64 protein-coding genes, 4 pseudogenes and 1 riboswitch (1 of these 69 running past the window's edge) are annotated in these 57,671 nt (G+C 36.2%); of the genes and pseudogenes, 49 read left to right on the forward strand and 19 right to left on the reverse strand.

Features of this window, described 5'->3' with window-relative positions:
- The first annotated feature begins 281 nt into the window (after positions 1-281).
- Positions 282-1,472: a DUF4317 domain-containing protein gene (locus A4245_RS00675; RefSeq protein WP_067724678.1), complete on the forward strand. Its 1,191-nt coding sequence runs from the start codon at positions 282-284 to the stop codon at positions 1,470-1,472.
- A gap of 157 nt (positions 1,473-1,629) precedes the next feature.
- A complete protein-coding gene (locus A4245_RS00680; protein WP_067724680.1) occupies positions 1,630-2,046 on the forward strand; it encodes a universal stress protein in 417 nt (138 codons plus the stop codon).
- A gap of 251 nt (positions 2,047-2,297) precedes the next feature.
- On the opposite strand, the gene A4245_RS00685 is transcribed toward A4245_RS00680, so the two are convergent.
- From A4245_RS00685 to A4245_RS00695, 3 genes are all read right to left on the reverse strand, one after another.
- A complete protein-coding gene (locus tag A4245_RS00685) occupies positions 2,298-2,807 on the reverse strand; it encodes a YfiT family bacillithiol transferase (RefSeq protein WP_067724682.1) in 510 nt (169 codons plus the stop codon).
- 468 nt (positions 2,808-3,275) lie between these two features.
- On the reverse strand, positions 3,276-4,583 hold the full coding sequence (locus tag A4245_RS00690) for an LLM class flavin-dependent oxidoreductase (RefSeq protein WP_067724684.1): 1,308 nt from the start codon (positions 4,581-4,583) through the stop codon (positions 3,276-3,278).
- Positions 4,584-4,656: 73 nt separating this feature from the next.
- Positions 4,657-5,409 carry a 3-oxoacyl-ACP reductase gene (locus A4245_RS00695; RefSeq protein WP_067724685.1) on the reverse strand — a complete coding sequence of 251 codons (753 nt, stop codon included), beginning with the start codon at positions 5,407-5,409 and terminating at the stop codon, positions 4,657-4,659.
- A gap of 147 nt (positions 5,410-5,556) precedes the next feature.
- A riboswitch (TPP riboswitch) is annotated at positions 5,557-5,657 on the reverse strand.
- A 208-nt stretch (positions 5,658-5,865) separates the two neighbouring features.
- Between A4245_RS00695 and A4245_RS19505 the strand changes: the two are divergent.
- Positions 5,866-6,024 (forward strand): annotated as a pseudogene (locus A4245_RS19505) (DUF3231 family protein); the annotation flags it as partial.
- Between the two features lie 172 nt (positions 6,025-6,196).
- Positions 6,197-7,039 (forward strand): annotated as a pseudogene (locus A4245_RS20895) (tyrosine-type recombinase/integrase).
- 590 nt (positions 7,040-7,629) lie between these two features.
- On the opposite strand, the gene nadA reads toward A4245_RS20895, so the two are convergent.
- The 6 genes from nadA to A4245_RS00720 form a co-directional block, all read right to left on the reverse strand.
- The gene (gene nadA / locus A4245_RS00705; RefSeq protein WP_067724687.1) at positions 7,630-8,589 is read right to left on the reverse strand and encodes a quinolinate synthase NadA; all 960 of its coding nucleotides are present in this window, start codon (positions 8,587-8,589) and stop codon (positions 7,630-7,632) included.
- Positions 8,590-8,671: 82 nt separating this feature from the next.
- Positions 8,672-9,049 (reverse strand): hypothetical protein, encoded by a 378-nt coding sequence (locus A4245_RS00710; protein ID WP_067724689.1) that lies wholly within the window; start codon positions 9,047-9,049, stop codon positions 8,672-8,674.
- A 101-nt stretch (positions 9,050-9,150) separates the two neighbouring features.
- Positions 9,151-9,276 (reverse strand): FAD-binding protein, encoded by a 126-nt coding sequence (locus tag A4245_RS20825; RefSeq protein ID WP_324609834.1) that lies wholly within the window; start codon positions 9,274-9,276, stop codon positions 9,151-9,153.
- Positions 9,228-9,386, reverse strand: a complete 159-nt coding sequence (locus A4245_RS19945; protein ID WP_157087616.1) for a hypothetical protein — start codon at positions 9,384-9,386, stop codon at positions 9,228-9,230. Before A4245_RS19945 ends, A4245_RS20825 begins: the two co-directional genes overlap by 49 nt.
- Positions 9,387-9,855: 469 nt before the next feature.
- Entirely contained in the window at positions 9,856-10,974 is a 1,119-nt protein-coding gene (locus A4245_RS00715; RefSeq protein WP_067724691.1) for an NAD(P)/FAD-dependent oxidoreductase, read from the reverse strand.
- 1 nt (position 10,975) lies between these two features.
- Positions 10,976-11,431 carry a DinB family protein gene (locus A4245_RS00720; RefSeq protein ID WP_067724693.1) on the reverse strand — a complete coding sequence of 152 codons (456 nt, stop codon included), beginning with the start codon at positions 11,429-11,431 and terminating at the stop codon, positions 10,976-10,978.
- A gap of 121 nt (positions 11,432-11,552) precedes the next feature.
- Here A4245_RS00720 and A4245_RS00725 point away from each other — a divergent pair, with 121 nt between their 5' ends.
- From A4245_RS00725 to A4245_RS00735, 3 genes are all read left to right on the forward strand, one after another.
- On the forward strand, positions 11,553-12,107 hold the full coding sequence (locus A4245_RS00725) for a hypothetical protein (protein WP_067724694.1): 555 nt from the start codon (positions 11,553-11,555) through the stop codon (positions 12,105-12,107).
- 91 nt (positions 12,108-12,198) lie between these two features.
- Entirely contained in the window at positions 12,199-12,762 is a 564-nt protein-coding gene (locus A4245_RS00730) for a hypothetical protein (RefSeq protein ID WP_157087617.1), read from the forward strand.
- Between the two features lie 73 nt (positions 12,763-12,835).
- Positions 12,836-13,765, forward strand: coding sequence for a manganese-dependent inorganic pyrophosphatase (locus A4245_RS00735; RefSeq protein WP_067724696.1), 930 nt, complete (start codon positions 12,836-12,838; stop codon positions 13,763-13,765).
- A gap of 158 nt (positions 13,766-13,923) precedes the next feature.
- On the opposite strand, the gene A4245_RS00740 is transcribed toward A4245_RS00735, so the two are convergent.
- The gene (locus A4245_RS00740; RefSeq protein WP_067724698.1) at positions 13,924-14,124 is read right to left on the reverse strand and encodes a cold-shock protein; all 201 of its coding nucleotides are present in this window, start codon (positions 14,122-14,124) and stop codon (positions 13,924-13,926) included.
- A 383-nt stretch (positions 14,125-14,507) separates the two neighbouring features.
- On the opposite strand from A4245_RS00740, the gene A4245_RS00745 reads away from it, so the two are divergent.
- The 13 genes from A4245_RS00745 (at position 14,508) to A4245_RS00800 (ending at position 23,732) form a co-directional block, all read left to right on the forward strand.
- Positions 14,508-14,660 carry a small acid-soluble spore protein P gene (locus A4245_RS00745; protein WP_067724700.1) on the forward strand — a complete coding sequence of 51 codons (153 nt, stop codon included), beginning with the start codon at positions 14,508-14,510 and terminating at the stop codon, positions 14,658-14,660.
- A 295-nt stretch (positions 14,661-14,955) separates the two neighbouring features.
- A complete protein-coding gene (locus A4245_RS00750; RefSeq protein ID WP_067724702.1) occupies positions 14,956-15,465 on the forward strand; it encodes a spore coat protein in 510 nt (169 codons plus the stop codon).
- A gap of 166 nt (positions 15,466-15,631) precedes the next feature.
- Positions 15,632-16,186 carry an SLOG family protein gene (locus A4245_RS00755; RefSeq protein ID WP_067724704.1) on the forward strand — a complete coding sequence of 185 codons (555 nt, stop codon included), beginning with the start codon at positions 15,632-15,634 and terminating at the stop codon, positions 16,184-16,186.
- A 5-nt stretch (positions 16,187-16,191) separates the two neighbouring features.
- Positions 16,192-16,356 carry a hypothetical protein gene (locus A4245_RS19950; RefSeq protein ID WP_157087618.1) on the forward strand — a complete coding sequence of 55 codons (165 nt, stop codon included), beginning with the start codon at positions 16,192-16,194 and terminating at the stop codon, positions 16,354-16,356.
- A gap of 194 nt (positions 16,357-16,550) precedes the next feature.
- Positions 16,551-17,468, forward strand: coding sequence for a nuclease-related domain-containing protein (locus A4245_RS00760; RefSeq protein ID WP_157087619.1), 918 nt, complete (start codon positions 16,551-16,553; stop codon positions 17,466-17,468).
- 192 nt (positions 17,469-17,660) lie between these two features.
- A complete protein-coding gene (locus tag A4245_RS00765) occupies positions 17,661-18,323 on the forward strand; it encodes an SIMPL domain-containing protein (protein ID WP_067724708.1) in 663 nt (220 codons plus the stop codon).
- A gap of 440 nt (positions 18,324-18,763) precedes the next feature.
- Entirely contained in the window at positions 18,764-19,009 is a 246-nt protein-coding gene (locus A4245_RS00770; RefSeq protein WP_157087620.1) for a hypothetical protein, read from the forward strand.
- Between the two features lie 231 nt (positions 19,010-19,240).
- Positions 19,241-19,441, forward strand: a complete 201-nt coding sequence (gene cspD / locus A4245_RS00775) for a cold-shock protein CspD (RefSeq protein ID WP_067724712.1) — start codon at positions 19,241-19,243, stop codon at positions 19,439-19,441.
- Positions 19,442-19,913: 472 nt separating this feature from the next.
- Entirely contained in the window at positions 19,914-20,069 is a 156-nt protein-coding gene (locus A4245_RS20285) for a hypothetical protein (protein WP_199860629.1), read from the forward strand.
- A 137-nt stretch (positions 20,070-20,206) separates the two neighbouring features.
- Positions 20,207-20,707: a GNAT family N-acetyltransferase gene (locus A4245_RS00780; protein WP_067724714.1), complete on the forward strand. Its 501-nt coding sequence runs from the start codon at positions 20,207-20,209 to the stop codon at positions 20,705-20,707.
- A 46-nt stretch (positions 20,708-20,753) separates the two neighbouring features.
- Positions 20,754-21,281: a GNAT family N-acetyltransferase gene (locus A4245_RS00785; RefSeq protein WP_067724716.1), complete on the forward strand. Its 528-nt coding sequence runs from the start codon at positions 20,754-20,756 to the stop codon at positions 21,279-21,281.
- A gap of 302 nt (positions 21,282-21,583) precedes the next feature.
- On the forward strand, positions 21,584-22,180 hold the full coding sequence (locus A4245_RS00795) for a hypothetical protein (RefSeq protein WP_067724718.1): 597 nt from the start codon (positions 21,584-21,586) through the stop codon (positions 22,178-22,180).
- Between the two features lie 214 nt (positions 22,181-22,394).
- Entirely contained in the window at positions 22,395-23,732 is a 1,338-nt protein-coding gene (locus tag A4245_RS00800) for an alkaline phosphatase (RefSeq protein WP_067724721.1), read from the forward strand.
- Between the two features lie 87 nt (positions 23,733-23,819).
- On the opposite strand, the gene A4245_RS00805 is transcribed toward A4245_RS00800, so the two are convergent.
- Positions 23,820-24,476, reverse strand: coding sequence for a potassium channel family protein (locus A4245_RS00805; RefSeq protein ID WP_067724723.1), 657 nt, complete (start codon positions 24,474-24,476; stop codon positions 23,820-23,822).
- Positions 24,477-25,169: 693 nt separating this feature from the next.
- Here A4245_RS00805 and A4245_RS00810 point away from each other — a divergent pair.
- Positions 25,170-25,658, forward strand: a complete 489-nt coding sequence (locus A4245_RS00810; RefSeq protein WP_067724725.1) for a GNAT family N-acetyltransferase — start codon at positions 25,170-25,172, stop codon at positions 25,656-25,658.
- Between the two features lie 410 nt (positions 25,659-26,068).
- On the opposite strand, the gene A4245_RS00815 is transcribed toward A4245_RS00810, so the two are convergent.
- Both A4245_RS00815 and A4245_RS20290 read right to left on the reverse strand, forming a co-directional pair.
- Positions 26,069-26,773, reverse strand: a complete 705-nt coding sequence (locus A4245_RS00815; RefSeq protein WP_234402326.1) for a potassium channel family protein — start codon at positions 26,771-26,773, stop codon at positions 26,069-26,071.
- Between the two features lie 64 nt (positions 26,774-26,837).
- Positions 26,838-26,981: a hypothetical protein gene (locus A4245_RS20290; protein ID WP_199860630.1), complete on the reverse strand. Its 144-nt coding sequence runs from the start codon at positions 26,979-26,981 to the stop codon at positions 26,838-26,840.
- A gap of 254 nt (positions 26,982-27,235) precedes the next feature.
- Between A4245_RS20290 and A4245_RS00820 the strand changes: the two genes are divergently transcribed.
- The 6 genes and pseudogenes from A4245_RS00820 to A4245_RS00835 all read left to right on the forward strand — a co-directional run bounded on the left by A4245_RS00820 (position 27,236) and on the right by A4245_RS00835 (position 30,007).
- Positions 27,236-27,430: a hypothetical protein gene (locus A4245_RS00820; RefSeq protein WP_067724729.1), complete on the forward strand. Its 195-nt coding sequence runs from the start codon at positions 27,236-27,238 to the stop codon at positions 27,428-27,430.
- Positions 27,421-27,654, forward strand: a pseudogene (locus tag A4245_RS20900) (class I SAM-dependent methyltransferase); the annotation flags it as partial. The gene A4245_RS00820 and the pseudogene A4245_RS20900, both read left to right, overlap by 10 nt.
- Positions 27,655-27,701: 47 nt before the next feature.
- The gene (locus A4245_RS00825; protein WP_067724731.1) at positions 27,702-27,977 is read left to right on the forward strand and encodes a hypothetical protein; all 276 of its coding nucleotides are present in this window, start codon (positions 27,702-27,704) and stop codon (positions 27,975-27,977) included.
- 187 nt (positions 27,978-28,164) lie between these two features.
- Positions 28,165-28,344: a cysteine-rich CWC family protein gene (locus tag A4245_RS19520; protein WP_084268614.1), complete on the forward strand. Its 180-nt coding sequence runs from the start codon at positions 28,165-28,167 to the stop codon at positions 28,342-28,344.
- A 216-nt stretch (positions 28,345-28,560) separates the two neighbouring features.
- The gene (locus A4245_RS00830) at positions 28,561-29,112 is read left to right on the forward strand and encodes an NADPH-dependent FMN reductase (RefSeq protein WP_067724733.1); all 552 of its coding nucleotides are present in this window, start codon (positions 28,561-28,563) and stop codon (positions 29,110-29,112) included.
- Positions 29,113-29,287: 175 nt separating this feature from the next.
- Entirely contained in the window at positions 29,288-30,007 is a 720-nt protein-coding gene (locus tag A4245_RS00835; RefSeq protein WP_067724735.1) for a hypothetical protein, read from the forward strand.
- Between the two features lie 96 nt (positions 30,008-30,103).
- Here A4245_RS00835 and A4245_RS00840 read toward each other — a convergent pair whose 3' ends face one another.
- Positions 30,104-30,697, reverse strand: coding sequence for a YusW family protein (locus A4245_RS00840; RefSeq protein ID WP_067724737.1), 594 nt, complete (start codon positions 30,695-30,697; stop codon positions 30,104-30,106).
- A gap of 376 nt (positions 30,698-31,073) precedes the next feature.
- Positions 31,074-31,880 (reverse strand): pyridoxine/pyridoxal/pyridoxamine kinase, encoded by an 807-nt coding sequence (pdxK, locus tag A4245_RS00845; protein WP_067724739.1) that lies wholly within the window; start codon positions 31,878-31,880, stop codon positions 31,074-31,076.
- 520 nt (positions 31,881-32,400) lie between these two features.
- On the opposite strand from pdxK, the gene A4245_RS00850 reads away from it, so the two are divergent.
- The 14 genes and pseudogenes from A4245_RS00850 (at position 32,401) to pseI (ending at position 47,260) form a co-directional block, all read left to right on the forward strand.
- On the forward strand, positions 32,401-33,399 hold the full coding sequence (locus A4245_RS00850; protein ID WP_067724741.1) for an SDR family NAD(P)-dependent oxidoreductase: 999 nt from the start codon (positions 32,401-32,403) through the stop codon (positions 33,397-33,399).
- Between the two features lie 28 nt (positions 33,400-33,427).
- Entirely contained in the window at positions 33,428-34,960 is a 1,533-nt protein-coding gene (locus A4245_RS00855) for a hypothetical protein (protein WP_067724743.1), read from the forward strand.
- 99 nt (positions 34,961-35,059) lie between these two features.
- On the forward strand, positions 35,060-36,514 hold the full coding sequence (locus A4245_RS00860; protein ID WP_067724745.1) for a hypothetical protein: 1,455 nt from the start codon (positions 35,060-35,062) through the stop codon (positions 36,512-36,514).
- A 145-nt stretch (positions 36,515-36,659) separates the two neighbouring features.
- Positions 36,660-37,250 carry a class I SAM-dependent methyltransferase gene (locus A4245_RS00865; protein ID WP_067724747.1) on the forward strand — a complete coding sequence of 197 codons (591 nt, stop codon included), beginning with the start codon at positions 36,660-36,662 and terminating at the stop codon, positions 37,248-37,250.
- 150 nt (positions 37,251-37,400) lie between these two features.
- On the forward strand, positions 37,401-38,768 hold the full coding sequence (locus A4245_RS00870) for a hypothetical protein (RefSeq protein ID WP_157087621.1): 1,368 nt from the start codon (positions 37,401-37,403) through the stop codon (positions 38,766-38,768).
- Positions 38,769-38,885: 117 nt separating this feature from the next.
- Positions 38,886-39,476: a class I SAM-dependent methyltransferase gene (locus tag A4245_RS00875; protein ID WP_067724751.1), complete on the forward strand. Its 591-nt coding sequence runs from the start codon at positions 38,886-38,888 to the stop codon at positions 39,474-39,476.
- Positions 39,477-40,119: 643 nt separating this feature from the next.
- Positions 40,120-41,064 carry a dTDP-glucose 4,6-dehydratase gene (locus tag A4245_RS00880; RefSeq protein WP_067724753.1) on the forward strand — a complete coding sequence of 315 codons (945 nt, stop codon included), beginning with the start codon at positions 40,120-40,122 and terminating at the stop codon, positions 41,062-41,064.
- Positions 41,065-41,079: 15 nt separating this feature from the next.
- Positions 41,080-42,288 (forward strand): UDP-4-amino-4,6-dideoxy-N-acetyl-beta-L-altrosamine transaminase, encoded by a 1,209-nt coding sequence (gene pseC / locus A4245_RS00885; RefSeq protein WP_067724755.1) that lies wholly within the window; start codon positions 41,080-41,082, stop codon positions 42,286-42,288.
- 2 nt (positions 42,289-42,290) lie between these two features.
- A pseudogene (locus tag A4245_RS19960) lies at positions 42,291-42,405 on the forward strand (cytidylyltransferase domain-containing protein); the annotation flags it as partial.
- A gap of 111 nt (positions 42,406-42,516) precedes the next feature.
- Positions 42,517-43,626, forward strand: a complete 1,110-nt coding sequence (locus A4245_RS00890; protein WP_067724757.1) for a polysaccharide pyruvyl transferase family protein — start codon at positions 42,517-42,519, stop codon at positions 43,624-43,626.
- A 204-nt stretch (positions 43,627-43,830) separates the two neighbouring features.
- Positions 43,831-44,562 carry a cytidylyltransferase domain-containing protein gene (locus A4245_RS00895; RefSeq protein WP_067724759.1) on the forward strand — a complete coding sequence of 244 codons (732 nt, stop codon included), beginning with the start codon at positions 43,831-43,833 and terminating at the stop codon, positions 44,560-44,562.
- 12 nt (positions 44,563-44,574) lie between these two features.
- Entirely contained in the window at positions 44,575-45,654 is a 1,080-nt protein-coding gene (gene pseG / locus A4245_RS00900; protein ID WP_067724761.1) for a UDP-2,4-diacetamido-2,4,6-trideoxy-beta-L-altropyranose hydrolase, read from the forward strand.
- A complete protein-coding gene (pseH, locus tag A4245_RS00905; protein WP_234402318.1) occupies positions 45,654-46,214 on the forward strand; it encodes a UDP-4-amino-4,6-dideoxy-N-acetyl-beta-L-altrosamine N-acetyltransferase in 561 nt (186 codons plus the stop codon). Before pseG ends, pseH begins: the two co-directional genes overlap by 1 nt.
- Positions 46,211-47,260, forward strand: a complete 1,050-nt coding sequence (gene pseI / locus A4245_RS00910) for a pseudaminic acid synthase (RefSeq protein ID WP_067724763.1) — start codon at positions 46,211-46,213, stop codon at positions 47,258-47,260. The genes pseH and pseI overlap by 4 nt, the downstream gene beginning before the upstream one ends.
- Before the next feature lie 713 nt (positions 47,261-47,973).
- On the opposite strand, the gene A4245_RS00915 is transcribed toward pseI, so the two are convergent.
- The gene (locus A4245_RS00915; protein ID WP_199860631.1) at positions 47,974-48,450 is read right to left on the reverse strand and encodes a hypothetical protein; all 477 of its coding nucleotides are present in this window, start codon (positions 48,448-48,450) and stop codon (positions 47,974-47,976) included.
- Positions 48,451-48,913: 463 nt separating this feature from the next.
- On the opposite strand from A4245_RS00915, the gene A4245_RS00920 reads away from it, so the two are divergent.
- The 5 genes from A4245_RS00920 (at position 48,914) to A4245_RS00940 (ending at position 53,911) form a co-directional block, all read left to right on the forward strand.
- Positions 48,914-49,597, forward strand: a complete 684-nt coding sequence (locus A4245_RS00920) for a BMQ_0737 family morphogenetic spore coat protein (RefSeq protein ID WP_067724767.1) — start codon at positions 48,914-48,916, stop codon at positions 49,595-49,597.
- 67 nt (positions 49,598-49,664) lie between these two features.
- A complete protein-coding gene (locus A4245_RS00925; protein ID WP_067724769.1) occupies positions 49,665-50,234 on the forward strand; it encodes a hypothetical protein in 570 nt (189 codons plus the stop codon).
- The gene (locus tag A4245_RS00930; protein WP_067724770.1) at positions 50,227-50,544 is read left to right on the forward strand and encodes a hypothetical protein; all 318 of its coding nucleotides are present in this window, start codon (positions 50,227-50,229) and stop codon (positions 50,542-50,544) included. The genes A4245_RS00925 and A4245_RS00930 overlap by 8 nt, the downstream gene beginning before the upstream one ends.
- Positions 50,545-50,613: 69 nt before the next feature.
- Positions 50,614-51,891 (forward strand): surface carbohydrate biosynthesis protein, encoded by a 1,278-nt coding sequence (locus tag A4245_RS00935; protein ID WP_067724772.1) that lies wholly within the window; start codon positions 50,614-50,616, stop codon positions 51,889-51,891.
- An 811-nt stretch (positions 51,892-52,702) separates the two neighbouring features.
- The gene (locus tag A4245_RS00940; RefSeq protein WP_067724775.1) at positions 52,703-53,911 is read left to right on the forward strand and encodes a S8 family peptidase; all 1,209 of its coding nucleotides are present in this window, start codon (positions 52,703-52,705) and stop codon (positions 53,909-53,911) included.
- A gap of 52 nt (positions 53,912-53,963) precedes the next feature.
- Here the strand turns inward: A4245_RS00940 and A4245_RS00945 are convergent, their stop codons facing one another.
- Complete coding sequence (locus tag A4245_RS00945; RefSeq protein ID WP_067724777.1) at positions 53,964-55,001, reverse strand: C45 family autoproteolytic acyltransferase/hydrolase; 1,038 nt, start codon at positions 54,999-55,001, stop codon at positions 53,964-53,966.
- A 149-nt stretch (positions 55,002-55,150) separates the two neighbouring features.
- Between A4245_RS00945 and A4245_RS00950 the strand changes: the two genes are divergently transcribed.
- Entirely contained in the window at positions 55,151-55,792 is a 642-nt protein-coding gene (locus A4245_RS00950; protein WP_067724779.1) for an endonuclease III domain-containing protein, read from the forward strand.
- Between the two features lie 14 nt (positions 55,793-55,806).
- On the opposite strand, the gene A4245_RS00955 is transcribed toward A4245_RS00950, so the two are convergent.
- Both A4245_RS00955 and A4245_RS00960 read right to left on the reverse strand, forming a co-directional pair.
- On the reverse strand, positions 55,807-56,064 hold the full coding sequence (locus tag A4245_RS00955; protein ID WP_067724781.1) for a hypothetical protein: 258 nt from the start codon (positions 56,062-56,064) through the stop codon (positions 55,807-55,809).
- A 106-nt stretch (positions 56,065-56,170) separates the two neighbouring features.
- The gene (locus A4245_RS00960; RefSeq protein ID WP_067724783.1) at positions 56,171-56,629 is read right to left on the reverse strand and encodes a YndM family protein; all 459 of its coding nucleotides are present in this window, start codon (positions 56,627-56,629) and stop codon (positions 56,171-56,173) included.
- Positions 56,630-56,739: 110 nt separating this feature from the next.
- Here A4245_RS00960 and A4245_RS00965 point away from each other — a divergent pair, with 110 nt between their 5' ends.
- Positions 56,740-56,958: a YdbC family protein gene (locus A4245_RS00965; protein WP_067724784.1), complete on the forward strand. Its 219-nt coding sequence runs from the start codon at positions 56,740-56,742 to the stop codon at positions 56,956-56,958.
- 485 nt (positions 56,959-57,443) lie between these two features.
- A protein-coding gene (gene cpaB / locus A4245_RS00970) for a Flp pilus assembly protein CpaB (RefSeq protein ID WP_067724786.1) crosses the window boundary here: on the forward strand, positions 57,444-57,671 show its start. Its footprint extends 612 nt past the window's final position; 228 of the gene's 840 nt are visible here — the first part of the coding sequence; its start codon is at positions 57,444-57,446; the stop codon falls past the right edge of the window.

Below are 57,671 nucleotides of genomic sequence, written 5' to 3' on the forward strand. Positions count from 1 at the left end.
TGTGGAAATGAAGTTCATCAGGTTTATGAAGATCAATTGGCTGGAGAGTCTGTGTTAAAATGACGTTCATCAGGTTTATGAAGATCATTTGGCCGGAGAATCTGTGTTGAAATGAAGTTCATCAGGTTTATGAAGATCATTTGGCCGGAGAATCTGTGTTGAAATGAAGTTCATCTGTCAAATGAACTTGGCAGTATTTTTTGCTTTAGAGTAAACGATATTTCTATGATAAAATGAAACTAATGCGATACACATGTGAAACAACGTGGGAGTGGAACCGATTGAACAAAAAAGACATAGCAAATATTCGAAAACAGTTCAAAATTAATAATGACTTATTAAAAATCAATGAAATTTTTAATGTATATATTATGAAGGAATCCAGTGAAATATATCATCAGCAAAGTTTACCATTTGAATTACTGGAGGAAGAACAGAAGGATTTATTTATGAGTAACTTTAAAAAAGTACTCTCCGGACAGTTGGATGAGAAATTGTTTGAATTGAAGTTTCAGCGTGATGTGGAAAATAACAGTCAGCTAATTCTGCATCAGGGTCTGTTAAGTAATGATACAGAAGAATGGAAAGGTCATATGCTTCATCTCGTAGAAAAAATGCTTAAAGATAAGCAATATGAAATGGATATTGTCGTGACCTTCATTCGTGGGGAATATATGAAACCAATGAAACGTCAGAGTGAAGAAGCCGAAGAAAGTGAACGAAATACGGTTTATTCCCACCCCTTTATCCTGTGCAGTATGAATAAAACGCAGGACCCGAAAAAAGAATTGCTGTTTGATTATGTTGAAAAGGAGTTTAAATATAATTTTATCGTCGACCCAATTATCAATTTGAAAGCTCCGATTTCAGGATTTTTGTTTCCTTGTATCACGGATAATGCTGCAGATGTGAACCATGTACTTTATTCGGCAGAGAAAGCATATGAGCTAAACTATCATTTCATAGAGGAAGTATTAAATGCGGAAGAAACGATGACTGCCCAAGAGGATAAAATTGTTTTTGAAGAAATTGTTAAAAAAGTAGCTGGTGATCAAATCAATACTTCCACACTTTCAAATGTATATGATGAGATCCATCGTGTCCTTGAAGAGAATGAAGAGGAAGAAATACCGAAATTAGACTACAAAGATGTGGAAAATGTCTTGAAAAGCAGTGGAATAGAAGACGTTGATACGGATAAGGTAGAAACAGCGTTTAAGAGAGTGATCGATGATGAAAGGTATGAGCTGAAAGCGAGCAGTGTTATACCGAAATATACTTCCAAATCGATAAAAATAAAGACGAAAATAGCTGATATCTCTGTCAGTCCACAAGACTTAAGGTATGTACGTCAAGTTCAATTGAACGGAAAGCTTTGTCTAATGATTGAAGTAGAGGAAAATACGGTGATTGAAGGCTTTGAAATGATTCCGGAAGCATTATTTCAAAAAGCAAAAGAAACGGAAGAATAATTGGTGGAAAAGAGGGACAGGAATCCTGTAAACGGAGCCTGTCTCTTTATTTTGGCAGCATAAACATAAACTTCGGGTTCTTGTAGTTATTATAATGTTTGCTGACTACATATGGTATGATAAATGAAAAAACTTTATACATAGTGGGGGAATGCCGATGTTTAAGCGAATCTTACTTGCTGTAGATGGCTCGATTCATTCGGTGAGGGCAGCTGAATATGCCGTTGGATTGGCTAAGAAGTTTGACAGTGAAATTGCTGCTGTTTATGTTGTCGATGGTGATACTGCTAAGCAGGATGTTTTGCAAGGAACAAGTGAGTTTCAAATTGAAGCAAAGCGGAGAGGAAAAATAAAGCCAATCAGAAAATTACTGGATGGTTCAGGTGTTTCCTTTAAAACGCATATACTTCATGGTGATCCAGGGCCCACAATTGTTGACTTTGCTAACAAAAATCAGTTTGATTGTGTTCTGATTGGAAGCAGGGGCTTAAATAACTTTCAGTCGTTTCTTTTGGGAAGTGTGAGTCATAAAGTGGCAAAGCGGGTGCAGTGTCCGGTGCTGATAGTTAAATGACTTTCTCTTTCAGCAATGTCGGTAAGAAATATAAAACAAATTGGAAAAAAATAGTAGAGGGTTCCATCTTTTGGTGCATGCGAGTTAAATGACAGACAAATGATGTATGATGAATTGGTATACGTCTTTTTTGGAGCTGAGCGTGGCTGTTTCGGGAACTAAGCTATAACATCATTAAAAACTTATAGTTCCCCTAAATAATCCAAAATTCGCTTATCTAGATTTGATAAGCGAATTCCTATAAAGGTATGCTATTTTGATAATGCGATTTTTATATGGGCCAAGTGATGTTCTTCATGCCAGGCTAATTTTGCAACCTTTGTGGCAACTGTTATTTTGCCGTTTTTCTGGTGAGTAAAGATGCGGTCTAATTGCTCTTCAGTTAAACTATTTCCTAGAGAAACAATGCGCTTATTTATGCCTTCCAGCATTTTAATAGAACTTTCTATAGGAAGCTTTGTATCCGGTTGAACAGCCCACTTGTCTTGATCAAAATCTGGTACGGTTGGATTTTCGTCTGTTAAAGCAAGCTTCAAACGTTGATACATGTTCAACTGAGAATCTGCAATGTGATGAACCAGCTGGTGAACTGTCCAACTGCCATCACGATAAGTTTTATTCAATTCCTCATCACTTAGTGAGTCGACAGTTTCTCTTAACCGAATCGTGTACGTTTCGATTTGCTTTAACCATTCCTGAACATGTTCAAGTGTTACTTTTTCAGGTACTTGTAATTCGCCAATTGGGTAAATTACATCCATTTACAATCCCCCTTATCCCTATTGTATTAAAATTTTGATATTAACCTATAATATACTAATCTACCTCGTTCTTGTAAAATTTCTTGCCTTCATACAGAACTTACACACGCCTTCTTAAAAAGGTGCTTTCCATTTTAAAAACGCACCCTTTAGCATTAAGTGGAAATCTTCACAATCTTTTCCTTATACTGATTAATATCTAATCTCTTAAATGTCTGAGGCATTACAAAAAGATGCAGACGCTCTCTTATTAAAGAAAAGCGCTCGATTGCAGAACTAATCATCAATGTATTTCCCATCTTTTTTATTTGTTATTTCTTCACCTTTTTTATTATTATACCTTATTACATAAACATTGTCCGAATCAGTAAGTCCAATTATAATTACTCTTATGAGAACATTCTCAAGTTTTTATACTAATACCAACATCTTACCACTTCAACTAGATAATCATTTTATAATAATTTATTATGTTAATCCTAAATGTTCACGGAAGGTATGACCTTCATATTTCTTTTTGAAAATACCTCTTTTTTGCATTTCAGGAACAATTAGTTCAACAAAGTCTTCTAAACTACCGGGTAATGTAGGAGGCATAAGATTAAATCCGTCAGCCACACCAGCTTCAAACCAGACTTCCATCTGATCCACAATTTTGTCGGGGGTACCGATCAGCGTGTGATGTCCACCGCCTGCATTAAGATATCCTAATAATTCTCTTACTGTAGGTTGTGTATCATTAATAATTTCTAGTATCGTTTCGTAACGTCCAACTGGAACAGTAAATTCTTCTACTGGGGGTAATTGAGGTACTTCTTTATCAATTTCCCAATTAGAACAGTCTTGTTGAATAAAGAAACTCAACCGTTTTAAAGCTGTTTCAGGAGGTAATTGCTCATCTAATGCTGCTTTTTTGGCTAAAGCTTCTTCATGAGTATGACCTACATAGGTTACTAAGCCTGGAAATACTTTAATATGTCTATTGCTGCCTTCGCTTCGTTTAACTTGATCATCTAATTTTTCACGGAACTTTTTTGCTTGCTTTAAGTTCCACGACACTGAATAGACTGCATCGGCATATTTTGCTGCTAATGCAATGCCTTGTTTAGATGCCCCTGCTTGCATTGATACTGGTTTGCCTTGCGGGCTTTGTGGCGTAGTGGACGGGCCATACACTTTAAAATAGGTACCTTCGTGATTAAAAGGCCGTATGTTTGAAGGATTTATCAATTTTCTTTCTTCACGATGATGTAGAAACTCATTACTGTCCCAAGAAAGAAATAACTTATTCATTAAAGCAGCGAATTCATCTGCCTTCTCATAGCGTTTGTCATGAGAAGGTAGTTCTTCCATGCTATGATTTAACGCCTCTAAATCAGTCATTGACGTAACGAGGTTCCAACCAACACGTCCTTTTGTAATATGGTCTAAACTTAATAGTTGTCGTGAAGCTGTGAAAGGATTAGAAAAAGTACTTGAAATTGTTGGAACTAATCCCACATGATTTGTCACTTGAGAAATAGCAGTTAAATTGACTACTGGATCAAACCAAAATGCTGGCATATCACTAGAATCTTTACCTTGAAATGATTGGTTATCAGCAAAGAATACTGCGTCAAAGTAACCTTTTTCTGCTAACTGCGCCAAAGATTGGTAATAAGAAATGTCTCCAATACGTTCAACGCTTGAGTCAGGCATTAACCATGCAGCTTGATGGTGTCCACAACCATACAGCAAAACACCTAAGTGTAGTTGTTTTTCTTTAATTTTTGTCATTTGTTTACACCTCAAAATTAATTGTCTTGTATACTCCTTTTTTTTGAAGGATTATCTATGGTAATTTAAGCTATTAGTTCATTGTCAAACCGCCATCTACTGTGAAATTTTGACCTGTAATACCGTTCGCATTTTCCGAAGATAAATAAGCGACCATATTGGCTACATCTTGAGGTGTGGTCACCTTCTTCAATGGCGTTGATTGAGCAATTAAATCGAATACTTCTGGTGTTGTAACAGCACTGGCGTCAGTCGTTTTTAATAATCCACCTGAAACTACATTCGCTTTTATACCATATAGTCCTAATTCAGAAGCGATATTACGTGTAAAACCTATTAATCCAGCTTTAGCTGTTGTATATTCGTGGTAGGGTACAACAGGATTTTGATATAAATTAGTACCTATACTTATAATACTTCCATTTTGTCGTTCAATAAATTGAGGTATGACGCTTTGAACTACATTAAATGCTGCTTTTAAAGTACCATCTAGTTGTTTTTGATAATCATCCCAAGTGAGTTCTGTAAAGGTTTTCTGTTTGTTTGGATCAAATTTGAAGTCTACTAATGCATTGTTGACTACAACATCTATTTGACCAAAATATTCCGTTGCTTTTTTTATCAATTTATCTACTTCTTTACGATTTGTTACATCAGCCTGAATTGCAATAGCATTCTCTTCACCAATCTCAGAAGCGAGCTTCTCAGCAGCATCTTTGCTTTTAAAGTAATTGATAACCACTTGAAATCCTTGTTGTGCCAATGTCTTTACAATAGTTGCCCCTAAACCTCTACTACTACCTGTTACTAATACTGTTCTAGTCATCATAACAACTCCTATATTTTTAATTTTGATGAAACTTAAATAGTAAAATGATAGATAAAATAAAAAATACGCAACCTTCCCATAGGAAAATTGCGTAAAAACAAATAACTACATATTAAGAATAAGGCACAATCGCTCTTTAAGTATGTATTAGAGTTTACACTTTCCTACGCTAGTTTCAGCTAGTTCAGGTTCAAAGGGTTTGAGGTAATACTCATCTCAGTTAAATAACACCCCTAGTGCATATATTTAAGTTATATTCAATGTTATGGTTTTAAGAGATTTATGTCAAGGAAATATGGCTAGTCAAAGTATTTCTATAACTTTGTTATTCTAAAAATAACATGTTATATCTGCTTTTATAACTAATCTATTGAATCTGCTTCCCCATCGGCTGTTAAGGAATGGTTTCATATTGCCTAACCATTACCTTTTTCTTAATCTGATAGATCTCACGCATCTGCCATGAGAATAGACCTAGTGACGACTTATGAAAAAATAATACTAAAGAATTTAATGATTACAAAAGAGTGGTTCAATTTAATGACCAAAAATAAATGGTTAGAACAACCACCACTTGCTCCAAACAGAAAAGACCTTGCAAAAGATAAATAGAACTATAATGCCCTTTTAGCGAGGGCATTTTTTCCTTAATCCTTGTTCAACTCTCCTGCTAAGTTTGCTTAATAACTTCTACAACAACATTTTAACATTAAATTCCAGTTATTTTGAAAGTTCTTTTATTAACTGGGAAATCCTTAAACTAAAATGTTTAGGAGTGATTGATTTGTTGTTATCAGATGCTGTGAAGTATTACGAAGCAGATAAAAGAATTGAAGGGTTTTCCTCTCAAACACTTAAAGCCTATAAACTACAAGCTAAGTTGTTAATCAATTTTTTTAGCAATATCCCAATCAGCCAAATCTCTACTTATGATTTACAACATTATTTGGCGAATCAAGTAAAGATCTTAAACCTTCAAGTCTATCTCACCGAATACGATTTATTAAATCTTTATTTCGTTGGTCTCACGAAGAAGGTATTCTAAAAAGCAATCCTGCTAGGAAGATAAAAGAACCAAAAGTTGGAAAACGTATCCCAAAATTTTTAACGGAAAAAGAAATTGAACATTTACGTGATGCTTGCTTGCTATTCTTCTATGGAGAAAGCCTTATTTGAATTTATGTTTTCAACTGGTTGTCGTATTGGGGAAATTGTGACTCTTGATCGTAACAGTATTAACTGGGGAAGTAACTCTGCAATCGTTCGGGGCAAGGGTGATAAAGAGAGGGAGGTTTATTTTAATGTTCGTTGTGAAATTTGGTTAGAAAATTATCTTAAAGAAAGAAACGACAGGGACCCAGCTATTTTCGTTACAGAACATTCTCCTCATAGAATGAGTATTGCACAAATGAGATACGTAATAAAGAGAATCTCAAATCGTGTTGGGATAAACAAAACAATTCATCCTCATCAACTGAGGCATAGTTATGCAACCCATCTTTTAAATAATGGTGCACCAATTGACGTAATTCAGAGCCTACTAGGACACGAAAAAAGTGAAACAACGAGAATATATGCTCAGTTAAGTGGGAAGATCAGACAAGAGTTTTACAACAAATATTTTTAGGGAAAATAGAGTAACGATAATTTCTCGTTACTCTATTTTAATAAAGCACCCTTTAGTTAAAGTACATTTCTTCACAAATTCACATATATTATTACGTTTATGCTTATTCTATAAATTCAGTTTACAGTGAACCACTTAATAGTAAATCTTTTCAAGGACATCCCTATACAATTTGCCCATTTCATGAGAAAGGACGCAAATCCTTACTCTGGATAAGCACCCGATTGATGAATAACATCATTAAAATACAGGTGGAGTTTCCCACGCCTGACCTACACTCCCTATCCTGCTAAATCTTGTTGAAAAATTAACACATATATTTGTCATATTTTCTTGATAAATTATTATATCATACTATTGTTCTGTCATAATGGGTGCAATTTCAACTTAGTTTGTTAACCAAAATATATATAAACGGATCGGATCAGTTTACAAACACTAAAAAAATCAAGCACATTTCCTTTTGGAGATTGCTTGTTTTTCTGGTTTTATGTGGTGGATTGTCTTGAAGGTTGCAGGAAGTTTATTATCTTTGGGCTTTAGCAACGGCGATAAATGAAAAACTTGCACTTCAGCTAAGTCAATATGTCTTAACCAATAGAAACCATACGATCAATGGAAAGTTTTGCTTTGTCAGCGATATCGGCAGGAACTGTAATTACATGCTTATTTTCTTTCAGTGTAGCTAATACTTTTTCAAGTGTGATCATTTTCATAAATGGACAAATGGCCTCTGGATTAGCTGCTAAGAATTGCTTTTCAGGGTTTTGTTTTTGCATCTGATGAATAATCCCCACTTCTGTTGCAATGATGAATTCATCAGCTTGGGAATTTTTTGAGTGTTTCAGCATATTGCCAGTTGATAGAATATGAGTTTTATCCTCTGGCAATACCCCCTCAGACTTTAAGAACATGCTAGAAGTAGAACACCCACATTCCGGATGTACAAGCAAATCTGCTTTTGGATGCTGTGCCAGAACACCTTCTACCTGATGTGGAGCAATGCCAGCGTGAACGTGACATTCACCCATCCATATATGTATATTTTCCCGACCTGTTTCACGCTTCACGAAAGAACCGAGAAACATATCCGGCAAAAACAAGATTTCTTTATCTTCAGGGATGGACCGAACGATATCCACTGCATTGGAAGATGTACAACAATAATCGCTTTCTGCTTTAACTTCTGCAGTTGTATTAACATAAGCAACCACAACGGCACCTGGATGCTCTGCTTTCCATTCACGGAGCTGATCAGCAGTGATGGAATCTGCTAAAGAGCAGCCTGCTTCAAGGTCTGGAAGAAGAACGGTTTTTTCTGGGTTTAAAATAGCTGCCGTTTCAGCCATAAAATGAACACCACAGAATACGATGACATCTGCAGTGGTGTCAATCGTTGCACGTGCAAGATGAAGGGAATCACCCAGAACGTCTGCAATATCTTGAATTTCTGGAAGCTGATAATTATGCGCAAGCAAAATCGCATTGCGTTTTTCTTTCCATTCTTGAATTTCCTCAATGATACGGTTTTGCATTTCAGTAACTGCCATTTTAAAGTTCCCCCAACTAATTTTAATTTCGAGAAAGTAGTAAGTAACATGTGGTGACGAAATGTTTTCAACAAGAAATAAATCAAGTAATGTGCGCGGTTTCAACGTGTTGATGGTGGATTGCCACCCCTTCTTTTCCCCTCTGAACAATCATTTTTCTGCGCCAATTTTCATCATCCTCAAACGGAAAGTCACTTCTAAAATGACCGCCGCGGCTTTCTGTGCGTCTTAACGCTGCTTCCGTAATAAGGGAAGCAACAACGTACATAAAATAATTAGAAATAGATTGAATCCTATAATTGTCAAGCTTTCTTACATCATGTAAATGCAACTGCAAAAGCCAGTTTTTCTGTGCTTCCAGTAACTCTTTCGAACGAACAATGCCGACCCTTTTCATCATCATATCCTTTAAGACTTTGGTACCTGGAAGAATTATTTCTTTTTCCTCAATAGATTGCATAGATTCCGACATCTTCGGAATTTGATATTTGATGCAACGTGAATTAATCCATTGTGCAAGCTTTTTCCCCTGATAAGGCTTTTTAATAAGGAATTACTTGCTTATCGATTCGCACCGTGAAAACCTGTACATGCCACTTCACCTATCGCGAATAAGCCATTTAATGACGTTTGGCCAATTAAATCCGTTTTAATACCCCCATTAAAAAATGAGCCGAATTTGTATATTCCATATGTAGCTTTGTGATTAATTTCACATTTTTATCATCACTTAATAAATTTGCCAGCTGTAAAGTAGCAACTCCACTGCCAATAATCAGAACATCATTCACTTCCATAATTTAACCTCCAGATTTACACCTGTCTTGACATATATATTTACATAAAGTGAAAATAAATACAAGCTTTTCTTAAACAAAAAATATGATGATTGCGAAAATAATTATAACAGGGTTAGAGCGCCAGCAATATGCGGGATTTACAACGTTAAGGAAATTACATATTTAGAAAGCCAAATTTCTCAGCATTAAATTGAGAAATTTGGCTTTTCATTCCTGCAGTAAAAGGGTGCCCATTTGTTGAAAGTTAATCGGAATGCACTCTTTCGCTAATCTGCCCCGTTACTTTAAGTGCAATATTTCACAAGGTTTTTCAAAAGAGATAAACGATATCCTTATCGTTACTAATAATAAAAGCCGTCTAAAAGTTGCCTTCTTATCGGTCAATAGTAATGTCATTTGAGTTATGTTTGTTGAAAATGCACCACAAAACGATCCCATTAAAAATAGGATGAAATCAACATCCATCCTATTTAACAGCACCAGCTACATCATAATCATTTAAATCAATTTCAATCTTTTCATGAAGCGCCAGTTTAGCCAGTTGTATCCCAATGTACGGACCCATTGTCAATCCTGATGAACCAAGGCCATTTGCGAGCAGCAGTCCATTGAACCCAGGAAGCGGCCCAATGACTGGTAAGAATCCCGGTGTAAATGGGCGAAATCCAACCCTTGTTTCCAGCACCGTACCATTGCTTAAACCTGGTGCAATGCCGATTGCTTTGTTTAATATTTCCTGTAGACCACCTGCAGTAACCCGGCAATCAAACCCGACATCATTTTCATGTGTTGCTCCAATCACTAATCGATTGTCATCAAACGCAAGCATATATTGATCAGCTGGTGGCATGACAACCGGCCAATTGGACGTATCGGTTTCAGGCATTTTCAAATGCATGATTTGGGCCCGCTGGGGGGTTACATCAAAGCCTAGTCCCAAAGGTTCAATAAGCTCATTCATCCATGCGCCGGCAGCAGCAATGACGCAGTCTGCATACAGCTTTTCATCTCCAAGTAAAACACCGGTGATGCTGTTTCCTTCATATAATAAACTGGCACTGCCTTCGATTACGTTAGCTCCGTATTTTTGGGCGCCGTTCAATAAGGCATTGCGTAATTTCCGCCCATCCACTCTGGCAGCGCCACTGACGAAAACAGAACTGTATGCATCTGATAAAAGAGGGAACAGGGATTGTGTTTGGTCACGATCCCTTAACAGAATTTCCCCGATTTCAGGTGCTTCTTCACGACGTTTTAATGCACGGTCCTTCATTGCTATCAACTTATTCTCGTCGGTATGTATGCTGATGGCTCCGACGCGGGCGTAACCAGTATTTGTTTCTCCGTCCGCAGCCAAATCCTCGATCAATTCGTGATAGATTTTTGCACCGTTTTTGGCCAGTCTGTACCATGCCTTATTTCTTCGCTGTGACAGCCAGGGGCATACAATTCCTGCAGCTGCATCTGTTGCCTGCCCCTGCTCTTTACGGTCAATGACAACGACATTGGCGCCTTTTTTTGCAAGGTGATACGCGGTACTCGCTCCTAGAATGCCAGCACCTATAATAATATATTTTTTAGTCATCTTATTGACTTTTCACCACTTGATGCATTGCTTTCATCTTCCCAAGATGTTCTGCTTCATGATATGCTAGCATGATTAAAAGATCACTGTAAGTTTCAATGCTGCCGAATGGGACTTTAAATGAAACATTTGTTTTCCAGAACAAGTCATTGAATTCATTTATGCGGTTTTGCTGGTCTTCCAAATCTTTTAGCAGCACTTCAAGTTTCGGCGGCTCTGTCGTCCAATCTGCAGGCTTTGTCCCTGATCCGAAAAGGTCGGCATAATTTTGAGGAATGTTGGTTGATTTTTTTGGATACATAAATAGAAATTTCTCGTTTGTTACAAGCACATGTCCGATATGCCAGCGAATGGTATTATTGAAATACGTCGATTGCATATCAAGTGTTTCTTCATCCAGTTCCTTTATAAACGTAAGCAATGAAATTCTAGTTAGATTAAATTGTTTTCTTGTCATATAAATCCCTCCAATTATTACCGATTATAATCGAATATACGGTACATGAACAGCAATTCGGAATAAATAAAGGAAATTTCTGCACGTATCGAGAATATTAAAGAGAAGGGGATGAATAATAGTGCGTGAGAAAAGTATGTTAGGCAGGATACTGCTATATTTAGGTTTTGCAACTATTGTTATAGGATTTATCCAGGCTATAATGACTGCACAGATAATGGATTATGATCCTTATGGTAATGAGACACCGATTTTTGAATGGAGATATTTTTTAATGACTTTCCTCCAGTCTTTAATCAGTGGAGTAACAATAATTGCTTTAGCTGAAATTATCAGGCTTTTAAACTCATTGAACAGTAATTTTCAGAACATCCAGCAGGCAACCTCGAATCCACAACCACAACCTATTCCAGAAAGTTCAGATGATCGGCCTGCAGACAAATGGTCAATAGATGAAGCAGACCAGGAGAAAATATACAAGCTATATACTGATAAAGCAATTTTGGAAATGATACCCTCCTATAAAGAAGGATACTGTATTGTTACACTGCAGGAATTCAATGGGCCCTTAAGTTCATTTAAAAAGGTAGTGGATATTAATGGAAATGAAGCTAGAGAAGTACGTGATCCGATTTTAATAAGTCAAATATTGTCATTTGCTAAGGGAAATCAGTAAGATAGAAGGAAGAAGAAAAACGGGCTGTACATAAGTATGTATATTCAATTTGTTATATTGTTAATATCATAAAAACAAGGGGTTGTCTTTTTTGGCAGAAGGAAAGCAAAAGTCAAAAATGGGGTGGTTTGGCTGGACATTGACCAGCGTTATTGCCATTACTGTTATTGTATCAAGCTTATTCTTTTTTAATGTCTTTCAACTGGATTTTGGTACGATATTCAATGATGATGGTCGTGAAAATCTAACAGATGAAAAGGATCTTACGGAAGAGGGAAGAGAAGAGGTCGAAAGGGTCCGGGCAACGGTAGGGCAGGAAAACACCGAAGTAGGAGAATTCGTTGCCATCACGCATGAATTTTATAATAAAACGACTGGTTATGGCGGGATAAATAATTTGGATTGGGATGAACAAAGAGACAAGGCGCAATATGTGATCGATACAATTGAAGATTTGAAACCAAATGTTTCGGCGGAATTTTTAAAGGCAGACCTTGAATCCATCCTTTCATTAGCCCAACGTACACTGAAGGAAGAAGATGCATCCAGTGTACGCTATTTGCACAGGTATTTTCATGACTTGGACATTGCAATGAATGAATATTCTTCTTATGATTTATGGAATGTGACAGAGACATTAGAAAATGTCGAATAGGCAAAAGGCTATTCAATAACGAAAAAAGTATGGTAATCTATAATTTGGAATAATATATTGAAGGAGAATGAATATGGCTAAAACATTAATATTTGGACATAAAAATCCTGATACTGACACAATTTGTTCTGCATTGGCATACGCTGATCTGAAAAAGAAAACCGGAGCAGATGCAGAGCCTGCAAGATTGGGCTCTGTAAACAAAGAAACACAATATGCGCTTGATTATTTTGGTGTGGATGCTCCGCAATTAGTTGAAAAGCTTGAAGATGGTGCAGAGGTAATCCTTGTCGATCACAATGAATTTCAGCAAAGTGCAGAAAACATTGCAAATGCTAAAATTATTGAAGTTATTGACCATCATCGTGTATCCAATTTCGAAACAAGAGAGCCATTATATTTCCGCGCGGAGCCTGTTGGCTGTACGGCAACGATTCTAAACAAAATGTATAAAGAGAAAGGGATACCGGTCTCAAAAGAAATCGCAGGACTCCTTTTGTCAGCAATCCTTTCTGATTCATTATTATTGAAATCACCGACTTGTACGGATGAAGACGTGGAGGCGGCACATGAACTTGCAGAAATAGCTGGAGTCAATCTTGAAACTTATGGATTAAAAATGCTGCAGGCAGGTGCCGACCTTAGTGATAAATCAGTTACTGACTTAATAACGATGGATGCGAAGGAATTCTCTATGGGGAATGCGAAAGTAGAAATTGCACAGGTGAATGCCGTTGATACAAGTGAAATTTATAAGCTGCAGGATGAATTAGTAAGTGAAATTTCTGAGAGAGTGAATTCAAATGGACTGGATTTGTTTTTATTCGTAGCGACTGATATTCTGAATAACGATTCAGAAGTTTTGGCTGTTGGGGATGGAAAGGCAAAAGTGGAATCAGCATTTGAAGTAACTTTGGACAGCGATAACAGGGCACTTCTTAAAGGAGTCGTTTCCCGCAAGAAACAAATCGTGACTGCATTAACGGATCAATTTTTGAAATAAGCGAAAAAAGGGAGTGCTTGCCTGCTTGGCAGGTGCTTCCTTTTTAAGCTATAAACTTATCTAAATGAATCAGTGTAATTAAGGCAGTCACCGAAAGCTTAAAAATAAACAAATAAAAAAGACTTCTCGGTTAAGAGAAGTCTTTTCCTATGCTAAACTTACGCTTTGTTAACGTTAGTAGCTTGTGGTCCGCGGTTACCTTCTTCGATATCGAAAGTTACAGTTTGACCTTCTTCTAAAGTTTTGAAACCTTCGCCTTGAATTGCTGAGAAGTGTACGAATACATCGTCTCCACCTTCAACTTCGATGAAACCGAAACCTTTGTCTGCGTTAAACCATTTTACTGAACCTGTGTTCATAGAAAAAACCTCCATGTGCATTTGGCACTTTTATTACTATTTTTGTTCAAGATTACAAATCAAGACGAAATCACTATAGAGTTATTACTTTCTATCCTGTATTTCTAACGAACATAAATAATTAATTATAGTATAACATGATTAACCAAAAAATATCCACCTTTTTTTAAAAAAGTTTTAAGAATATCTGCAGCATGGCTTAGAACGTTGTCATAACAGTCTTTTGAGGAATAAAAAACTTACCTTCCTGAAGGTTTTTACAGGGATAAGGATATGAAATTGCACGCTTTACGGAATTATCTGTTAGCTTTTATAGCAGCTATTCACGAATAATTGATCCACCTTAATGAAAACACTAAGCATGTGGAAGGGAGGGAGCCAGTATGTCAGGAAAACCTAAAGGACCAAAACAGCAGGAAAAAGTGAATTTACCCAAAAGCCCTGTACAGCCCTATGGAGAAGCTTTAAGTGGATCAAAAAAAGTCAAAAACGCCAACCATTCAAGACAGAATCATAATCCCCATCACGGTATGTAATCATGCTGTTCATTTAAGGAGCATAATCAGGGATAAGATTATTGCTCTTTATTCTTTTTTGGCAATCGATGGAACAGTATCGTATTCTCCTTTTGATAGGACACACAATAAGAAGGTGAGTATGGTCGGCATATTTTACTTGTTGTTGACGTGTAGCAGCAATGAACAAAGGCTTATTGGGTCATTATTAGGATGTTTAATCAGATATTTTTCATGAAATAGGTACGTGTCTCATGCATCCCCACGGCAATTGACATAGGTTATTAGTGAACCTAAAACAGAAAGGGGATAATTTATGAGACATCGTCATGGACGTCATTGTCGCTGTCATTCCTGTAAAACAGTCGTTCATCCGACCAAACACAATTGTGTCAATCAATATTCTGAAAGTGTTGTAAACCATGTGCACCCTTCCCATACTACAGTAATGAACCATCACACCATTAAAAATAATCATGTATTTCCTCATTCAACATCTGTTCAGAATGTTGCTAACAGTGTAGATACGTATGGTGGATCATTCGAAGTACCTGCTCCAGGTCAAGTAGCAGGAGCGATGGCACCAGGAAACGGACCCGGCCAAGTGGCGGGAGCAATGGCACCTGGATACGGACCTGGTCAAGTAGCAGGAGCGATGGCACCTGGATACGGACCTGGGCAAGTGGCAGGAGTAAATGCACCAGGATACGGACCAGGTCAAGTAGCGGGAGCAAATGCACCAGGATATGGATCAGGTCAAGTAGCGGGAGCAACTGCGCCTGGTTATGGACCAAATCATTGGAAAAAACCGCATAAATGGTGTTAACTAAAGGAAAGGGCTGGCAAAGTTAATTGCCGGCTTTTCTTTTGTTGCATTAATTTTCTAAGTGGAAAGAGAATCGTTTTTGCATAGAAATTGAAAAGTATGATGTAAACAATCTATAGAGAGGCTTATCGATAAGCCAACTTTTATATAGTGAGGTGTTTGTTATATGAAAATAATTACAGTTTCCGGTTATAAACCAATGGAATTAGGAATTTTTAAAGAAAATGATCCTCGTATTACTTTTATAAAAGCAGCTATTGAAAAAAGATTGGTTGGCTTTATTGAAGAAGGGCTGGAATGGGTTCTCATCTCCGGGCAGATGGGTGTTGAACTATGGACCGCAGATATTGTTTTGGATCTGCAGGAAACCTATGATATTAAGCTCGGTGTATTTCCACCATTCGAAGAGCAGGATAAACGCTGGCCGGAGAACTTGAAGGAGAAGTATCAGGAAGTCATGATGGTTGCAGATTTTTATAAACCTCTTTATCAGGGGGAATATAAAGGTCCTTATCAATTTAAAGCCAAGAACTTGTGGTTTGTGGACAAGAGTGATGGCTGTCTCTTGCTTATGGATGATGAATTCCCTGGCAGTAATCGATTCCTGTATGATGTTGCAAAGGACTCCGACAAGGATTACCCCGTATTTGTCATTACGCCGGCAGATCTTGATGACGCTGTGGAAGAAATGAGGATGTCAGATCCGGATTATTGGGGGTGAAATATATGGAGGATTGTAGGGGTGAAACGAAGGGTCTTAGAAGAGGCTACGGGCATGTTGTAATTGTGAACAATGGTTTTTTAAATGTGAACAATGGCATATTTGGATTCAGATATGGCTTTTTCAAGGAAACAACGGCTTTTTCAAGGAAACAACGGCATTTTCAATAAGCAGCACATATTATAAAGAATCTTTCCAAGTAAAATCGCGCCGATGCGCAGCAGGAAATTAGGAACTTCCATCGAATATAATACTATCCCCCAAAATTTAATATGAAAGGTGTGCTGTTTAATTGATTGTTAAACCACTGGAAATCCCCAAAAACCTTCTCCAGGCCGAGGCATTGAACAAGAGGTTGCCTCCTATGCATCCCAAGAAAGAACAGGTAAAAAGCTCGGCGCAAAAGGTCCGCGCAGGATACAATGGTGAATTATCTTTAGGTTTTCCCCTTAGTTTTCTCCCCTACGATCAATACCTCATTTTCCAGCATTTACGAATCCCCGATGACTATGGATTTTTTCAAATAGACGTCCTTATTCTATCTAATGAATTCATAATAATAACAGAAGTGAAAAACATCGATGGCGAAGTAAGATTCGATGATATGGTACAGGCTATTCGACTTAAAAATGATAAAGAAGAATCATTCAATAACCCAATAGAACAGGTTAATTTGCAGCATATAAGGTTGTTAGAGTGGCTTCGGCAATTCAATCTCCCTACCATTCCTATTGAAAAAATTGTTGTATACAGTTCAAAGGGTACGATTTTAAAAAACTTGACCAATAAGAAAATCGTATCAGAAATCGTAATACGTAAGGAAAATATGTTATCGAAAATCAATGAATTGAGCAAAAGACATGATACCCCATGTTTGACTGAGGAACAATTAATGGAACTGTGTTATCAGTTGCTTTCATTCCATACACCAGAAAATGAAGATGTTTTGATCAACTATAAAATCCTGCCTGAAGAGTTAATGAAAGGTGTAATCTGTCCATCTTGTGAATCGCTTCCGATGTTGAGAAAAGGTGGTAAATGGGTATGCAGTTTTTGTAATGCTTGTTCAAAGACTGCGCATATTTCTGCATTGGGAGACTATGAATTATTGATTAGTAATTATATTACGAATAGTAAAGCCAGAGATTTTTTAAAATTAGAATCAAAATATATTACAAAACAACTATTGCAAAAGGAAAATTTGGAGCGTATTGGAATTAAGGGAGGGCGTAGATATAAATTGGACAATATTTATAGTAAGAATCATGCTGAAACTTCGTAAATACCATTGTTTACTTGATATTAGCCAAAGATTCTTGAAATATGCCATAGTTCAATGCGGAATTGCCATAGTTCACAAATTAAATGCCAATGTTCACCTAGTCATAACAATTAACTACTGACAACTTCTGCACAATAATCATTTCCAAGCAAATTGCATACTATCTATAGAAGTAAGAAAGGTGGGATTGGTATGTATTATCCTTATGTACCCCATTATCGGCAGCCTGAGCCAAATGTGAAGAGACGGACGTTGCGTGTGACTGGTGAAGGGAGTGTGTCGGTACAGCCGGATATTGCCCGGGTACAGTTGGAAGTAATTACGGAAAGTGAATCACTCCGTCAGGCCCAGCAGGAGAATGCACAAACAATGAGTCAGGTTATTAATGCGCTTTTGAATTTAGGACTCGAAAGGGAAGATATCCAAACAACAGCTTTTAACATAACTCCCACATATGATTATGTGGATGGCCAGCAAGTGTTCAGGGGTTATGAGGTCAGAAATCAAATAACGGTTGAGGTCTCAGCGATTGACCAGGTTGGGAATATCATCGATGTTGCTGTTCAAAATGGGGTGAATCGTGTTTCGAACATCCGGTTTACGGTTCAAAATAGACAGCTGTATTATCAGCAAGCACTTGTATCCGCACTGGAAAATGCAAGAGCTAAGGCCCAGACTATTAATGAGACCATGCAATTGAATTTGGATCCCACTCCAGTCAGAATAGTAGAGCGCGTTATAGATACGCCTATTACTTATAGTACGCTGACTGTTGCAGCGGAAAGCTTCACCACACCTATAGAGCCAGGGGAGAGTGTGATTATCGCAAAAGTGGAAGTTCATTTCCGGTATTAATAAAATCAGGGGCGCTTGCTTTAAAGGTTTCATTTTTGAGGTGCATGCACAAAAAAATTACAGCGCTAATGACATTAAAAATGACTGATAAAATGGCAAACAAAAGTCGTCTAATTAGGCGGCTTTTGTTATTAGTAATGATAAGGTTATTGTTAAGTAGATTGAAAATTATTAATATATGGTAAGAGGTTCCTGTTAGGTGGAGGTGATGATGAAGAGATTCAACAAGCCATATCCAATCAAGAAACGTATATTATTTTGAATGATAATGAGAATGTAGCTACATTTACACTTTTATCTAAACAAAGTGAATAATAAAGCACTAATATTTTTAGTTATTTTATCATTTGTGGGTTTCTTATATTTTTTGGGTTAACCAGATATAGATGATAATAATAGTTAATGAAAAAGTTGATATAATAATTCTAGGTGTGGATGATATGGAAAATAAAGAGTTATTAAAAATGTTTTCATCTTTATTAGACGAGAAGCTGAAGCTACAACCATTAAATGAACGTTTGGAGAGGCTTGAAGGTGGGCAACAGGTAATTATAGAAAAATTAGATAATGTATCAAAACAAGTTGCTAGTAACACTGAAAAGCAAACTAGTGTTGAACATATGGAGGTTAAAGTGGCTGAACATGATACAGACATAAAGTTGTTAAAAAAGTTCATAACAAACTAGTTAAAAGGTTTAAGATAATGTGTTCAACCTTTATTTGTTTACTTATAAAGGAATTTGTGAATAAATATACTTAAATTATAGGGTGCAATAATTGAACAAGAAGGCCTTCTGTCTAATGTAAAGGGATAGGTTTTTTTTTTAGTGATTCGGGGTATATTATGAATGAATTACTTGCATTAAAAGATTAACCAAAGAAAAAAACTTGTATTATGCACAATGGAGGAATGTTATATGAACACAGGTACAGTAAAATGGTTTAACGCAGATAAGGGTTTCGGTTTCATCGAAGTTGAAGGTGGAGACGATGTATTCGTACACTTCTCAGCAATTCAAGGCGACGGTTTCAAAAGCTTAGATGAAGGTCAACAAGTTTCTTTCGATATCGAAGAAGGTAACCGTGGACCACAAGCAACTAACGTTGTTAAATTATAACAAAATATAGAAAAAAGCTCTTCATAGAAGGGCTTTTTATTTTTTAAAACGAACAATGGAGATCTTGTTCTATTATTGGTTCGATGTTTATAAAAAATAAATTAAACTTGTTGCATTCCGCTGGTTAGTCCGTTGAAATGCTTCTCGAATAGGTCTTTTCTTTGGGATAATGTTCATCCATACTTCTAGTGAAATCCAATCTACTTATACAAACGGGGTGCGATTGTTTAATAACAGCAGTTAAATATCAATATGCATCTCGAACCGGAACCCTTTACGCTCGGATGCCGAGTTTTTGCTGTTTGGAAATTATAAATGTCAACGCTACGTCTGCAATTTAATTATGAATAAACTGCTATTGGCATAGTGGATAGATAAAAAACAAATAATTGCTGCCTATTCTGGCAGTGAAGACAATGAACCCGTATAATGGGGCTAGTTATGCATTTACATGAACAGAGGGGGTACACACATGGAATTTATTATGGGATTACTTGTTTACATTATACCGTTCATTGTTTTATATTTTGTGATTGCCGCGGGAGTCAAAAGAGGACTCGATCAATCAGAGGTTGGCAGAATTATCATGGAAAAGCAGTATGAGAAAAATAAACCGAATAATAAATAGTACTGGAAAAGTATTGCATTCAGAGCAATGCTTTTTTATTTTTCCGCTAAATTAACTGAATCGAATCCCTTAGAACAGTGAGTAGTGATATAATGTAAAAAATATTAGAATTCATAAATAATTAAAGGAGAGTTATGATGGATTTTATAATACGTAAAATGAAAAAGAAGGATATTCCCCAGGTCCAGCATGTTGCAAAGACAAGCTGGCATTCAACATACGAAGGTATTATTCCTCTTGCGATTCAGGATAATTTTCTGAATTCCGCCTACAGTGATGTAAATATGAAGAGGCGTTTAAAGCAATCGAATATTTTTGTTTCTGAAGTTTCCGGAAAGATTGTCGGTTTTGCTAATTTTTCTCCTGTCTCTCGGGATGCTGCAGTTGAGCTTGGTGCCATTTATTTGTGTCCGGATTATCAAGGATACGGAATTGGTACAGCGTTTTTGAAAGAAGGTATTGAAAATTTGGGTGCCCGTGAAATCCGTTTAAACGTAGAGAAAAATAATGATATCGGCAAAACTTTCTATCATGCAAAGGGCTTTGAAATTGAATCGGAATTCGATGACAATTTTGATGGCCATGTTCTGAAGACAGTAAGGATGGTACTAAAGGTCAGGGAAGGGATGGAAATCTAGTCGGTAAATGAGGTGATTCTGCGTTATGGAGAAGGAGAGCTAACCTATGTATATAAGAAAAGCTACTATGAATGATGCATACGATATAGCAAAAGTACATGTAGACAGCTGGAGGACTACATATAAGGGAATACTGCCTGATGATTTTCTTGAGCAATTGTCTTATGAGAAGCGGAACAAATTATGGGAGAAAAACTTGGATGAACAGAATGTGTATGTTGCTGAAGATGCGGAAGGTAAAATTGTTGGGTTTTCAACCGGTGGTATAAAGAAAACTTCGAATTACGACAAATATGCTGGGGAACTTTATGCTATTTATATTCTAGAAGAATTTCAGGGTAAAGGTGTTGGGAAATTATTGATGCAGCCGATTGTTCAAGATATGGTAGCGTCGGACATCAACTCTATGATCGTTCTTGTGTTGGAGGATAATCCTTCTAAGAATTTTTATGAAAATCTGGGTGGAAGAAAAATTGAAACGCTGGAAGTAACGATTGCCGGCGTAGTAGTTAATGAACTAGTATACGGATGGAAGGATCTTAACCAAAGTTTTCTGGATAGGGGAAATGAATAAAAATGGAAAAGAAGCCTGGGTTAGTGTTAGCGATATCTCTATTTGCGGTTGTTGTAATGCCGCTATTTTTTCTGGTTTTGTCTTTTACCTCAGGACATTTAAATTTTTTCTATTATGGGATGATACCTGTTTTTGTTTTTTGTCTGATAGGAGTAGTTAAGTCTGTGAATGTATTGAAGAAGCGTTAGAGTTAAAAAATATAGTGAAGGATTTACTTTTCACTGAATGCAGATGATTACTCTATGATTATAACTCCATGAATATATCCTCATACAAAAATAAGCCCATTGGAGATGATTCTAATGAAATACATATGCTTATTTCTATTATTTGCTTTTACTTTCATGACAGCTTGTTCAAACGATATAACTGAAAACAAAAGAGATGCAGTCATTAAAGAGGCGGAACTGACCGAATTTGAAAAAGGTATGATGAGTGTAGTGAGTGAACAATCGTTTGCATACGATTTGGAAATTAAGGAACAGGATATACAGCGGATAATTGCAACAGTAGATTACTATGAAGAAGGCAAGTTAATAGAAGAACGAGTACATTTTTCGGCAGAACTAACGGAAGAAAATATAAAAGACGATATTCGTATCGTACTCATCAGACAGAATTTGGAAGAAAAAGAAAACTGGATTAGTACGTTGATGTTAAATAATGGCCAAATCAATTCAAACGCAGAAAAAGATATTGACATGGAAGCGGAAATACTTGAATCGGCATGGGGTTCGACAACTTTACCAATTACTATCAACAGAGAAGAGAAAAAGATTGTTGCTACAATAGTAAACTCAACTAGTAATGATATCAGTTTTAGGACATCAATTGAAACCGAGGAGCAATTGAAGGCTGCAACAGAATATGAGCAAGATATATCCTTTCTATCGAATTAGAATAAATGGAAGAAAATGCTATACTCCAACCTTTAAAACTATTTTTTTAAAATGGTTGATCCCTTTATTTGGCACCAATTCCACTAATTACCACGAAATAAGTAGTAGTCATTTAGCATGAAAAAATTTCACTGCTTATTTACGGAGCATTTATTTCCTCTTAATATCTATCATTTAAGCTAATGATAGATTCAAAATTGAGAGGAGAAATTAAATGTTTAAGAAAGTTGGAGTTGTTGCACTTAGTGCAGGTCTTGTTCTTTCAGGATTAAGTATTGGTACAGCGGATGCAGCCAAACCAGATTGGGCCGGTCAGGGAAAGGGTAACCAAAAGGTAGAAAACGTAATTTATATGATTCCCGATGGATTCAGTTCTGATTATGCTGCAAATTATCGTGTTTACAAAGGTGAAAACGCGATATGGGATGATCACCTAAAAGGAATGTTCACCACGTATTCAGCTGATTCGGATGTAACTGATTCTGCAGCAGCAGGTACTGCGATGGCTACTGGAGAAAAAACAAACAATGGTGTTATCGGTCTTGATACAGAAGGAAATGAACTGCAAACAATTCTTGAAGCTTCACAGGAAGAAGGAAAAGCATCTGGATTGGTTGCTACTTCAACAATTTCCCATGCTACACCTGCAGCATTTGCTTCCCATGTTGAAAGCCGCAACAATGAAACAGAGATTTCGAGGCAGCTAGTTGACAGTGATGTCGATGTAATGCTTGGTGGTGGGAAAAATAACTTCTTACCAATTTCTGAAGGAGGAAATCAAGAAGAACTTAACTTGATTGAACAAGCGGAAGAGAATGGTTATGAGTTTGTTGAAACCCGTGATGAATTATTGGATGCTACCGATATCGATGTGGAAGAAGGAGAAAGATTACTAGGCTTGTTTGCAGATGATGCACTTGCTCCTGAATTACACCGTTCGGAAACGGAGGAACCAAGTCTGGCTGAAATGACAGGTACTGCAATTGATGTACTGGAAGAAGATAAAGATGGATTTTTCTTAGTTGTAGAAGGAAGCCAAATTGATTGGGCTGGACATGACAATGATGCTGCATGGGCAATGAGTGATGTTGCAGCATTTGAAGCAGCTGTTGAAGCGGCAATTGAGTTCGCGGAAGAAGACGGGAACACATTAGTAGTTGTTGCTGGTGACCATGATACTGGTGGAATGACAACTGGATCGAATGGTCAAATGGACTTGAATGCAGCTGTACTTCAAAACGTTACAGCAACTGGAGAGTATATGGCAGCACAGCTAAATGAGGATAGAACAAATGTCAATGAAGTGGTGAACACATACACAGGATTTGAATTAACGGAAGAAGAAACTCAATTGATTCAGCAGGCGTCTGATGCCAAGCTTGCGATCAACACGGTTGTCAGTGACCGTGCAACTATTGGCTGGACAAGCACGAACCATACAGGTGCAGACATTCCAGTCTATGTATATGGCCCGCAATCTGACAAATTTGTTGGATTCTATGATAATACGGATCTTCCGAAAATTATTGCAGAAGCAATGAAATTAAAATAATACGCTTTATACTAAAAAGAAGCTTGCCACATAATATGGCTTGCTTCTTTTTAATTAACAATTAAAATGAAGAATTTTTATAATTCACTAGAATCCTTTTTTCTCGAAACGTTTAAGATCGTTTATCTGCCCCATAACAACCAGAATGTCTCCTTTTAAAATGACATCATCAGGCATTGGGGAAATATTGACATTTCCCTTACGTTTGATTGCAAGGATTGTGCAGCCGAATTTTGCGCGTACATCGAGCTGAACTAATGATTTCCCGCTATTTTTTTCAGTTGCAACCAATTCCACAATGCTATATTCATTTGAAATTTCGATGTAATCCAGAAGGTTTCCTGAATCAAGCTGGTTAGCTATTCGGACACCCATTTCTTTTTCCGGCTGAATGATGCGGTCTGCTCCGACCTTTTCAAGAATCTTTCGATGGTGAGGATCGCGAGCTTTTACCCATACCTCTTTAAGACCCATATCCTTTAATATCAGCGTACATAAGATACTCGATTCAATGTTGTCTCCAATCGCAACAATTGCGTAATCAAAATTTTTAACTCCATAATTTTTAAGGGCATTCTCATCAGATGCATTTGCAAGTACAGCATAGTAGGAATAGTTTGAAACCTCATTAACCCTTTCCTCTTTTATATCAATGGCCAATACTTCATGACCCAGATCATATAATTGTTTACAAACGCTTCTTCCAAACCTGCCGAGCCCAATAACGACGACTTGTTTTTTCAATGATAACTCCTCTTTTCTATATCTTTAACTTCTGACTCCATAAAAAAAGACCAATACAAGTGAAGGTCTCAGGCTGAATAAGGACCTTTCTCTCGAAATAATTGAACACTTACGAGGTTAGCTGTGAGATAAGGGAATGAAAGTTTCCCTTTTTACAATAAGATTCAGCCCAAGAAAGGAAAAGCTGAGCCAGTTTATCAAAAAATGTTTTCGTGTTCAAATTGATTAAGTGACTAAAGGTTTGAATATTTCCGTATAATTATTGTTAATTTACTCTCAATACAGTTATTTGTCAAATCCCGTTCAAGATAATAAGTAAAAGATTTTATGAATTCATTTTAAAGACATCTTTTGTTTAAAAACCTTCGATTAAAGGAAATATAAGAGAAACGAGCAGAACACTGCAATGGAGGAAAAAAGATGGGAAGATTATTAAGAAGAATCATTAGATATGGTCCAATTATTTATCCGATTGTCAGAAAGTTATTGAACAAACGGAAACAAAAAAGATATACGCAACGATAAGATTATATGAAGCTTGTTTAATGAGAAATTAGACAGCTTCATTTTTGTTTTCACAAACGAATAGCAGGATAATGTGATTTCTTCTATAATAGATTTTAAAGAATATTTCCATAGGAATGATAAAGAGAATAGAGCAGCCTATAGAGCAATAAGAAACGGGGAATAGCTATGCCTTTAAAGGTCGTATCCATGAATCAGCATTATGCTGTGGAAGCGTTGTGCTGGAAGTATGAAAAGCCGTATGATTTCTATAATAATATCCTTACCTCAGATGCTATTGTGGAATTGTTAAGCAACAAATACTATGCGGTACTTGATGATTATAATGTGTTAATCGGTTTTTTCTGTACTGGGAGATCTGCCCAGGTGCCAGCTGGAGATGCCATGGCAGTATATGATGAAGATTGTGTGGATATCGGTATTGGGATGAAGCCGGAATTGACGGGTAAGGGAAAGGGGTATGAATTTTTCTCCATTATCCTTTCTTTTGTTTGTGAAAAGCATAGAGACAAAGATATTCGCTTAACCGTTGCAACATTTAACGAAAGGGCAATTCATCTTTACGAGAAATTTGGCTTTGTACAGAAAGCAGTTTTTCATAGCGATGAAACCGAGTTTATTACGATGATAAAAGCAGTAAGCGGAAAAATGCAGTAAACCATCTAATAAAACGGTATCCTTCTGCAGTATATTAAGGGAGATCTGTTTTGAGTTCATAGTTAAAAAAGGTGCCTGATTGACGCTTTAGTTGGAAAGTTAGATGACATACAGAATAGGAAATAAATCAAAGCAGTGATGATAGCTTTCCATAATAAATGGTAAGGCTATTTTAGTTTTCTTGAATTCTGAACTATCTATTTATAAAGTGGTTATTTGCTATGTTAATTTATTAATAATCACCCTGATAAGCTATATTCCTTCCAATTCGTAACAAAATTACTTTGCACGTTTCCAAACAAGTTTTTGCTCCGGATGTAAGCCATTGTATATGTTTAAAATATCTCCTTCAATTGAACCTACAGATGGCTGCTGGCCTAGCCAAGTAGGATTCATAATTGATTTCCAGCCTATTGCGCTCTTTTATTCAAGTCCTGCAGCAACATCACCAGTCTGTTCTTTTCGTCAGAATCCAATTGATCGTAGCGATCTAACTCCGATTTCAGAAAGGTTAAAGTTGGATTATTCTCCGTATCATTTTTGATAAAGTAGGTTGTTATGGAACTCGTCAACATTCCAATAACCCCTATACCCACCAGCATAAGGAAAACTGCTACCAACCTGCCGACTGCAGAATCAGGCGAAATATCGCCATAGCCTACGGTCGTCGTAGTGACAATGGACCACCAGAGCCCATCTGCATACGTGTTAATAGTAGGTTCGAAATGAGTAACCAAGATAGTTGAAAAAATCAGCATCACTGAAGATGTTACTAAAACTTTGTTGAGTCCGTTGGTATGTAAAATATTCCGAATTACGTTCGTATATTTGCTGCTAATGGAAAATAAACGGAGAAAACGAAACAGGCGGACGATTCTTGCCGTTTGAAAAATACTGTCCAGAGGAATAATTGCAATAAAATCAAAGGGGTTTCTCTTTATATAGTCCCATTTATTTCCCGATATAACAAAGCGAATGATAACATCTATAAATAATAACAACCAAACCAGTTTATCAAGGACCAGTATCGTCGCATCGGTGGAGTACATCATGAAGAAGGAGGATAGTGCCATCGTCACTAATGCTATTTCATAGATTATTGCAATATATCTCATCACAATACTCACTCTCGCTATCTAGAAATTTTTATAATACCTATCTACCTTTTTTCATTAATAATTATTTAAACAATTTTCTCATTGCCTTTCCTGTCGCTTTCCCGGTTATTCTTCGTCCCAAACGCTTGCCTATCCTACCTTTTCTTACTGCGTCAACATCATTCCAAATGCGTAATATTTTATAGATGCTAGATTTCAGGCTCATCTGTATCCCTCCCTTCTCTTTACTTCATTATAGTATAAAAGGTGTGCAATTGTATGTATTGGCGTATTAAAAGTTGCGAAAAAGGTAACAGAGTTGGAAGAGTTTTTCGGACATTACTCAGAAAATAAGCGTCTGGAAAATCTTATTCTATAAGTTCTTATATCAATAGACGGAGATGGAGAACAGGTATACAATTTTTAAGAAAGCTTCCTTTTTGATCCAAAAAAATAATACAAAAAGGGTGGACGTAACAGATGGAATGGGTTCGACATTTTTATGAAAAACAGGCTGAGCTGATGGGCGGCTTCACTAATGAAATCGGAAATTATCAGCAGGAGATATTGAAGAAGGTACAAACTATGGCAGGTACCTTTGATACGATACTGGAGCTGGGAGCAGCGAGTTTGCAGTTAATGCAGCTGTTTTCGGATATGATGTTACAGCAGTAGAATTAGTTCCTTCACTAACTGAAAATATAAGAAAGTTAAAGGAAAGTCATACACTGGAAGGGGAGCTTTCGATAATATCCGGTGATTTTTACAATATTGAGCTTGATTGTAACTTTGATGTTATTTGTTATTTGGACGGTTTTGGAGTGGGAACCGATTACGACCAGAAGAAACTTTTGCAGCGAATATATAATTGGCTTACACCGGATGGATGTGCGCGCTAATAGACATCTATACACCCTGGTACTGGGAAAAAAATGCTGGAAGAGAAATGCGAGCTGGTTCAGCCCATCGAAAATATGATTTTAATTACAAAGGTAATCGCATGCTGGATACATGGTGGCAGAAGAACAATCCTGACAAGCGATTCACACAATCATTGCGCTGCTACTCACCAATGGATTTGATGCTCCTCCTTGAGGGGACAGGATTAAAACTTGCAGATATCAAACCAGGGGGAGCCTTAAATTATGATACATTGGAATACAAAGACAGCGTCCCATTAGGCGAATCGATGTCTTATATGGTAAAACTTGTTAGATATTAACGATAGAGAAAGATATTACACTCCAAGAACACCAGCATGCAAACTGATTTTGATGGTCTTTTTTAGCAGATGGGAAAGCATAAAACTGTCCTATCTGCACTCGTGCAACTAAGGCTGTCACCGAAAGGATCGGCTACAAACCAGTTTTCTAATTTCATTTCTCATTATTTTTTTTGGGGGTTTTAAATTGTCTGGTAACTATTGTCCCCTCTGTGGAGAGGAAAACAAGTGTACAGTAAAACAGGGATATTGCTGGTGTGAGAAAGAAAGTGCCTTCCCAGAGGGAATCATTAAGTTAATTCCTGTACAGTGTATAGGTAAGCAATGTATATGTCATAAGTGCTTAGTTAATTATAAGGGAGAATAATCATATAAATTTCTGGGAAGAATTGCTAGTTCATAAATGTAATCCGTTAAGGCTGTTAAAGAAATCATCAATAGCTCCCACGATATCTTTTAAAAACCTTACTGAAAAGGATTGCGAGATGTAAAGCAAGTCACATTACTTGAACTGCTATTCTAAGTTTGTTAATAATATAGTATTGCCAAAAGAAACATGGAATTGAAATGGAGGAATTTACATATGAAAGTAGTAGCAATGGTAGGCAGCAATCGTCAGGAATCTTATAATATGAAGCTTACGAAATTTATGCAAAAAAGATATGCTGGAAAAATCGATATTGAAATTTTGCCAATCGATCAACTTCCGTTTTATAATCAGGATGAAGAATTGGATGCACCTGCAATCGTTAAAGAACTAAGAGAGAAAATTAAGGGAAGTGATGGTATTCTATTCGCCACTCCTGAATACAATGCATCGATTTCCGGAATATTGAAAAATGCAATTGACTGGTTCTCACGAGTAGAAACTGTAATGGTGGGTAAACCGGCAATGGTTGTAGGAGCTTCCATGGGCGCATTAGGTACAGTAAAAGCTCAAATGCATCTTCGCCAAATCTTAAATGCCCCAGGGGTAGGAACACTTACACTACCTGGAAATGAAGTATTTATAGGTTCTGTTCATGAGAAATTTGATGATGAAGACAATTTAAACGATGAATCTACTGTACAATTTATTGATTCGGTTGTCACAAATTTTGTAAACTGGGCAGAAAATGCTAAAGTCACCAGCTAATTAGAATGAACCGTAAAAAAACAGCCATCGAGACACTTTGTCTTAATGGCTGTTTTTGTTATGTCATGACTATACTTGTGGCCTTTTCCAGGTGATAATCATTTTTTAAAATATACTGGGAATACTAGGATATGAATAACTGTTAAAAACTCAATAACAGGAAGGATGATGAAGAATGGGAAAAGGTTTATTTGTAATACTGGCAGCCACGCTGACGATCTTTATTTCAGGACAACATTCAGTTTTCGCCCAATTCCATGGGGTCGATGTATGGAATTCGGAAGAAGCTCATTCGGAAAATCGTATGGAAAGGCATTTTGATAGTAAAGCATTGTTAAAGCTTCATGCAATGGAGCTGGGAATTGATACAGAGGGTAAGGATGCTGATTCCCTGGCAGCAGAAGTTCATGAAGCAATGATAAAACAGGGAGCAATGGATCTTGGTATTGATATGGAAGGTAAAGATCTTCAGGAACTGGAGAAAGAGGTCCATTTTGCAAGAATGATTCATAAGGCTGAACAATTGGGGATTGAAACCAATGGAAGAGAAGAAAAAGCTATATCAAATGAGCTCCAGGAAAAAATGATCATGCAAAAAGCAGATGAATTAGGTATTTCTTCTAAAGGAAAGGATTTAAAGGAATTAAGAAAGGAAATCAAGGAAACGCATATTAATTCGAAAGCAGAAGAATTTAACATTTCTACTGACGGAAAGAGCCCACATGATATAATGAGAGAAATACGTGAGTTTAAAGTTACGAAATCAGCTGAAGAATTAGGTATCGAGACAGCCAACAAAGATACAGAAGAAATTCTTGAAGAAATAATTACAAATCACTACGATGAGGCGAAGGGAAAAAAGATATATCCTTTTGAAGAAAAGGACCATTATTAAGGAACCTTAGTTAGGTGGGCTGGATAATAAAAAACAGACCTTCAAAAATAAGAAGGTCTGTCTTTATATTAAAATCAGCTAGCTGACTGATTACTGCTACTTGTTATATTCCCTTTCAGTGCCACCCATAAATTCGATTTCAAGCTCCACTTTGTCTGCATCTTGCGGAATATTAAATGCATCAACTACTGCGTTCATTACTTCTTCTTCGGAGCTGTCTTTATCGAAGGCAAATGATGAAAAGATGCTGTCGAGTTCCTCCATAGCATCATTACCTGATAATTGAATTCCTTGTAATTTATCTACGTAGGATGCTTCGGTATTTTCTCCATCCATTTCGTAGTCAACATCAACCGCATCCTCAGTGCCCTCAAAATCAGCTTCTAGGTCAAAACTGACGAAGGGGTAATCAGCTTCGAGGGTGCCATTGTCGCCATTTGTGGTAACCGTCCTGTCTGCACCTGTTCTTGAACCGTCACCCATATTGGTGTCTCGATGTTCATCTTCCTGATCAACCGTACTTTTTTCAGAATCATCAATCGGGTCATTCTCAGCTTCCGTTGTACTGTATTTCTCTGGAGAATCTGTAGCCTCTTGATTAACATTACCATTTTCACTGTCATTTCCACAGGCAGCAAGCACGAAGATCAGTAGAATGGCTGCTGTTAATTTAATTAATTTCCTATTCAATATGTTCCCCCCTCAAGATGCTTTTATATTTGTATAATTGCCAAGAACAATGAGAAGTAAACTTAATAAAAGATTTCCCAAACTTTCTACCTAGAACAATCCCTTGAAAATAGCAGAAGGTTTGTATGGGCGATTTACAAATCAAAACGGAAAATGGTGAAATGAGTACCGGGCTTGGTAATTTAGGATCTTTTTTCTATATAAGTTTACGGGAATATACGAAATGTTTCTATAGTACAGCACAAAGCATAAAATACTAATATTTTGCCTGGTTGTTTCAGTTAAAGTGGTCATGGAGCTGTTTTGAATGATGCTTATGTGTATAAAAAAGCCCGAGAAACTAGTTAAACCGGTTTCTCGGACTTTTTAATTTTATTTAGTTTGTCACTTTATTATATGCTCCGTGCATTACCGGTCCGACATATTCATTAAGCTTCCATCCGTTGGCGATAGCTGCCGTTACGAACGCTTTAGCTGCGAAGACAGATTCTTTTACAGTTTTACCATGTGCAAGGTTAGCTGTAATTGCAGCTGCAAATGTACAGCCCGCTCCATGGGTATACGTTGTATCCACTTTATCACTTTCCAAAATCTCGAAGTCTTGTCCATCATAGAATAAATCGATTGCCTTTTCGTGGTCTAAGGCTTTTCCACCTTTTATAACTACGTTTTTGGCGCCGAGTTCATGAATTTTCACAGCTGCTTCTTTCATGTCCTCGATGGTTTTCAAAGGGCCGTTTTGCGCTAATTGGCCAGCCTCAAACAGGTTAGGTGTTGTAACTAATGATTTAGGAAGAAGATATTCTCTCATTGCATCCGTGTTTTCGGGCTGCAGTACTTCATCCTCCCCTTTACAAACCATTACTGGGTCAAGTACATATTTGTCAATATGATACGCATCGATTTTCTGTGCTCCCAGTTTAATAATCTCAACAGAACCAAGCATTCCTGACTTCATCGCGTCTACCCCAACAGATAAAATCGTATCAAGCTGTTTTTCAACCACATCAACATCAATTGGGGTTACATTGTGACTCCATCCTTGTGGGTTCATTGTCACTATTGAAGTCAATGCTGTCATACCGTATACGTCATATTCCTGGAAAGTTTTAAGATCAGCTGCTATACCCGCACCACCGCTGGAATCTGAGCCGGCAAGTGTTAATGTTTTTTTCATTGTCATAGCTTATCCCTCCTTGTAAGTTCTTAAGAAGATACATTTCAATAGTAAAAGGATAATCTTTTAGCATTGAGATGTAAAGTTTTTAAACCTAGATTGGGATGAACTTAACCTAATTATCCCAGCTGAAGAGCAAGGGTGTGAGCGTGTTGAACCCCGGGAAGCATTACTCCATTTACTCCATACGTTGGAGGGGCGCACGAAATACTGTCATGGTTTCAGGAATCTCTCCATTTTTCGGCCATCTCTGCTTCTTCCGTTTTGCTGCTAGTTCTTCCCCTATAATCGTAAACGCATAGCATAGAAAAGTACCTTCACTTCATAACTTGAATAGAATTTCCCAACGAAGCTATGTTAACCAGCTTCGTTTCATGGCTGCGATGTATCTGTCTATTTATAAGAAAATAACCATTCATAGGTCAGCGTCTTTAACTGATCGATCATATCTGAATATATATATACTCACTATGAGTATTATTCAAGCAGCAGCATAGGCTTCCAAGTTATGAAGGAGAGGTTTAAGGTGTATTTTAATGAGAAAAAAATACTGGTTATCGGAGGTACCGGAACGATAGGTAAAAGTATAGTGCAATCGATCATGAAAGAAAATCCAAAATTCATAAAAATATTTAGCAGGGATGAATTCAAGCAACACCAATTACAACATGAGTTAGGTAATAGTGAAAGATTACGTTTCGTAATCGGAGATATTCGTGATTATGATAGTTTGTATGCTGCTATGCATGACATTGATTATGTATTGCATTTAGCTGCGATGAAGCATGTTGATTTGTGTGAATACAATCCATATGAAGCTATAAAGACGAATATTCATGGCACTAATAATGTAATTAAAGCTGCAATTTCACAAAACGTAAAAAAAGCAGTATTTACTAGTTCGGATAAAGCTATTTCTCCTACTAATACGTATGGGGCGACAAAACTTATTGCAGAACGACTAATTTCCTCCACTGAATATAATAAAACCGAGAGACAAACGGTTTTCGCAAGTGTCCGGTTTGGTAATGTAATGGGATCTAGAGGTTCGGTAATTCCTCTGTTTAAAGACAGAATTCTTAAAGACAAGAAAATCACGGTTACCGATAAAAACATGACACGTTTTATGATGTCATTGAATCAGGCAACACAGTTGACAATAAAGGCTTTGAAGGAAGCAAAGGGGGGAGAGGTTTTTGTATTGAAAATGCCTGTTATTAAACTAGGGGATTTAGCTGATATTTTAATAGAACAAACATGTAAAAAATATAAGCTGAATAGTAACGAAATAAAAGTTGAAGTAATTGGATTACGACCAGGGGAGAAGATGTTTGAAGAATTGATGACCTATGATGAATCTAGATTAGCCTGGGAATTAAAGGATATGTATATTATTCCAGGAACTAAGGAGGTAAGTTACACCAATTCGACAAAGTGCAATCATGGAACATACAGTTCGATGAATCAAGCACCACTAAACGTCAATGAGCTCCGTAACTTGCTAAGGGAAGAGAAGCTAATTTGAAAAAAAGTCAAGGAGGTTAGAAGGTCAAATGAACACTTTTGTGAAAAATTACTGGTCTTTATACCTTGATTTTCTCAAGGATTTTGAGAAGCTGAATTATAAAGGTTTTTCATTACCATATTTATGTCATTTACCTAGCTTTATTATAAATAGAGAACCATTTTGGGGGGAACTACATGATGCTAAGTTTGCTAGAAAGTTAAAAAATCAGGTTAATGACCAAAGCGAATTTCAAGAGGCATATAATAAGTTTGTCAAATCACATGAGAAAGCGTTAGTAAAAAATAAGGGTGGAAAGGTAGTAATACATGTTGATAAACTGCTCCGTTTTCCGCCAGATACACTTGACCCTTCAAATACAATCCAATTAATGACAATTGGTAAAGGTAAAAGGGTTAAGCCGCCAATCGTTAGTAAGAGCCATGTGAACAATACGAAATCAGCAACTAGCAGAAAGAAGAAAAAAAAAGTTGTATCCCTAACTAATACCGTTGTTATAAAACGAGAAAAGGTAAAAAAGAATAACGTTGTAATAACCAATAAAATGGTTAATAAGTTACCTGTTTATTACTTTAATAATTACGCAACAGATACAAAAAAAGCTGTATTACAGGTACAAAATCAGGCAAGAACCATGTTTAAAACTTATAAAAATCACCACCTCTATAAAGATAGAAAATTTCAAGAGTGGTTTCAAGATAATCTAGCAGTAGTTATCAATCAGATTGAAATGACGATTAACTTTCTGAATGATGTTTCTGCCTCTTGCATAGTGGTATCAACCACCCATAGTTATAAAAGCCGCATATTAGCTGTAGTGGCAGCAAAAAAAGGAATACCCACTATTTGTATGCAGCATGGAATTATGTCAAGTGAGCTTGGTTATATACCGAAAATTGCCACGATTGATGCTGTATATGGGAGTTTTGAAAGAGATTGGTATAGAAAAATAGGAGCTTCAGATAAATCCCTTGCAATTATTGGGCACCCTAGATTCGATCAAGTATATGCACGCCCTAGCGTTACTCGGGATAAGTTCAATCGTAAATTACGATTAGACCCTAACAAAAAAACATTGATGATTGTTGTTAGAGGAGACAGTGAAATTCACAAATGGCGAACAATAATTAAAACAATTTCCAAAAAAATTGATCTTAATATAATAATTAAGAATTATCCAAGTAAAGCACCTCATGCTTTAACAAAAGAATTCTCATTTGTACATTCAACCCAAGGTTATAATATTTATGAAATATTTCCTAACGTTGATGCTGTAGTTGCTTATTCATCTACAGTTGGTCTAGAAGCAATGCTTGCAAATAAATCCGTATTTATCATGGAGGAAACCTTCGTCGGTTATACAGGCTATTATACAGGCCTTGGTAAATTAGTTCAGTCCAATCCACGAAAATTAGGCGAAGAAATAATAAAATATTTTACAGATGCTAAGTCAAGAAGCTACGCAGAAAATAAAAGGAAAAAGTTCCTTCGCTATGCATACCCGAGTTCCACCAAGTCTGGAGAGCGATTGCAAAACCTGATTAAAAGGCTGACAAGTTAATACGGATGTACACTTACCGAATTTCTAGAGTTATCAGAAAAACCATGAGTTAACTAACTTGGTGATTTAAACAGTCTATAAATACAAAGGAGTAATGGAATGAATACTACTTCACGTAATTATTGGTCTTTGTATGTAGAGTTTTTAGAAGCATTTAAAGTATTGAAATATAAAGGGTTCTCTATTCCTTACTTATGTCATTTTCGTAGCCTGAATCACGAAAATGATTATGTTTGGGACCACTTATCATCAGAGGAATTTATTAAATTTTTATCGCATGAAGTAAAAGAAAAAAAAACATTGCAACAAATTTTCATTACGTATAAACAATCGCACATAAACCAAAAAAAAAGCAAATTATTCAAGAAGGCAAGCCATACAAATGGAAAAGTAGTGTTATATGATGCTGCTAATTTATTACGTTTTCCGAAAGATATAATTGCTAAACATTTTTCGCCTAAAAACACTATTCTTCTTCAAGATTTTAAGCCTAAGAAAACAACAAAAGTAATTAGAGGAATTCCTGTAGAAGGGATACCCTCTCATTATTTAGATGAATATAGAGCTAATGTAAGTTCAAACATCGAAATATTAAAAAGTAAAGCGGATGAAATTATATCCACTTATACTAATCACCCGATGTTTAATGATGACACATTTAAACAGTATTTTTATAAGCAAATAGAGGGAATAGTCAATCGTATCGAGGAAGCCAATAGGTATTTTAGATTGAATCCAGTTTCTTGTATTGTTTTTTCTTCAACACATTATTACCAGAGTAGAACAATTGCAATGGTCGCTGCTGAGGTCGGAATTCCGACGATATGTATGCAACATGGCATCATTGGAGAGGAAAGAGGTTACATGCCTAAGATAGCGGATATAGATGCCGTTTATTCAAATTTTGAAGCCGACTGGTTCAAGCAATTAGGTGTACCAGATCAAGCTGTAGAAGTGATTGGACATCCTAGGTTTGATATGCTTTATAAGAAACCTTCTATCTCTAGAAGTGAGCTGGAAAAACAATTAGGATTAAAACCCAATAAGAAAATGATATTAATGATTGTCAGGAATGAAAAACAAATTGATAAATGGGAAGCACTTATTAAATATCTTGGTAATAAAGGGGATTACAACATTGTCGTTAAAGACTATCCACGTTTGAGTCCTCATCAACTGACCACTAAATTCCCTGACGCGTACTCATCTAAACATTTCCAATTATATGAATTAATTCATCATTGCGATTTAGTTGTTTCATATATTTCTACTGTAGGATTGGAGGCTATGATTGCTAAAAAGCCAGTTTTTATTTTGGCTGCTCCTTTTCCAACGTATACCGGTTATTTCGACCATTTAGGTGAATTAGCAAACCCGGACCCTTTAATAATCTCTAAAATGATAAAGAATTATTTTAAGAAAGATAAATTTAGGGAGCTAGTTGAAGAAAAACGAGAAGCGTTTTTATCTCAAGCTTATCCATCTTCTAAACTTTCTGGAGAAAGGCTGGTTGACTTAATAAATCGGTTGACCATAAGTTATAGGAACGGTTAACAAAATCATTAACCACTGTTTCAGTTTCAAATAAAGTGAGAAAAGCGCGATTATTTTAGGTTGCTATCCCCTATCATATGCCAATACACTTTTTCTTTTCTCACATATTATATTGTATCTTGTATAAAAAGAGGAGGTAATTTATATGACAGAAAAATCCCTTAACGAAATTCATGATCACTGGGTAAAAAATAGTACTCCAAAGCGCTATGCGAAGAAATTGGAGAGAAGCGAGTTTTTATTGAAATATGTAGAAAAATATGTACAGAAAAAGGGAAAAGTTCTTGAGGTTGGCTGTAACGTTGGTCGTAATCTGAATCATCTTTATGAGCATGGTTATAAAGGAATGACGGGCATTGAAATTAGTCAGGAAGCGGCTGAGTGCCTTCAAAGAACGTATCCAAAACTTGCGGAGGATGCGGTAATTATCAATTCTCCAGTAGAGGATGTAATTAAAAGTTTTCTACCTAATTCTTTTAACTTAGTCTTTTCGATGGCAGTTTTGGAACACATTCATCCGGATAGTGAGTGGGTTTTTGAAGAAATAGCAAGAATTACAGGGGATTACCTGATAACTGTTGAGGCAGAAGAGGCTTCGTCTTGGCACATTTTCGCAAGAAATTATAAGACGATTTTTGAAAAATATGGTTTTAAACAGGTAACGGAAAGTAACTGCAAAGATGCTGGTTTGGAACAGTATACGCTTCGAGTGTTTAAACAAGTATCCCCTTCATAAAGGGGGATACTTTTTAAACAAACGTAATAGCTGGGATTTGAGTTGAAATCGCTATCGAAGGTTCTATTCTATATATAGGAGGGCACTATGAATACGTACGAAAAAAATTATTGGTCCTTATACCTTGATTTTCTTCACGATTTTCAGAAGTTGAATTACAGAGGATTTACCATATCATATATATGTCATTTTCCCAGTTTAATTAGAAATAATACAGTACTTTGGAATGATTTATATGATGAAAAATTCACGAAACGACTAAAAAATCAGGTGAAAGAGCAAAAGGAAATTCAAGAGGCGTTTAATAATTATATTCAGTCACATAAGAAAAAACCATTAGTCAAAATTAAACATGGAAAAGTAGTAGTAAATTACGATACAATACTCCGGTTTCCAGTAAAAACGTTCGATGATTATTTCGACCGGTCTAAAACAATGATTGTAATGGCAGGAAGCAAAAAAAATAAAAAAAAATCCAGCAGTGCGAATACGTATAATAAAATGCTATATAATATTCCGACTAAAATATTAAGTAACTATGAAATAAATACAAAAAAAGCTGTAATTCAGTTGCAAAATCAGGCAAGGGCTATGTTCAAATCCTATAAAGGTCACCATTTATATAAGGATGAAAAATTTCAAATTTTGTTCCTGAAGAAAATAACTGAAATTGTAAATTGTATTGAACAGTCTATTCTTTTTTTGGATGATGTTTCTGTCTCCTGCATCGTTTTCTCTAATACTCATAGCTATATAAGTCGCATTTTAGCTTTAGCTGCTGCTGAAAAGGGCATACCTACCATTTGTATGCAGCATGGAATCATTGGAAATGAATTTGGTTATATACCGAAAATTGCCGCGATTAATGCTGTATATGGAAATTTTGAGGTGAGATGGTATAAAAAAATGGGAGTTCCTAAAAATTCTCTTGCCATTATTGGACATCCAAGATTTGATCAAGCATTCATGAGTCCAAAAATAACACGGTCTAAGTTTTACAAACAATTAGGACTTGATAAAAGTAAAAAGACAGTAATGCTAGTTGTTAGAGGAAATCGGGATATTGCTAAATGGCGAATTTTAATCCGCATGATTTCCAAAAAGCTTAAAATAAATATATTAATTAAAGACTTTCCAAGTAAAAATCCCCATGCATTAACAAAAGAGTTTCCTTCTGTTCATTCTACACAGTCATATGATCTTTATGACATTCTTCCTAACGTCGATCTCGTAATTTCTTATCCATCAACAGTAGCTTTGGAAGCGATGCTCTTAAACAAACCATTATTCATTCTGGATAAGAAGTTACCGAGTTATACAGGGTATTATAATAGTCTGGATGAAGTAGTACAGAAAGATCCAGAAAAATTAGGAAAATTGGCAGTAAGATATTTTAATGATCCCAATTGGGGAATTTATGTCCAAGAGAAAAAGAGAAATTTCCTTCGAAATGCTTATCCCGATTTTAGCATGTCAGGAAAACGATTGAAAAGGTTAATTAATAGCCTTACCGGTTAGTCACTTTCAAAGGGTTGGATGGAGTTTACGCGTCGCTTCTCAACTCTTTCAGGCGAAGTGAATACCAAGATTTTCTAAATGAAATATTTTAATCTCATTAATAGGAGGAAAAAAGATATGAGTAATAATAGTAAAAAAACGCTTAAAGAAATCCATGATTACTGGATAAACCGAAGTTTACCAGGCCTTTATATTGATAAAGCTGGCCGAAGTGAGTTTTTAATCAATTATGTAAAGAAGTATATCGAGCAAAACGGAAAAATACTTGAAATTGGATGTAATGCAGGAAGAAATTTAAATTATCTTTATAAAAATAATTTTTATAACCTGACTGGAATTGAGATAAGTGAAGAAGCAATTCGTGCACTTAATAAAACCTACCCATTATTAGCCCAAAACGCCAAAATCATTCATTCACCTGTTGAAAATATTATAAAAGAATTGCCTTCAAGAGGATTTGATCTTGTTTTTACTATGGCAGTGCTGGAACATATTCATCCAGATAGTGATTGGATTTTTGAAGACATCGCAAGGATTACCGGGTCTTATCTAATTACTATCGAAGCTGAAACAGCAAAACACTGGCGGATTTTCCCAAGGAATTATAAAAAAATTTTTAAGAAATTCGGTTTAAAACAGGTAGAAGAACATCACTGTGATACAAAATCAGGATTGCGAGGTTACACTCTTAGAGTCTTTAAAAAGTGATCCAACATAAAGAGCAGTTAATTAGATATAAATTCGAATAACCTTTCACAGTACTCGATTCAGATTTCAATTTCTAAAAACACCTAAGGCTTCCATTCGATGTTTGCCTCCTGATATCATAAATCTATAATCGCCAGAACTTTTTTAGAAATGACCTTTTATTTAACTACCCTCATATATTTCTGGTTGATAACCCTTGAAGCCATCTTTTTAAAATACGAATCGTTTTTAAAATTTACTTTCTATGAATTTATCTGTATTCAGCCTAAAATGCTGTTTTATTTTTTGACTCAAGTTCCTATTCCCTCTCGGTCTTAAATAGAAACCACCTGTGGCAAGGAACGCACAGGTAGTTTCTATTTAAGCTTGTCTGAGGTAAACAAGGCGCTTGGCTTTTATCTCTGGGAATAAGATTTTCTTGCTGTTTTCTCATAGCTGGAAGAAATTTTTCTAAGTTTTTTAAGTCATAACTAAGATAGATGAAATGAAATAAGTGTTCTAGTATTCGCATTTACATATCATTTGAAAGAAGAGGTTATTTATGACGTGCTTCGATATTTTGGTTTCAATTACTGTCCACATGAATATAATCCAGTAAGAGGAAATAAGATGTCTTGAGAGGCATTATGAAAGGGTGAGGCTTTTGAACATACTTGTCACAGGCGGGGCAGGTTTTATCGGAAGATGGGTAGTCGACCGACTTTTAAAAGATGGCCACCATGTTTGGGTGTTGGATGATCTTTCGAACGGAAGAATAGAAAACCTGGAGGGTCTGAGAAACCAAAAAAGTTTTATGGGTTTTATCGAAGGAGATATAAAAGATATCCGTATCCTCAATCATTTGTTTATCAATAAATTTGATATTTGTTATCACTTAGCTGCAAGCATCAATGTACAGGACAGCATCGATCATCCTCGAACAACTTTTGATAATGATGTCATTGGCACCTTCAATATTTTGGAGCAATGTAAAAGAAATAATGTGAAGGTTGTATTTATGAGTACATGCATGGTATATGAACGTGCATTGGGCGAGGAAGGGATTAGTGAAACGAATGCAATTAAACCAGCTTCTCCATACGCTGGCTCGAAATTGGCTGCAGAAAATATGGTGTTGTCTTACTATTTTGCCTATAACCTTCCAGTAACGATTATTCGTCCATTCAATACGTATGGGCCTTATCAAAAAACAGGGGGAGAAGGTGGTGTCGTCGCCATTTTTTTAAAAAACAAGTTAGCTGGTAAGCCTTTACTGGTATATGGCGATGGGACGCAAACCCGTGACTTGCTTTATGTAGAAGACTGTGCACGCTTTGTAGTCGAATCTGGTTATTCTAACAAAGTGGATGGAGAAGTTGTTAATGCAGGGCTTGGTAAGGATATCAGCATAAATGCTTTAGCAAAGTTAATGGTTGAGGATGAAAATCATATTAAACATGTTACACATATTCATCCGCAGAGCGAAATACCCAAGTTGCTTTGTGATTACAGTAAAGCTAAAACACTATTGGATTGGGAACCTAAATATAGTTTAGAAGAAGGAATTAAAAAAACAGAAAAATGGATTAAATCAACGGATCTGATATAAGGAAAGGAGCGAAAGATGAAAAAAAAAGAAGCACTTGCTCTTTATGGTGGCAAACCGATAAGAGATTCCTATTTACCATACGGAAAGCAGTGGATTGATGATGATGATATTAAAGCTGTCACCGATGTGTTGAAAAGTGACTTTATTACAACTGGGCCAACCATCTCTCAATTCGAAAAAGCAATTGCGGAATTTGTAGGTGCGAAATATGCTGTAGCATATTCTAGTGGAACTGCTGCTTTATACGCTGCCTGTTTTGCAGCCGGAATTAAGGAAAATGATGAAGTGATAACCACTTCCATGACCTTCGCAGCAAGCTCTAATTGTATTTTGTATGTTGGTGCTCGTCCAGTATTTGCAGATATAGACCCCAAAACATATAATATATCCCCTGAATCCATAAAACCCCTTATCACTGAGAAAACAAAAGCGATCATAACCGTTGACTTTACAGGTCAACCAGCTGAATATGATGAAATTAGTTCTCTCGCCAAAAAACATGGCCTCATTGTCATTGATGATGCTGCACATGCATTAGGTGCTTCCTATAAAGAAAGGCTTATCGGTTCCATCGGTGATATGACAATGTTCAGCTTTCATCCTGTCAAACACATCACTACTGGTGAAGGTGGAATGATCACGACAAATAATGAAGATTATTATGAAAAGTTATTGCTGTTTAGAAGTCATGGAATAACTCGTGATTCTCTGAAACTTAAGGACCATCAGGGGCCCTGGTACTATGAAATGCAAGAACTTGGATTTAATTACCGGATGACAGATATCCAGGCTGCACTTGGGTTAAGTCAAGTGAAAAAGTTAAACACATTTCTTAATAAAAGAAGAGAATATGCAAAAAAATATACCGAAGCCTTTATAGATGTTGATGCTATCCTAACGCCATATCAGCAATCTGACTCTAATTCTAGCTGGCATTTATATATCATACGATTTAAGCTTGAGAAATTAAATGCAGATCGTACCGAAATATTTAAAGCGTTGCAAAAGGAAAACATTGGGGTGAATGTGCATTACATTCCGGTACACTTACATCCTTTTTATCAACAATTAGGGTATGAAAAAGGATTATGTCCAAATGCGGAAAAATTATATCAAGAAATCATTACCCTCCCATTGTTTCCGACAATGTCTGAGCAAGACCTTAATGATGTGATAACTGGGGTAAAAAAGGTGATTTCCTATTATTCTACTGACCTGAGGTGAAAATGAAGGTAGTAGCAATTATACAGCCGAGAGGCTTCAACTCGATTACCAGGGAAAGTTCTTAAAAAAGTACTTGGTAGGCCACTGTTAGCGTATCAGTTAAAACATATTAAAAAAACAGTTAATTAGGATATAATATCAGAAATAGTGTTATATACCCACTTTCTTTGATAACGCTTTAAAAGGTTTTACCCGGTTATCAATTGTTGGAATTTGGAGGTCAAAAAAGTGAAATATTTAATTTTGTCTACGTATCCTTCAACAGGATCGAGAAACTCTGGAGATGACTTACTCGGGAAAAGTTTAATAAAACTTTTAAAAAATATTAAGGGTAAAGATATCCAAGTAGATACCGCATATATCGCAGATACAAATTCTGCTGATAAAGTAGTACTCGATTACAATGCCATATTAGCCCCAGCTTTAAGGCCAACTGTAATAGGCAATTCTGTTGCACCGAAGTTCCGCAATGATTATGTAAAACTGGCCGTTCGTCATAATATGCCGTTTTATGCCATAGGAGCTGGTTGGAGTCAATATCCAGGCACTGTTTCTCAGTCAAAAAGCCTTAAGTTAGATCCAATTGAAAAAGGAACCTTTAAAAAACTTTTTAACCAAAAGAGTGTTGCAAATAGAATATCGTGTAGAGATATTTATACGGAAAACGTTTTAAAAGGTAACGGTATTTCATGTTATGGTACTACTGGAGACCTGGGGTTGTTTGATACTGATTTTTTAGGATTACCTTTTAAACATCCTAATAAAATTAAAAATATTGCCGTTTCGATGCCGCATAATATACATCACCGTTCAAAGGCATACGAAATAGCTATGAAACTAAAAAAAAGATACTCTTGCAATGTTAAATTAGTATTTCACGGGTATTTCGGTAAGTTAGGTTCTTTATTACCAAAAGACTGGTTAGATGGCCAGATTCAAATTATTGATTTAGCTGGAGGAGCAGAAAAACTAAATTATTATGATAAAATTGATTTACATGTTGGATTTAGACTTCATGCACATATTTGGTTTTTAAGAACTCGTAAACCTAGCTTACTTATTGCTGAAGACGGTAGAGGGACTGGACATCTTGCCACAGTTAATGGGCTAGGCTATTCAGCTGTTCCTAATTTTGTTAGTAGTTTGGCAGAATTTCTACCTGAACAAATTAATGGATGGAGGAAATATTTAAGTGAAATTCCTCCTTCTGACGATGTTTATAAGATGTTAGATAACGAAATTAATTCTGGATTTGACCGAACAAAGAATTCATTAAAAATTATTGATCATTTATGGAAAGTAAAAATGAAACCATTTTTAAATACCATTGCTGAATAACTTAGCGCCTATTTTATAAGTACTTCAAAAGGCAATTGAAAAGTAGAACATTAATAAATTATTATAAGTTCAAGCTAAAACAATAATGTCTGCATACTGAAAAAATGTAATAAGGAAACCCTATAACCTTGCCAGAATTTGATAACCTAATAGCTGGAGTGAAAAAGGTGATTTCCTATTATTCTGCTGACCTGAGGTGATAAAATGAAGGTAGTAGCAATTATACAGGCGCGAATGGGGTCCACTCGATTACCTGGGAAAATTCTAAAAAAAGTTTTGGGAAAACCTTTACTGGAGTTTCAATTGGAGCGTGTTAGTAAATCAAATTATATTGATGAGATCCTAGTTGCTACAACTGACCAGTATCAGGACAATGCAATTGTTTCCTTGTGCCAGATGATGAAAATAACGTATTACAGGGGACCAGAGGCAGATGTGTTAAAGAGATATTATAAAGCAGCTAGTCATATAAAAGCAGATATAGTAGTCCGGTTAACTTCTGATTGTCCGCTGATCGATCCGGTACAGATAGACAAAGTCATACAAAGCTATTTTCTTCATCAACACCCACTACAATATGTCTCCAATACATTAAAGCGTACATTGCCAAGAGGTATGGATACAGAGGTATTTTCCTTTCAGGCTTTGAAAGAAGCCTATAAAAAAGCAGAATCAAAAGCCGATCGAGAACATGTGACAAGATACATGATAAATAATCCCCAAGATTTCAACTTAATAAATGTTTCCAACAGCAAAAACTATAGCCATCACCGTTGGACAGTTGATACGCATGAGGACTTTACTCTCATAAAGAAAATTATTGAAACATTATACCCGCATAAACCAGAGTTCACGATGGAAGATACTTTAGAAATACTTGATAAATTTCCAGAATGGCAGTTGATCAATACACATATCCAACAAAAAGAAGATTGAAAGTGTGATTTCATGAATATTTATATAAGGACAGATGCATCGACAGACATTGGGACTGGACACGTCATGAGATGTCTGGTCCTGGCAGAAGACCTCCGTAAGAAAAACGCAAATGTTATATTTATTTGCCGGAAGTTATCCGGCAATTTAATCGAATATATAGAAAGTAAATCATTTACGGTCCTGACATTACCTGCTCCTATGAGTCCTAACTTGGACAAGGACGATATAAATTGGCTGAAAATAAATTGGAAAACAGATGCACTACATACAATCGATTCGATAAATAAGCAACCTGTTGATATAGACTGGTTGATCATTGATCATTATGCAATCGATAAAAAGTGGGAGCGTACAGTTAAGCCATTGGTGAAAAAAATAATGGTGATTGATGACCTGGCGAATCGTCCACATGATTGTGATTTACTGTTAGATCAAAATCTGTATAGAAACTTAGAAGAACGATATGAAAAATGGATTCCAAGTTATACGACAGCTTTATTGGGACCAACATACCTTTTATTAAGACAGGAATTTAGGGATACACAATATATAGAGGAAAAGAACGGCATTATAAAACACTTACTGATATCGTTTGGTGGAAGTGATCCTACAAATGAAACGATGAAAGCGATCAAGGCAATTAAGTTAATTAACCAACCAGAAATTGCAGTTGATATTGTAATTGGTTTTTCTAATCGGAATTATTCAGCTATCAAGGAATATTGTAAAGAAATTCCAAATATAAAGGTGCATTATCAAATTGACTATTTAGCAGAACTTATGGCAAAAGCTGATTTGGCGATTGGAGCAGGTGGTAGCACGACATGGGAAAGATGTTATGCAGGGTTACCAGCTCTTACGATTGAAACAGCAACAAATCAATCGGAAATCTTGTCTTATTTATCAGAGATAGGTGCAATATGTCATTTAGGTCTCAGCAAAGAGGTGACGGGTCAGGATATAGCAAACAATCTAATAAAACTTATCAACCACCCCAATAAGCTGAAGGATATGGTGGATGCTTCAAAATTAATTATGCGTGACTTTAAGGAAAGCCTCGTTGTTGAGCGATTACTTGGGGGTGAATAATGATGATTAATCAGGAAGATTTTCAATTGAAGCCTATAAGTGATCAAGATTTAAAAACCGTACTTCAATGGCGCAATTCTAAAAGAATTAAAACATTTATGTATACAGATCATCAAATTACATGGGATGAACATTGTAAATGGTTCGAAAACGTGAAGAAAGATTCACAGAAGAGAGTACTGCTGCTGTATTATAAAAATCAACCATTAGGGTTAGTTAATTTTACAAATATCGATAAAGAAAATGCACGATGTTATTGGGGATTTTATATAGGAGAAAAAACAGCGCCTAAAGGATCTGGAACCATGATGGGTATTTTAGCTCTGGATAAAATTTTTAATGAAGAAGGAATAAAGAAGGTATGCGCGGAAGTGATTCATACAAATAGTGGGAGTTTCCATTATCACAAGAAATTAGGTTTTGTTACAGAAGGTAGATTTGTCGATCATCTGTGGAAGGATAATCAATATTTGGATGTTATTCCGATGGCTTTATTTAAAGAAAAATGGAAAAAAATGAGAGGTAGACTTTTAAGAGATCTGGAGGGAGGGGTATCATGAAAGCAATCCAATTAGAGGGAAAGGAAGTTGGTAGTGACAAACCACCGTTTATTATAGCAGAAATGTCAGGGAACCATAATCAATCGTTACAACGAGCTTTGAAAATAGTAGAAAGGGCAGCAGAGGCAGGAGCAGATGCATTAAAAATTCAAACCTACACAGCAGATACGATGACATTAAATGATCCAAGTGATGATTTCATGATAAGTGATCCAAAAAGTATCTGGAAAAACAAATCACTATACGAGCTGTATCAGGAAGCATATACACCTTGGGAGTGGCATCAGCCTATTTTTGAACGCTGTAAACAGTTGGGTATGGTAGGTTTCAGCTCGCCGTTTGATGAAACAGCTGTCGATTTCCTGGAATCGCTAGATGTCCCCTGCTATAAAATTGCTTCCTTTGAATGTACTGATTTGCCTTTAATACGGAAGGTAGCTAAAACACATAAGCCAATGATCATCTCAACTGGAATGTGTTCAGCTGCCGAAATAGAAGAAACAGTAAATACTGCGAGGGAAGCAGGTTGCAAGGATTTAATATTACTCAAATGCACAAGCACGTATCCGGCATCTCCAGAAAACACCAATATAAGTACAATTCCCCATATGAGGGATTTATTCCAATGTCAGGTTGGGTTATCTGATCACACAATGGGTAATGGAGTGGCTGTTGCAAGTGTTGCATTGGGAGCATCAATTATTGAAAAGCACTTTACCCTTTCCCGAAAAGAGGGGGGAGTAGATGCCACATTTTCCCTTGAACCCGATGAATTGCAAGCATTGGTTACAGAAACAAAAAGAGCCTGGCAATCACTTGGAACTGTACATTATGGTCCATCAGAGGCTGAAAAATCCTCAGAAAAGTATCGGCGTTCTTTATATGTAACTCAGGATATGAAAGCTGGTGATATATTAACAAAGGAGAACCTCAGAGTGATTCGGCCCGGACATGGGCTCCCACCGAAGTACTATGATATATTATTAGGGAAAAAGGTTGTTCGCGATGTGGAAAAAGGCTCCCCTGTCAGCTGGGATATACTTTAGATCCAATACCGTCCATAGAACCCCTTTGGCTTATCGTTGATAGTTTGCAATGGCTTTAGCTTGGCAGTTAAGAAAAATTATTTTAACTAAATAAGTGCAACTAATGCCGTCACCGAAAGGCATGGTGGCAACTAAGTTTTCTAATGTTCTACTATTATATTAAAAGTTATTTTCTTTCTAATATAGTATTCAGCAGTTTTTGATAAAACGAATCAAAAACTGCTTTTTGAACAACATCTTTCAATATGCAAGACCGCGCCAATAATCCTATTCGGAGGAAAAAAACATTGGTCTTTTTGTTTATCTTATTTTCATGCAGCAGCCACTTCTACCACTTACCTCTATTGGTCTTCTTTTAATAGATGATGAATTGATAACAATTGGATTTTTAGAAGGATTTACAAGTTTATGGTTCTTTATTTTTTTTGGTCGCAAATTTATCAGCTCCTTTGTTTTTTATACTGCATTATAGTATACATGATGCTAAAAAGGTCGGGCTATAGTGATGGTTTTATATAAAAAAGGCATTCTTCACAGCCGGGTGCATCATATTTTGTTATCTGAGCTTTTTCCAATCAAACAGATTACAAAGTAAAAAAGGCGATTATCTATTATAATAACTGAAGGAATAGGTACTGTAGTGGGGTGGGAGTGATAGAAAGCTAGTAGCTGCTCTTTGGACATTTACTGTAAAATTTCGGGAATTTTTTATCTCATTTTTTTTTGGTCGATACTTGCTCAATATGTCTGGAAGATTTAAGCATGTTCTGTAATTGTCTGAATTCGGATTGCTTTGGGGAAAGTTGTATATTCGTATCCTGCGTTTGGTTAGTTAATTTAATGTGTTCTTTTAATTGTAGGATTTCTTCTTGTAACCGATTGATCTCACTTTTCTCCTCTTCCTGTTTTAAAGTCACATGATTTATAGTTTCAACCAGTTCTTTTAATTGTAAGATTTCTTCTTGCAACCGATTGATCTCACTTTTCTCTTCTTCCTGCTTTAAAATCAGATGATTTATGTTTTCAAACAGTTCAGTAACATTCTTCTGCTCAAACTTCTCCATAACTTCATTAATTTCTTTCCTTAAATGAACTACTAAATTGTTCAGGGCATTAACTTTAGCTGAAAGTTCTTTATCCTGAGGTTCATGCTCCCCTTTTTTATTGTAAGTCGCTTTCATTATTCTCACTTCTCCTTTAAGTTTAAAATTTTTAACATTTAATGATAAACCATTTTTCGCCTTAAGGTAATCATCTATCGAATCCTTAATTTTTAAGGATTCGATCGAGTGCTTGTAGGATTCAAGATGTTGATTGAATTAGATGACGTTAAGAATGTTATCTAATTTGTATTACTCCACCATTAATCACCCTTTTACAGTACAGTAATATATTATTGATAAAGCATAAATACGTGACAAATGTGCAAATTGTAGCCACTTTTTTTCTGTTATTCTAATTCCATGCATCGTTTACTTGTTTGAAGCTAAAAAGTACACGTTTGGATGTTTTGTTTACACGGAAACTGCTTTTACTTATGATATTTTCCTTACTTAATATCAAGAAATTCCGCTAAATCATTATACGACTTGGTGCATTCTTACATATGCTACGAATGAAAGAAAATAAACTTATTCGGAGGTGTTTTCAGATATGCAACCAGAAAAAGTAAAAATGGATAAAGAACTCCTGTGTATCAACACAGAGAAGGTATATGACTGGATTCTTAACGAGGCGACGTTTGATTTAAGCTTGGCTGATTTGGAATTGCCGATTAACCCTGCTACTGGTGCTCAATTAGAGTGTGACGACATTGATGTTGATACGGTGACTTGTACGGTTGAACCTGCTGCTGTGGATCCAATTGTCATTTTGGATCGAGTGGATCAGCATTTCGTTATCGATGGCGAACCGGTGACTCTTCAGTTGGTAAACATTCGTAAAAACTTTGAAGTAACTATTTCTGTAAACTTAATACCAGAACTTGGAGGTACAACGTTGGAAGTCGGTACTGCAGAATTCACGCGTTGTGAACAAGTGATTCTTTGTGCACCAGATGGTACAGATGTGAATGTAACTTACACAGATTTAGATTGCTTTGTATGTACAGCTATCTGCGATCCTACAACAACAGCAACACCTGATGAACTAGATGTGACAGTTACTGTTCGTCTGTGCCAAAGTATTCAATCAGTTTTCGAGGTAACATTGGAGATTGTCGCTGACTTCTGTCAACCAAGGGATCTACTTCCAATCGCTCCATGCCCAGCACCTACAATTCCGCCTCAATGCCCGGTGGTTTTCCCTAACACTGCTGCCAGTGGTGATAAGTATTAAGCTTCAAGCATAGATATAAAGAGAGGAGTTACTTCTCTCTTTATTTTTTTTTAGGGGTGATAATTTAATGAAAACCGCAGATAATGTATGGGAAAAAATTGTTGAGTTGCAAGAAATGAACACTTCATATCTAAAAAAAATTAAATCATTGGTAACGGAAAAGAAAGCATTGAGCGATTTTCAGGTTATCTGTTATTTTACATATTCGCTAAATATATTTCATGAACAGGGAAACGAAAATTACTGCCTAGGTTCTTTTCATATTCAGAATTTAGGTGGAAGACCGCTTACTAATCCATATATTTGCATAAAAATATCCCCAGGTTCTCCTTTCGACTTTTCTGGAAAATATCTATACAAGGATTCCAAGCAGAAAATGAGAATGACGGACGCTTGGGAACGAATAAACGATCCAATGGATAAACAGGAGTATTGGCTGAAACCTGTTGAGAAAAACGTGCTTAACCCTTCTGAAACGCTCTCTTTCTCAAATTTTCAAATGAGATGGCTTCCGGAATCTTCCTATGCAGGGAGTATTATGGGATTCACTTATGGTGATGAGGAAAAAGATGGAATTAGCTCCCTTAACCAAATCAATATTAGTGGAACGATAATCAAGGAGGGTGGAAATGAGTAATAACCAAAACAATCCAGACCGGCAAAAATTAATTAAACAATTAATCGAACGCTTTGAGAAAGAACAATTGGAAGAACTACAGGATGACAAAGGGAAAAATGACAATAGCTTCGTTTTTTTGGAAAAAAACACACTTCAAATGTTTATTACTTTCATGCTAATGCTTTTGGATAAACAGCATAATCCAGATGTCAGAGAGGCTGGAGCTGAATCATCTTTTTTTAAAGAATTATTATCTTATCTTGAATCAATAACCGAAGAAAACCAAAAGACTTTTGAGGAACTCATTCATATATTAAAAGAAAACTAAATTCTGCATATTAAAGAAATCACTTTCGAGATATGCTGTTTTGCATTTTAATGTTACGAGGTGAATGAGATGGGTAACTTTAAAGGGTGGTTATATCTTCCGGTAGAAATAAAGGTTAGAGAATTAGATGCTAAGTTACTTTTAGCATATTATGCTGCAATAGAAGGCTATTATGTCATTATAGGTGAGCATAGGATGGTTGAGTTAGCATCAACCGTGTATCCTAATGGTATCTTCTTTTCAAAAGGCTACCCAAAAGGATTTAGAAAAAGAATTATTACGAACGCAAAAAGCAATGGTCATATGGTAGTTGAACTGGACGAAGAAGGGTTAATATTGAGTAATACAACTCAATACTTAAATGACAGAATGAAATTAGAGATGCTTCATTCGATCACACAAGAATATTGTTGGGGAGAGTTTCAAAAAGAAACCATTACGAATGCTGCTCCGACATTTGCAAGCAACTGTCATATTGTAGGTCATCCAAGATTTGACCTTTTAAAGTCAAAGTTCAGGCCTTTATATAAAAAAGATGTAGAAGATATAAGAAATAAGTATCATGAGTTTGTTTTAATCAATACGAGATTTTCACTCTATAACTCCATAACAGAAAAGAAAAATCAAAATACGGATGCACTCACCTTGTATATTAAGTGCTTATATCATCATTTCTTGAAGTTGGTCAAAGTTATGTGTGAGAGATTTCCTAATACGAATTTTATTGTAAGGCCACATCCAGGAGAGAGTATAAACTCTTACCGCGCAATATTTTCCCAATACCCTAATGTACATGTTATTCATGAAGGAAATATTATTAAGTGGCTGATGGCTGCGGAAGTGATTGTACAAAATGGCTGCACTTCAAGCATCGAAGCTTTTCTGGCTGGAAAGCCTATAATTTCATATATACCAATTACCTCTGAAGCATACGATGTAGTATTTCTTAATGAATTAGGGATTAAAGCTAAGAATACAAAAGAGGTTACTAACATATTAGAGACAATGATCAATAAAAGTATTGCTGATAATATTCATAAAGAACAAAGAAAAGAGAGCGAAAAATATTTAAGTAAATATTATAAATGGTCGAATGAGGAATTTTCATACGTTGAGATATTACGTTTATTAAGTACCATTAAACCGACGCCGTTTTCTGAAAGATTATCTCCACCACAAAAAACTCTTTATTTAAAGGAAAACAAGAAAGTGAAACATTTTTTTTCATCACTCACAAAATCGGAAATACAGCTTTTTTTTAGTAAATTAAACGAAGTAGAGAACTGCAATAGTCATTTTAATATTAACAAGTTAGGAAAAAATCTATACGAAATCCAAAAAAAGTAAATTTCGGTTTGAGGGAATGAACGCTACATTAAGCTATGCTACTTAGAATGAGATGAGATTTACCGGTAATAATTACAAGCATCTAATCCTAACCTCTTCTTCTGTTTTTAACACAGTGCAAATCCCAACTAACGGTTTCATTCCTTTACGACTAGTGAGTTCAATATTCACTATATACTATGTAGTAATTAATGGATTGGTAAGGTCAACCTCCCATTATATAAGTACATTTAATGTAGTAACGGGGGGATACTCCGCCCATACCTTTATTTAATTTGAAGCATATACTAATTGAGTCCATGGGAAGAGAGGTGAATTAATTGAGTAGTAATAAAAAATATAAAGCAGTTCAGAAGACTCAAACAAAAGGTTGTGGATGTGGATCAAGTCAAGCACCGAAGTCATTTCGCCTCAAGGTTACATCGAATACAAGTTGGGGAATAAATCGAAAATCAACTAAATCCAATCCTTTACGGTAAGCACTTCACAAAAATTAATTGAATAAATAACAAACCAATGGTAGTTGCCATTGGTTTGTTATTTAAGGGGATTTTTATAGAACAGATTGCAATATTGAAAGACTGTTAAGGTTCATCAAATATCACATCAGATTTCAGTTAAGGTAAACGATATTTCATGTGGGTGAGCATTGTCGAAGGGCTGTGAAACTTGTTTCTTAATCTTAGAAAACCGAATCATAGGTTGATCGATTACAAGAGCTTTCTACCTTGATTTTCCCAACCTTTTTTAGGATGATATTCCTTCTTTTAAGGGAACTAGTAGGGTGAACCTTAAAAAAAGGAGGAGCATCATGAATAAAACGTTCTTGGGAGCAATAACAGCAGCGTTAGTAATATCTTTTTCTCCGTTTGCCAGTGAAGCATCAAGCGGAAAAGGCTTAAATGAGCCAAGTAAAAATCCTTCTGTTGAAAAAGCAGCGGAAAAAGGATCCTATGCTAAAGGGGAGGTCATTGTAAAGTTTAAAGATAAACTCTCTAAAAACAGTCAGCAATCCATTGTAAGTGGTGTAGGTGCAAAAAGTGTAGAAGATGAAGATATTGTAGAATCTCCATTTACAGTACTGGAAGTGGGAAATGTTGAGGCTGTTGTACATGCATTGAACAAGAATCCCAATGTGGAATACGCGGAACCAAATTACGAAATGAGAATGGCCTCGACACCTAATGATCCTTATTTCAGCCCGTATTATCAATATGGTTTATTTACTACAGACACATACCTGGCCTGGGATTTGACAAGAGGTGACAGTGAACAGGAAATTGCAATACTTGATACAGGTGTAGACTATAATCATGAAGATTTAAATGATAAAACTGTTATTGGCTATAATTTCGTAAACAATGATTATCATCCGATTGATCGTAATGGCCATGGAACACATGTAGCTGGAATCGCAGCAGCCGAGACGAATAACGGAATGGGAATTGCAGGTACGGCTCCTGAAACTAGCATTCTAGCTGTTCAAGTTTTGGATTACAGTGGGAGCGGAACATTGGATGATGTCGCCGATGGAATTATTTTCGCTGCTGACAATGGTGCTGAAGTTATTAATCTATCACTGGGATGTGACTGTAATTCTCAAACAATGGAAGATGCCGTTGACTATGCATGGGACAAAGGTTCAGTGCTGGTTGCAGCGTCAGGTAATGACGGTGTTTCAACAACATTTGAACCGGCTTCCTATGAAAATGTAATTGCGGTAGGAGCCGTAGATCGTAATAACAATATTGCCGGTTTCTCAAATTATGGAACATGGGTAGATGTCATGGCACCTGGGGTAGATATCGCATCAACATATATACATTATGGATATGTATATATGTCAGGTACATCAATGGCTTCACCAAATGTAGCTGGTCTTGCTGGACTTCTCGCCGGACAGGGAAGAGATAACGAAGAAATAAGAAACGCAATTGAAGACACTGCCAACTACATGAGTGGAATCGGCTCTTATGTGGAACACGGATTAATCAATTCCTATGACGCAGTAAATTATTAAAAAGGTGCCGTCACTTCCCCATTCGACAAATTTCGGGGAGTGACAGGCACCTTTATATATTTATGAAGGGGTTGGTGGAATCGAGACTTCCTTTGATCTTTGTTGCATGGAGTTTATCTCCGTTCAGCCATTTGCTGAAATCAAAGATGAGTGGTTGTCTGTCCCCGCCAAGAGCTATCCACGCCTTCATTTCCTTCGGTAAATATGCAGCAGTATGAAGCGTTCCGGCCCAAGCACCGTATTTTTTGGAAAAGATCCCCTGATCGGTATCATTAAGCATACGGTAAGCAGTGTAAGGGTCTGCAATATTTTTTTGCTGTCCTTCCATCAGTTCCTGCCTTCTTAGTGAATCATCCATTCGATAGCGGTTTTCCCCAATTAATTCCTCGAAATGGTTGGTGCATACATTAGCATTCCGAATGCTCACTTCCCTAGGTGATACTTCTGCAATTACAGATGCACCTGTCTGATCCAGTAGAACATAACTGAAAGAGTGGCGGTGTGGGATTTCCTTCATGAGCGATACTGCTTCCTCTACATTGGCACAAGTCTCCAGAACGATTCGTCCAATCATGTTGCAGACAAATCCATCATCCGATTTTTTCCGGTTCACAAAGTTATATCCCATTGCCAGCCCTTTCTCATTCAAACCATCTGTACGGCCGGTGATCTGCATGGAGGGACCAATTACTGCATATCCATCATCAGTCGGCTCATAAAGGATATACCTTCCTTCATAAGACTCGGGAGCATTGTCATAATTACGTATCATATAATCAGAATCGGTGAAAATGGAACAACCGCTCCGCCCATATTCATAATAATACCCTCCAAATTCACGAATGGCATGCTCCATGTCCATGGACAAAGCATCAGCAAGACCATGAAGTTCTTCCCATATAGAAGGGGCAAAACGTGCGAATGCCTGCTGCACTTCACTTTCTTCAAAAAGATAATGTCTCCATCGCGATTTCCATTGTTTTTTTCGATTTGGCAGTATGGGGGAATTTTTCAATCGCTCCCCCTGCATGTATCCGAAATCATAATGATTACCACGAAATTGAATAATATCACTAAATACTTTCGTCATCGTATTTCTCCTTTATTACCAATGGCTAAGGAAAGTTTACTTTATATGGAGAGTTATGGGAATGATTTTGCTTCAATAAGGGTATACGATAAAATACGATTCATATGTGAAAGCTCTTCTTTTTACGCATCAGGAAGGAGGAATACATAATGCAACATAGATTTCAATCAATTTACGACAGATTATTGGATCATTATGGACCGCAAAGCTGGTGGCCTGCAGACACACCTTTTGAGATGATGATCGGATCGATACTCGTTCAAAATACAAATTGGAGAAATGTCAACAAGGCGCTTTTACAATTAAGACCTCATTTAGAGCCTGTATTGATTGATAAGATGCCGATTGACAAACTGGCACAGATTATCCGTTCAAGCGGCTTTTTCAATATAAAAGCTAAACGGATAAAGGCGTTTATAGACTGGTTTAAAGATTATGATTATGACATAGGGCAATTAAAAAAGAAAGATAAAAACCAATTGCGCTATGAGCTTTTGAAAATTAACGGGATTGGCCGGGAAACTGCAGATGTGATGCTGTTATATGCATTCCACAAACCAATTTTTGTCGTGGATGCATATGCGAGAAGGATATTCTACAGAATAGGATTTGATATGCCGACCACCTATGATGGGTTTAGGATGGTGGTTGAAAAAGCATTACCAAGTGATCTCCAGTTATACAATGAGTATCATGCTTTACTAGTACAACATGCAAAAGAGCATTGCAAATCATCCCCCATATGTAAAGGATGTCCATTGAACACTATATGTGAGCAACGATTGAATTAGGGTTAAGAGAAATTTTAAGTACTCCCCTTTTTTTGTATTTCATCAATTTTCCGTTGCAGCTCATCAATTTGCTTTTGCATCTGGATAAATTGTTGATTGCTAATATGGTTATCGTTAGTTCCTTGCGTCTGATGATTATCTAAAAATCTTTGTTCATATATAATCGTGGATCCTACAAAAGAAATAACGCTGCCAATCGTAGTAATCATACCACCATAATAGAGAAGCTTATCACCAAAATCTGTTGGAATATTCCTGTTTGGATTGTTCATAACACTGCACTCCTGTTAATGTTTATAAAACAGCATATGTCTTGAACAAGGAAAGATTTACAAAAACATGCTCGATAATAAACAATGCAATGCAACAAATTTTCATTTAATTATGCTTATTTTTCTTAGGTTTACGTTTTAAATCATGTATATTTTCTTCTTCAGCAATTTCCGTCTGCATCTGCATACGGCGAAAATTTCCGAGATGATCTTCTGTATCAGTCAATACTTTTTCCTTCATATAAATATGGAATATCGCTTCACTTATAGCTATACCGAACCCTGTCGACAATGCTGCCGCTAAGATGGAGGGGCCATTCCCAATAAAAACAATACTTAGAATCCAGACTGAAAGAGTGACAAGGGCAAAGTCTGCTGCAGCTGCAATAAAATAACCAAATCTGGAGAGGAGGAAGAGATCGCCAATGAGATAGGCTATCCCGGTTAAAAGTATACTCATGAAAAGGATTTCTCCAAGTCCAGCCGTCAAAAAAATCGGTAAGATAGAAAAAAGAACAATGGAAGTGATCACAAACTTTATACCTAATGCTTTTAAGTGTCTCAATGATTTAACTTCCTTTCAAAGAAAGATAATTGGAATCTGTATTTAGCATTTGGATTTTTTGCTTAACTATACAACGTGATTTACAATACACTTAAAGGAGTCGATTTGACGTGGCAGAGCTGAAATATGAAATCATTGAAACAATTGCAGTACTTTCCGAATCACCAAAAGGATGGACGAAGGAGCTAAACCTGATCAGCTGGAATGGAAGAGAACCCAAATATGATTTGCGGGACTGGGCACCAGGAAAAGAGAAAATGGGTAAAGGAGTAACAATTTCCGATAAGGAATTAAAAAAATTGCAAGAAGTATTGGCCACATGGAAATAATCAGAGAATCCTACATGGTATCCCAGGAATAATTAAGAATAATACTCTCGATGGTAAAGTTTTATAAACATATATAGAAAATGACCAGCAGCAGTTCTTTTGAACTACTGCTTTTTTTTGAGAATAAATACAGTAATTACTTTTTACTACTTAATAACCAACATATACTATCTTCTACATTAAATTTAATTTTATAGAGAGAAAACAAATATTTCAAAAAATAAATCCTAAGTATGATAATTTTTTACATACTTTTATTATTTGGTATTTATTGGTAAAAGTATGGGACCTTTTATATTAAAATACTTAATTTTCAGTTATCTGTTCTTCGTGATACTCTGATGGGGCAGGACTTTATAATTACATAATTCTCCCTACAATTTGTCACATATTTGACATATTATTTCAATGTGTAATTATTTAATTATTATAAGAAATAAAGTTTTCAAATACATAGAAATTAATGTGGAAAAGAGGACTTCAAATTGCTGGAATCAAAACGTAAAGCACTTATTTTCTTTTTAATTGCAATTCTACTTGCGGCTGCATCTGGTTTTCTGGTATTGCAAAAAGTTCAAGATTTAAACAGCAACCTAGGAACGATGGTAAATATTTATGTAGCAAATGGAAATATTGGTTCTCGCCAAGTGATAACACCTGACGACTTAACCACTGATGAAATTCCTAATAAGTATTTGCGCGAGGAGCATGTT

The organism is Oceanobacillus damuensis (assembly GCF_001618145.1).
GTDB lineage: Bacteria > Bacillota > Bacilli > Bacillales > Amphibacillaceae > Oceanobacillus > Oceanobacillus damuensis.

Coding starts and splice junctions, on each gene's coding strand:
- A4245_RS00770 (WP_157087620.1), top strand. CDS start 18,764: ATGGAAAATAAAGAGTTATTAAAAATGTTTTCATCTTTATTAGACGAG.
- pseG (WP_067724761.1), top strand. CDS start 44,575: ATGAATATTTATATAAGGACAGATGCATCGACAGACATTGGGACTGGA.
- A4245_RS00720 (WP_067724693.1), bottom strand. CDS start 11,431: ATGACAAGAAAACAATTTAATCTAACTAGAATTTCATTGCTTACGTTT.
- cspD (WP_067724712.1), top strand. CDS start 19,241: ATGAACACAGGTACAGTAAAATGGTTTAACGCAGATAAGGGTTTCGGT.
- A4245_RS00680 (WP_067724680.1), top strand. CDS start 1,630: ATGTTTAAGCGAATCTTACTTGCTGTAGATGGCTCGATTCATTCGGTG.
- A4245_RS00815 (WP_234402326.1), bottom strand. CDS start 26,773: ATGAGATATATTGCAATAATCTATGAAATAGCATTAGTGACGATGGCA.
- A4245_RS00760 (WP_157087619.1), top strand. CDS start 16,551: ATGCATCCCAAGAAAGAACAGGTAAAAAGCTCGGCGCAAAAGGTCCGC.
- A4245_RS00825 (WP_067724731.1), top strand. CDS start 27,702: ATGCGAGCTGGTTCAGCCCATCGAAAATATGATTTTAATTACAAAGGT.
- A4245_RS00950 (WP_067724779.1), top strand. CDS start 55,151: ATGCAACATAGATTTCAATCAATTTACGACAGATTATTGGATCATTAT.
- A4245_RS00860 (WP_067724745.1), top strand. CDS start 35,060: ATGAATACTACTTCACGTAATTATTGGTCTTTGTATGTAGAGTTTTTA.
- A4245_RS00835 (WP_067724735.1), top strand. CDS start 29,288: ATGGGAAAAGGTTTATTTGTAATACTGGCAGCCACGCTGACGATCTTT.
- A4245_RS00755 (WP_067724704.1), top strand. CDS start 15,632: ATGAAAATAATTACAGTTTCCGGTTATAAACCAATGGAATTAGGAATT.
- A4245_RS00955 (WP_067724781.1), bottom strand. CDS start 56,064: ATGAACAATCCAAACAGGAATATTCCAACAGATTTTGGTGATAAGCTT.
- A4245_RS00690 (WP_067724684.1), bottom strand. CDS start 4,583: ATGACAAAAATTAAAGAAAAACAACTACACTTAGGTGTTTTGCTGTAT.
- A4245_RS00855 (WP_067724743.1), top strand. CDS start 33,428: ATGAACACTTTTGTGAAAAATTACTGGTCTTTATACCTTGATTTTCTC.
- A4245_RS00695 (WP_067724685.1), bottom strand. CDS start 5,409: ATGACTAGAACAGTATTAGTAACAGGTAGTAGTAGAGGTTTAGGGGCA.
- A4245_RS00715 (WP_067724691.1), bottom strand. CDS start 10,974: ATGACTAAAAAATATATTATTATAGGTGCTGGCATTCTAGGAGCGAGT.
- A4245_RS00685 (WP_067724682.1), bottom strand. CDS start 2,807: ATGGATGTAATTTACCCAATTGGCGAATTACAAGTACCTGAAAAAGTA.
- pseH (WP_234402318.1), top strand. CDS start 45,654: ATGATGATTAATCAGGAAGATTTTCAATTGAAGCCTATAAGTGATCAA.
- pseC (WP_067724755.1), top strand. CDS start 41,080: ATGAAAAAAAAAGAAGCACTTGCTCTTTATGGTGGCAAACCGATAAGA.
- A4245_RS00895 (WP_067724759.1), top strand. CDS start 43,831: ATGAAGGTAGTAGCAATTATACAGGCGCGAATGGGGTCCACTCGATTA.
- A4245_RS00780 (WP_067724714.1), top strand. CDS start 20,207: ATGGATTTTATAATACGTAAAATGAAAAAGAAGGATATTCCCCAGGTC.
- A4245_RS00810 (WP_067724725.1), top strand. CDS start 25,170: ATGCCTTTAAAGGTCGTATCCATGAATCAGCATTATGCTGTGGAAGCG.
- A4245_RS00935 (WP_067724772.1), top strand. CDS start 50,614: ATGGGTAACTTTAAAGGGTGGTTATATCTTCCGGTAGAAATAAAGGTT.
- A4245_RS00795 (WP_067724718.1), top strand. CDS start 21,584: ATGAAATACATATGCTTATTTCTATTATTTGCTTTTACTTTCATGACA.
- A4245_RS00930 (WP_067724770.1), top strand. CDS start 50,227: ATGAGTAATAACCAAAACAATCCAGACCGGCAAAAATTAATTAAACAA.
- A4245_RS00940 (WP_067724775.1), top strand. CDS start 52,703: ATGAATAAAACGTTCTTGGGAGCAATAACAGCAGCGTTAGTAATATCT.
- A4245_RS00830 (WP_067724733.1), top strand. CDS start 28,561: ATGAAAGTAGTAGCAATGGTAGGCAGCAATCGTCAGGAATCTTATAAT.
- A4245_RS00785 (WP_067724716.1), top strand. CDS start 20,754: ATGTATATAAGAAAAGCTACTATGAATGATGCATACGATATAGCAAAA.
- pseI (WP_067724763.1), top strand. CDS start 46,211: ATGAAAGCAATCCAATTAGAGGGAAAGGAAGTTGGTAGTGACAAACCA.
- A4245_RS00745 (WP_067724700.1), top strand. CDS start 14,508: ATGTCAGGAAAACCTAAAGGACCAAAACAGCAGGAAAAAGTGAATTTA.
- A4245_RS19950 (WP_157087618.1), top strand. CDS start 16,192: ATGGAGGATTGTAGGGGTGAAACGAAGGGTCTTAGAAGAGGCTACGGG.
- pdxK (WP_067724739.1), bottom strand. CDS start 31,880: ATGACAATGAAAAAAACATTAACACTTGCCGGCTCAGATTCCAGCGGT.
- A4245_RS00800 (WP_067724721.1), top strand. CDS start 22,395: ATGTTTAAGAAAGTTGGAGTTGTTGCACTTAGTGCAGGTCTTGTTCTT.
- A4245_RS00740 (WP_067724698.1), bottom strand. CDS start 14,124: ATGAACACAGGTTCAGTAAAATGGTTTAACGCAGACAAAGGTTTCGGT.
- A4245_RS19945 (WP_157087616.1), bottom strand. CDS start 9,386: ATGGAAGTGAATGATGTTCTGATTATTGGCAGTGGAGTTGCTACTTTA.
- A4245_RS00865 (WP_067724747.1), top strand. CDS start 36,660: ATGACAGAAAAATCCCTTAACGAAATTCATGATCACTGGGTAAAAAAT.
- A4245_RS00875 (WP_067724751.1), top strand. CDS start 38,886: ATGAGTAATAATAGTAAAAAAACGCTTAAAGAAATCCATGATTACTGG.
- A4245_RS00945 (WP_067724777.1), bottom strand. CDS start 55,001: ATGACGAAAGTATTTAGTGATATTATTCAATTTCGTGGTAATCATTAT.
- A4245_RS00765 (WP_067724708.1), top strand. CDS start 17,661: ATGTATTATCCTTATGTACCCCATTATCGGCAGCCTGAGCCAAATGTG.
- A4245_RS00710 (WP_067724689.1), bottom strand. CDS start 9,049: ATGCAATCTATTGAGGAAAAAGAAATAATTCTTCCAGGTACCAAAGTC.
- A4245_RS20285 (WP_199860629.1), top strand. CDS start 19,914: ATGGAATTTATTATGGGATTACTTGTTTACATTATACCGTTCATTGTT.
- A4245_RS00925 (WP_067724769.1), top strand. CDS start 49,665: ATGAAAACCGCAGATAATGTATGGGAAAAAATTGTTGAGTTGCAAGAA.
- A4245_RS00750 (WP_067724702.1), top strand. CDS start 14,956: ATGAGACATCGTCATGGACGTCATTGTCGCTGTCATTCCTGTAAAACA.
- A4245_RS00820 (WP_067724729.1), top strand. CDS start 27,236: ATGGAATGGGTTCGACATTTTTATGAAAAACAGGCTGAGCTGATGGGC.
- A4245_RS20290 (WP_199860630.1), bottom strand. CDS start 26,981: ATGAGCCTGAAATCTAGCATCTATAAAATATTACGCATTTGGAATGAT.
- A4245_RS00735 (WP_067724696.1), top strand. CDS start 12,836: ATGGCTAAAACATTAATATTTGGACATAAAAATCCTGATACTGACACA.
- nadA (WP_067724687.1), bottom strand. CDS start 8,589: ATGGCAGTTACTGAAATGCAAAACCGTATCATTGAGGAAATTCAAGAA.
- A4245_RS00920 (WP_067724767.1), top strand. CDS start 48,914: ATGCAACCAGAAAAAGTAAAAATGGATAAAGAACTCCTGTGTATCAAC.